Origin of the sequence: Kribbella antiqua (genome assembly GCF_004345665.1) — a bacterium.
Lineage (GTDB): Bacteria > Actinomycetota > Actinomycetes > Propionibacteriales > Kribbellaceae > Kribbella > Kribbella antiqua.
In genome coordinates, this window is sequence record NZ_SLWR01000013.1 from 1 (window position 1) to 56,090 (window position 56,090).

Sequence of the window (56,090 nt, forward strand, 5' to 3'; positions counted from 1 at the left end):
CACAAGCATGATCGGCTTCTCCACCACAACCCCCTCCCCACGACCGCGCCGCAACCGCCACGGGCGCGGTACTCCATTGTGATGCCCGAGCACCATCTCGTCTCGCGCACGATTGCGTGGGAACTCTCTCGCCCAGATCGTTGTTCAGAGGCTAGACGTACCGCTCGGACAGCCGTGACGCCCGGCGGTCAGAGTCACGCCCAGGCCGACATGACGAGCAGGTGCCAGTCGAGCACTACCCGACCGTCCTGGTCCATGGACTGGGCTCAGAAGCCAGTAGTTCTTGGGATCCGCCTGCTCCGGAATAGGCGAGATTACGAGGTCAGCCGGGACGAACTGAGTCAGTCGGAGGGCTCGGTCTGCGCCTGTAATTGCGCGACGAAGCTGGTATCCCTGAGACGCGACGAAGGCAACAGTGAGACACGTGCCCAGTGCCCCGGTGTCGGCCGAACGGATGACATTTGTCGGCCGATCACCCGCTGTGGAGACTGGCCGCTTCCAAGCACGCTGTCTCTGGGAGTGTTGTGGCGCCGCCATAGATAGCGCCTTGGGCCAGCGAGGCCTGAGCCGTCGATAAGCAGTGCTCGGACGAGAGGGTCGATATGCAGTGCTCGGACGAGAGGAAAGCTGTCCACATGTGGGCCGTCGGGAAGCAGACGACAGTTGATGGGCGCGAGCGCGCCGGCGGCCGAGGCGCACATGATGGCTTCCACACGTGACCCCCAGGCTAAGCCCGCGGCGGCTGAGCCGGCGTCGGTCCTACCCGCGCCGCCGACTACGCCTGCAGCTCACTCGGTTCCTACGAACCAACTGGCGGCCGATCCTGGCCTTCGCCGGTGTGTGCGATCGCGAGTATCCCGGTCACGTTGGTCCTGCGCGAGCCGTAGGTCTGGGTGGACTCGTCGTGGATCGCGATGATCTTGCCGGTCAGCTCGGCGTCGCGCTGGTCGCGGCTCGAGGGCCCGCTGGTGCGGTCGGCGTAGTAGGCGGAACGGGAGACCTGCAGCAACTCACACGCCCGCTTCACGTTGTGGTCGCCTCGCTTCTCCGCCTCGATGAACGGGTAGCAGTTCACCGGGTCTCCTTGGCGAAGAAAGCCGTGGCCCGCTTCAAGATGTCGACGTCCTCGCGCAGCCGGCGGTTCTCTCGTCGCAGCTGCGCGAGTTCTTCTTTCTCGCTCGTGGTCAACCCGCCGTCGCCGGTGCCGGCGTCGCGTTCGGCCTGTTTCAGCCATTCCCGCACCGCGGTCTCGGTCAGGTCGAAGTCCTTCGCGACCTGGCCGACCGACCGGTCGCCGCGCTGGCACAGCTCGACGATCTCGGCCTTGAACTCGGACGTGAACGAACGACGAGGCCGCGGCTTCTTCTTGCCCATGGACTCCATGATGAACATCCTTCCGGAGCACAAGCTCCTGATCTCGGATGTCCGTCAAATCGGGTCAGGCCCACCTCGGGTAGCACGCCGGTTCGCGAACCGACAACAGATCTTGGCGAGGGCAACAGGGCTCTTCGGCGATCTCAAGCACGACGGGATCTCCAGAGCCAGGTGGGGGAGGAACTGTGGCTCGATTACTCGCGGTTGGGGTGGCTTTGGTGTGCCTCGCGGCAGCGTGCACGAGGGACGTGGACGGCGCCGCGCCAGAGTCGAAGGGCTCGGAGCCCACGACGTCAACGACGCCTGCCATCGTTGGGCCTTCGAAAGGTGCTCAATTGAACGAGGGCGGCTTCACTGTCGAGGCCGACGCTGGAGTCAGCGCGACTCCTACAACTCTGACGGCAATCAGGGCGGCGTTGAGTGGGCCCGCGGAACTGATCACTGGGCTGACGCTCAGGGAGTCGATTCAGCTGAAACTCGGAACCGGCCAACCCCTGAAGCCGTTGCTGCCGACCTACACCCTGCCTGAACCGTTGCCGGCCGCGAGCTCCGCTGTGGTGCTTCGAGGTGATCCTTCGGTCGAGGTCGTGACTGTGTTACCCACCAGATTGTCCGCCGACCGCAGAACTCTGACAGCCAGCACAGCGCATCTAAGCATCTTCTCCGTCATCACCAACGCCGTGGAGCCTGCGATCGCCGGGTTCCTGGGCACACATGGAGAGCGACCAGCCTGCGATGGAAGGCCGCCGAACTGGGTCGACGATGCAGTCTTCATCACTCCAGACGGCGACCCGCCTCTGTTGGTCTGCACTGGATCGGACACCAGGAACCGGGACTTGCTTGTCGTGAAGCTGACCAACAATCGCGGAACTGGCATCGCCGTCACGGCGTCGGCCAGATGGCGATGGCAGTGGACAGGCGCCGCAGGTGGAATCAAATCGACAGTCAGCGACCGGTTGTCAAATGTGTCGGATCCTGCGGCGGACCGGACGCTGTACGTGATGCCGGGCCAGCAACTGCACCTCGGTTTCAGTTCCCCTGCTCGCAATCCGACAACCATCACAATGCAGGGGGCTGTGAGCACATCCGCTCTTGGGTACGGCATCGCCTGGCAGGCCGCTGATGAAATCGAGGCGAGGAAGCCGTACCTGAGAACGATGCTCGCCGGAGCATTTACAGCGGTCTGTCTCGTTGACGTCATCGCCGACCCACTCCGTCGCGCCGGCAACGCCGACCTTCTTCCCATCATCTCCGCTCTGGCGAAATGTGGGGTCAGCAACTACGACGACATCTCCACCGCCGCGAGGGCCGCGATCCCACCAGCGGACTGGCCAGCAATCAGCCCCGGATTGAAGTCGGGCATGTCCGCGATATTGCGTCGCCTGAACGCCTACCTGACCCTGGCCTCTGTGTTCTGGGCAGGGGCGGAAGCTGTCGCAGATCTCGCCCAAGACCCCTACGCACGCCGCGTCAGTATCTTTACCAAGACCCCGTCTCCCGATCTCACGATGCACCCTGGGCGCCTCGGTGCACTGCGTGTCGGCATGACCGGCCTGCAAGCGATCAAGACCGGGTACGTCGTCAAAGCACCGACGGACGCGATCTGCGGAATACGCTATGAGTTGGCGCCGCAGGTGCGTCGACTGTTCGGGGACGACGGACGGGGCACAGAGTTTCGCGACCGGCATAACCCCGACGACCTGGACACGATCTGGATCAAGAGCCGTCGGCCGCGCACCCCAGAAGGTGCGGGGTCGGTAGCTCCCTCAAGCAGCTGAGGTCCATCTACGGGGCACGCCTGCTGCCAGTTGGACCGCCCGAGTTGGCTCCTTCGAGCGGCTCGAACTTCGCCGTCTTCGGCGGAGGCGGCGCGGTGGTCTTCGGAGTCACCGAAGCAAGCCCGACGGTCACGTGGATCGAGATTGCCAGTGGGAACAGCCCGGAGACCCTTCAGCGTTCTCCGGGCGAGTGCTGAGTATGCGAAATTTGCCGCCGGTTCGGTGATGGATAGTCGGTGTAGCCAAGTGCGACTCAGTTCCATGTAGCCACCGGAGTCGCCGCCAGCAGCCACGAACCCCAGCTCGATCAACGACGGACCATCGCACACGAACATTACCGACAGAACGCGACCACCCCGCCAACCGCAGCCAACTCAACCGCCGGAACAACGTCCTTGCGGTCGCGGCACGCGGCGATACGAACCGGTGCCGATCCGCCAGCCTCTGATCAATCTTCCACGCAGCCCGATTGCACCAGCGCACCCGAACATCAACGTCTCGCGAGCCCGGACTCGAGGTCATCGGGCAGTGAGGGTGCCCGCCAAGAGTTGGCGGCTTGAGGGATCAGTGGGCGCTCGGGTGGCGGTGGGCGGCGAGGGCGATGGTGGTTGCGCCCCGGAGGGCGACTGTGTACGCGCCTGATGCCGGCAGGACTGGGCACGATAGTTGTTTGGAGAGTTGGTAGGTGATGGCTGGGAGCAGGGCGCCACCACCGGCCAGTAATGGTCCTCTTTCGAGTGCGTCGACGACCTGAGGGCCGCAGTCGTGGCTCAGCAGGTCGGCCATCATGTCGCGGATGTATTCGATGAGGCTGTTGATCGTGATTGACGTGCGAAGGTCGGCCGTGCCGTGGGGTGTACGGCGTGCTTCGATCACGCATCCGTTTGCTAGAACGGCTGCTTCCGTCAGGTGGGCTCCGAGGTCGATGACGAGGAGGGGTTTGACTAGGTCGGTCTTGGCGCCGATGGCCGCCGCCTTAACGCTGTCGATGGTGATGACTGCGCGGGGCTGGAGGATTTCGACCGCCGCAAGGGCTCCGTTCCGATCGGCCTCGGGGCAGAGAACGGGAAGGGTCATTACGAGCGTCTCAGGCTGCTGCAGGGCGGGACTGGTGCGGCAGACCAGAAGGCGATCGAGCATGCGAGCGGTGCCGGCAACGTCTGTGATCCTGCCGCGGGATACGGGATAGCTGATGCCAGCGGGAGACGTCGTCATCGTGGGGGCGTCAACGACCAAACCACGTTGCGAACTCCATGCGCGGGTGCGCAAACTCCCGAGATCGAGCGCGAGAGTGGGGCTGAGCCGGCTCCGTGACCTGAGGAACCCGCTCATCGTTGCGTTCCGAGGAAGTGCTGACACCGTGTGCAGTAGCGCGCTTGGGGGTGGGCGGACAGGAGTTGGAGGCTGATGGTGCGGCCACACCGGCTGCATCCGCCGTACCGCCCCGCTTCCATTCGGGCCAGGGCGGCTTCCGTTTCCGCAAGCGCAGTTTGTGCGGCCACGGTGAGTTGGTGCCGGACCTCGCAATGCGCGGCCACGTCAGGAGTGCAGGTCTTTTCGACGATATCGTTGGTGCCTTGGGCAATTTCGCGGAGTTGTTGACGCCGGAACTGGCGATCTTCGTACAGCCTCGCCCGCAGAACTGTGAGTTCCGCGGGATCGAGGCGATGATTGTCGACTGCAGAGATCTGATGGGTCACCGGAGCTCCTCGACTGTGGCGAACGCATAGCTCGATGGGGAAGACGGGCGCAGGATTGCGGCGTGGTCAACTGGCGCGTTGCTGGCATCTGACGCAGAAGCGCACGTAGGGCAGGATCTCGAGGCGCTCGACGGGGATCGCGGTTTGGCAGCTGTTGCAGGTGCCGTAGGAGCCGTCGGCTAGACGTCGTCCGGCGGCGTCGATCTCTTCGAGCACGCGCTGGATCGCGGCTGTTTGAGCGGCTTGCAAGTCTTCGTCCGCATGCGGCGCGGACTCCTCGATGGCCCTTAGTTGGGCGAGGCGGGAGTTGCGCTCGTGTTCCAGGCGCTGGCGTGCTTCGTGCTTTGTGAGGTGCTGGGCACGGCCTATGTCGGTGGTCATTGAGGTGGGTCCTTTCAAGGGACGATGGCGGGAGGCCGGCGTGCGCGTAGGAGGCATTGCGCACGCCGGCGGCCTGCGTCGCCCGTCTTGAGGCTTGTGAGTTGGTTCTGCCACCACCATCGGAGATGCTGCTCGCCCTGACCATCGGGCCTGACACCCATTTCGGCGAGCTCGGACAGAGGCAGGCAGCGGCTGGCAGATGAGTGTCAGCCCCGATCGACTTGCGGTGCGGCAAGAGGCAGGCTGGAAGGCATGCAACGAGCCATGAGACTGCGGCGATGAAGAAGGGGGTGCTTGCGGTGCCACTGTTCTGGCGCATCTTCGCTCTGAACGCGGTGGTGCTTGCCGCCGCGACAGCATTGTTGCTCTGGGCGCCGGTGACCGTGTCTGTTCCGGTGGTGTTCACTGAGGCCCTGGTGCTGCTGGGCGGATTGGCGGTGATGCTGGTCGCCAACGCCGTACTGCTGCAGGTGGGGTTGGCGCCGTTGGACCGGCTGACTCGCCGGATGGCAACCGTCGATCTGCTACGGCCTGGGCAGCGCCTGCCGGTCGCCCGGCAGGGTGGCGTTTCGCAGTTGATCCGTGCGTTCAACGACATGCTGGCGCGACTGGAGGCAGAACGTGCCGCCAGCAGTACACGTGCGTTGTCTGCCCAGGAGGCGGAGCGGCGACGGATCGCCCAGGAACTTCACGATGAGGTCGGCCAGAGCCTGACCGCCGTACTGCTGGAACTCAAACGCGCGGCCGAGCGGGTGGAGAATGCCGACCTGCGCGCCGACCTGCGCCACGCTCAGGAAACGACCAGGGAGAGCCTGGACGAGGTACGGCGACTGGCGCGCAGGCTGCGGCCGGGTGTGTTGGAAGATCTCGGTCTGGTCAGTGCTTTGACTGCGCTGGCCACCGAACTGTCCACGCACACCGGTCTCGCGATTAGTCACAGTTTCCAGCCCGGTCTACCCGCGTTGGACGAGCAGACTGAGCTGGTGATCTATCGGGTCGCCCAGGAGGGACTGACCAACGTCGCCCGCCACGCCGACGCGACCCACGTCGAGATGAGCCTGCGCCATAGCGATGGAGTTGTCGGCCTCCGGATCCGTGACGACGGCCGCGGCCTGGGCCTGGCCCACGAGGGAGCAGGAATCCGGGGCATGCGGGAGCGTGCCCTGCTGGTCGGCGCCACCCTCGATCTCGGTGCCTCACCGACAGGTGGTGCCGAGGTGAACCTGTTGGTGCCTCTCAACCGGAACGGAGCCTGAGTATGGCTGCGCCGGGCGCGACTCGCATTCTGCTCGCCGACGATCATGCGCTGGTACGCCGAGGAGTGCGGTTAATCCTGGACAGCGAACCGGGCCTGACGGTGGTAGCTGAAGCTGGGGACGGGAAGGAGGCCGTTGATCTCGCCCGGTCCACCGAAATTGATCTGGCGATTCTCGACATCGCGATGCCGCGGATGACCGGCCTGCAGGCAGCGCGTGAACTGTCGGCGCGCTATCCCGACCTGCGGATTCTCATGTTGACGATGTATGACAACGAGCAGTACTTCTTCCAGGCACTCAAGGCCGGCGCGGCAGGGTATGTGCTGAAGTCCGTCGCCGACCGCGACTTGGTGGAGGCCTGCCGCGCCGCGATGCGCGGAGAGCCGTTTCTCTACCCAGGAGCGGTGAACGCACTGATCCGCAACTACCTGAACCGAGCCCGCCTCGGCCAGGCCATCCCGGAGCAGATCCTGACCGCCCGCGAGGAAGAGGTTCTCAAACTCGTGGCCGAGGGGCACTCCTCCAAGGAGATCGCCGAGACCCTGTTCATCAGCATCAAGACGGTCGAGCGGCACCGGGCGAACATGCTCCAAAAACTCGGCCTCCGCGACCGCCTGGAACTCACCCGCTACGCGATCAGGGCAGGCCTGATCGAGCCCTGAACCCACCTTCGCCTACAACGGCTGGCGCCCAATTCAACCGGCATCGCTTGTATCTCCAGATTGCTGCGTGTTCTGCCGATGAGCTTCGATATTCCGCGCCCGGTGTCGCGGGACGGCTGGCCCAGCGGCTGCTCCGGGGGCTTGGTGTCTCAGAACGTCATTTCCTACGAGCGGAGTACCTGATGACGGCCGGCCCGATGACGGGTAAACCGCGCGATCCTCAGTCGGGTCTCCATCGTTGCCGGGTACCGGCAACGATGGAGACCGGCCTTCGCCGAGCGGGCACGTTTTCAGCCCGCCTGCGAGACGGCATCGTTGGGATCGTGCGGACACGCAGGCGCGGGTTTCGCGGCTCCGCGATCCGTGGCGACGAGGAGGTTTCGATGACCGACCTGGATCAGGTGGCACCACCCAACGCAGCACGTGAGCGGCACACTGTCGACTTGCAGCGGTACCGCCGCGAGCTCGAGCAGCAGCGCCGGTTTCGTCTCGATCAGCTCACCGACCTCTCGTACGACGCGCTCTCCGCCTCCGACGATGCTCTGAGTGAGGTGACAGCGATGCTGATGAGAGCCGCCAGAGCTGCCCTGGCGGACATCGACGCTGCTCTCTTCCGGCTCGCGATCGGCCGCTTCGGGACCTGCCAACGCTGCGGTCGCGTCATCTCCGCGGACCGGCTTCAGGCCATCCCGATGGCCAGTCTCTGCCTGCGATGCCAACTCTCAAAGGAGTCGGAGGACCGCCACCCGCATCCCTGGCGCACAGGAACCATTCCTCCGACGTCGCCTGCGCGACCGCTGCGGGACATCGTCGATGTGTGGGGCGAGGATTCGTTCCCCGCTAGCGACCCGCCGGCGAACTGGTGAGTCGGCCCGTGGGGACGACTCAGGCCGGCGACAGCGATCCGATCCACGAGCAGCTGACGCATGTCGGCGCCCACCAGGACCGTGCCTGGTCGGTGACGGCCAGGGTCGGATCCGGTGAACCCGCGGCAAGACGTCACCGTCCGCTGGGCCGTGCGGTGGTTCGGGTCCTCACCACCACCGATCACAAGCTGATCGGCCGCCTGTACCTGATCACGTCATTCGCGTTCTTCCTGATCGGCGGCGTGATGGCGCTGCTGATCCGTGCCGAGCTGGCCCGGCCGGGTCTGCAGATCGTGAACGAAGAGGTGTACAACCAGCTGTTCACGATGCACGGCACGATCATGCTGCTGCTGTTCGCGACGCCGCTGTTCGTCGGCTTCGCGAACGTGATCATGCCGGTGCAGATCGGCGCTCCTGACGTCGCGTTCCCGCGGCTGAACATGTTCAGCTATTGGCTGTTCCTGTTCGGCGGGCTCATCGCATTCAGTGGCTTCTTCACCCCGGGCGGCGCGGCGAGCTTCGGCTGGACGGGCTACGCCCCGCTGTCCAACGCGGTCCGCTCGCCGGGTGTCGGCGGTGACCTGTGGATCATGGGTCTGTGGATGGCCGGTCTGGGCACCATCCTCGGTGCGGTCAACTTCGTCACCACGATCATCACGATGCGTGCGCCGGGTATGACGATGTTCCGGATGCCGATCTTCACTTGGAACATCCTGGTCACGTCGATCATGGTGCTGGTCGCGTTCCCGATCCTGGCCGGCGCGCTGCTGATGCTCGAGGCCGACCGATTGCTGGGGGCTCACGTCTTCGATGCCGCGAACGGCGGGCCGATGCTGTGGCAGCACCTGTTCTGGTTCTTCGGGCATCCCGAGGTCTACATCATCGCGCTGCCGTTCTTCGGCATCATCACCGAGATCCTGCCGGTGTTCAGCCGCAAGTCCGTGTTCGGCTACCTCGGTCTGGTCGGTGCCACGCTGGCGATCGCTGCGTTGTCGATGGCGGTGTGGGCGCACCACATGTTCGTCACCGGCGCGGTGAACCTGCCGTTCTTCTCGTTCATGTCGTTCATGATCGCGGTCCCGACCGGAGTGAAGTTCTTCAACTGGATCGGCACGATGTGGGGCGGGGCGGTGTCGTTCGACACCCCGATGCTGTGGTCGCTCGGGTTCCTGACCACCTTCTTGTTCGGTGGATTGACGGGCGTGATCCTGGCCTCGCCGGCCTTGGACTTCCAGGTCACCGACTCGTACTTCGTGGTGGCGCACTTCCACTACGTGGTGTTCGGCACGGTGGTGTTTGCGATGTTCGCCGGGTTCTACTTCTGGTGGCCGAAGATGACCGGCCGGATGCTGGACGAGCGGCTCGGCAAGCTGCACTTCTGGCTGCTGTTCATCGGCTTCCACACGACGTTCCTGGTGCAGCACTGGCTGGGTGTCGAGGGGATGCCGCGGCGCTACGCGTCGTACGGCGCGAACGAGGGCTTCACCACGCTGAACCAGGTGTCCAGCATCGGTGCCCTCATCCTCGGCGCATCGACCCTCCCGTTCCTCTACAACATCTACAAGTCCCGCAGGACGCCGCTGGTGGGCGTGGACGACCCGTGGGGTTGGGGCCGGTCGCTGGAATGGGCGACCAGCTGCCCGCCGCCGCGTCACAACTTCGAGCGGTTGCCGCGGATTCGCTCCGAAAGCCCAGCCTTCGACAAGCACCACCCGGACGTCTCGCTCACCGAATACCCGGACACCCGAGCCTCTGGGGACAACCTGCTCGACGCCGGCGATGACCAGGGCCGGGTCCAGTATCTCGAGGAGACCGCCGGTATTGAGGCCGAAGGAGACGACACGAGGTGATGACCTACGCCTCGTTCGACCAGCCCGGAAGCGGGCGCCGCTGCCGAGATCCAGGTCCTCGTAAGCTCATGAGTGCAATGTCGGGTTGGGCTCGAGGCAGACACAGCAGTGGCCGGGCTCCGGCTTGAGCCGGGCCTGTAGTTGCGGAGTGTCGAGACCCGCCAGAAGCCCGCTGAGCAGGCAAAGATTCATCTCACAGACCAGCTCGGTGTGCTCCCGGGCCAGCGTGTGGAAGGGGCAGTTGCCGAGCACGATCACGTCATCGTCGGCGCGCGGCTCGAAGCCATGTGCTTCGAGGATGCGCATCACGGCATCGGAACTGGTTCCCGCACTAGCGGCACCTCGGGCAGCGGCCGCGACCTCGTTGCCGAGTTGGCGGGCTCGCCGGTCGAGCGCTGCTCGTGGAGCTTCTCCGGTGGTCTCGGCGTCCTCGATGGCTTCCGCCAGCAGGCGTTCCGCCAGGTCGTAGCGATGTTCGGGCAGGGATACATCGATATGCCGCTCCGAACGGCGGTACAGCTTCGACGGTCGGCCAGCACGCGGGCCCGACCGGCCGGAGCGACGCTCGTAAACGACGTCGAGCAGACCCTCGGCGGCGAGCCGGTCGAGATGGAACGCGGCAGTGGCACGCGGCAGACCCAACGCCGTCGCCGCCTCATCGCGGGTTACCGCGGCTGTCTGCCGTACGACGTGGTCGTAGAGGCGCCGCCGCCGCAGCCGGCAACCGGTGGATACGGATCGGCTTGCGGACACCTCGGTGCCCTTGGCCGCGCACATCATGGTGTAGCGGCGGCGAGTCAGCCGGCCACGAGAAGGCAGATTCCGAGCGCTGCCAAGGTGAGCACCTTGGCTGCCTCGAGACCGACGTAGTACAGGTGCATGCTCGATCGGGGCGGGTGCTGACCGGCGAGGACGCGGTCGGTGCGCCGGTTGAGTTGGGGCCGGATCGCGATGAGCTGTCCGGCCAGGATGATCAGGATCGCTGCTGTGAGAGCCGCTACGGAACCGGTCGGCCGTCCCACGACGATCGCCGCGAGCGCGACCAGCGCCAATGCGATCTCGACGCGGTTGAGCGCCCGGAAGACGATGCGGCCGATGCCGAGCCCAATGGGGATGTCGACACCTGGGGCGCGGAATTTGAGTGGCGCCTCCAGGAAGGAGATCGCGAGCACCATGCCGAGCCAGATGAAGACGGCGGCGGTTGCTACGGCGGCTGGTGCGGCGTTCACTGTTGCTCCTTCTAGATCCGTGACGTTGCATCCGCGCTCGGGGGATCGTGCCGGAGTCCCGGCGTGGTTGCCGATGGCCCCTATGCGGCCGGCCAACCCGTGATTCGCGCGACGAAGTCCGGAGGTGAGGCGACGATCATCATGACGGCGGGTTCGGTTCCAGGGTTGGTCAAGCTGACGCGTCCCCGGTGGCCAGGTGTGCGACGGCGCCAGGGGCGAGTCTGTGCTGCTGGTCGCCTTGGTGAAGCTCGATTGAGCCCGAGACGTGGACCAGGACGATTTCCGAGGGTCCGTGATCGTGTTCGGGCAGGCCGCCACCGGGCGGGATCCATACCTGGACCATCGCGATGTTGCCGGAAGTCTCGGCCGCGACGAGTACTTCCATTGTCGGGCCGCCGGGGACGGGCGCGCGGCGTAGGGGCGTGGTGCCGATCCTGGTCAGGTACATCATGTGCTCCGGGTGCGACGATTGTGCGCCCGGGCGCCCACGCCGGCCGTGCGGGTACGGGAGAGGTGCACGATGCAGGCATCGGGCTCGGCGAACGGCTCGAGACTGGTCGCGGTAATCGGTGCGCGGATCTCGGTGAGGGCACCTCGCATCAGGCCGAGATGCAGCGGGCACAAGGTGGACGAGTACTCCTCCGCGAGTTCCAGGAACGGGCAGTGCCGCAGCCTGATGCGCTTGGCTGCGTCGCCGTCGGGTTCCGGGGCGAAACCGAGGTCGGTCATCATCGCGCTCAGCCGCTGGGTGGCCTCGGCGACGCCAATCTGATGGGACGGGGGGATGTGCTCGACCAGATAGCCGCCCCAGTTGCGGCCCGCGGCCTCGGCCGCGGCGCCGGCATCGGGATTCGTGGACAGCTGACCGAGCAGGATCTTGGCCAGTAGGTGGTACTGACGCCGGCCGCCTCGATCCATCCCGGGATGTGATGTGTACGCAGTCCGCGGCCGTCCTCGCCCTGCCGGTTTCTGGAGCTGGCAGTCGACAAGTCCTTGCGTCACGAGTGCGTCGAGGTGGAAGCGGACCGTGTTGGGGTGGATGCCGAGTTGGTCGGCGAGTTCGGTGACCCCCTGCGGTGCGTCGGCGCCTCGCAGGGCTTCGAGCAGTGCTTGTCGGCGGGGCTGGTCGCCGGCGGTCTGGTCAGTCCTGGTCATAGTGGTCAGCTTGCCTGCTCCTGCGGCGGCAGCGCCGCAATGAGGGGATGGTCGTGGGGCATGGCGCCCACCTTGAAGGCCCCGCCTGGAGAACCGAGCTCGTCGAAGAATCCCGCGTTTGCGGCCTGGTAGTCCTTCCACTGCTCGGGCAGATCGTCCTCGTAGAAGATGGCCTCGACCGGGCATACCGGTTCGCACGCGCCGCAGTCGATGCACTCGTCGGGCTGGATGTAGAGCGAGCGGCCACCTTCGTAGATGCAGTCCACCGGGCATTCCTCGACGCACGCGCGGTCCTTCAGGTCGACGCACGGCAACGCGATCACGTAGGTCACAGCGGACTCCTCACCGGACGCTTGTAATTACTACAAATATCACATGTAATAATCATTGAAAACAGTAACATAAGGAGAGTGGCAGATGCCGGCTTCGGAGATCTTCATTCAGGCGACCGAGACCGACCCGGACGTGATCGCTCGCGGTGCGGTGCGTGAGGCCCACGCGCAGCTGCGGTCCGGCCTGGCGGAGTTGACCACTGTGCAGCCAGTTGCCCAGGGTGCGGAGCCACGGTCTGCGGAGTTGGTGGACTTCTGCCTCCACGAGGTGCGCCGGTACCTATTCACCGCGGAGCGCGACCTGTACGGGCCCGCATCCGGCGATGATGAGACCCGGCTCTTGGTCGACGCTCTGCGGGCCGGGGCCGCGGCACTCGACGCGCAGATCGACCAACTGGCGGCCGCCGACCCGGCCGATGCGGTCAGGCTCGGCGTGATGATCGCGGCGGGCTTGGATCTTCACCTCCGGATCGAGGAATCGGTGTTGCTTCCCGCGCTCGCCGGCCTGCCTGGTGTGGATCCGTCTCTGCTGGCCGCTGACGTGCGGGCCTACCTTGCCGAACAGCCGACGGTCATCGACGTACGGCGAATCGCGCGGGGCGGCCGGCATCCACGCGTATTCGCCCGCTATGCCCGGCTGGCTCCGGGGGAGGCGTTCATCCTGGTCAACAGCCACGACCCCAAGCCGTTGCGCCGGGAGTTCGAAGCCATGCACGCCGGCGCCTTCAGCTGGGACTATTTGCAGGCCGGGCCTGAGGAATGGCGGGTTCGGATCGGCCGGGTTGCCACTGATGCCTGAGGAGTCGCCTGCGGTTCCAGCTGACCTCCTGCCAGAGGGTCCGACGGTGCGGGTCCTGGTCGACGTGCGTGAACTCGTCGACGAGTCGCCCGTACCCTCGGGTGCGCGGTGGACGCTCGCCGAGCCGGGTCGCCAGCTCGACGCTAACCTCATCCATCTACCTGCCGGGCAGCGCGTGGACACCCACACCGAGCGGGACCTGGACGTCGTACTCGTCGTTGTCGCGGGCGGCGGCATCGTCGGTACGCCCGACGGCGAGCAGGTTCTTGCTGGCGGCAACATCGTCTGGTTGCCCCGCGGCTCGACCCGCAACATCACCGCGGGTATCAACGGACTGTCCTACCTGACCATCCATCGGCGCCGTGCCGGGCTGCAGATCAGGAAGCGCCCTGGTCATTAGCTTTGCCCGGCCGCCCAGCCGGCTGGTCGAGCCGATTGGCCCGGGCCGCTAAGGTCAACGTGGCTCCCGCAGCAGCCGGGCCAGCACTGCCGCCTGGCTGTGGTCCACGTCTCTGGTCGCCGTCACCAAGGTCAGGGCATCGCGTTTCGCCAGTGTGCGCAGGTGGTCCAGCGCTGTCCGGGCCGAGGGATTTGCGAGTTCGTCGCGGTAGCGCGCCTCGAACTGCGCGAACTTCTCCGGGACATGGCCGTACCACTTGCGGAGGTCCGTGGACGGCGCGACGTCCTTGACCCACTCATCGATGGCGGCCGCTTCCTTGCGGATCCCGCGGGGCCATACGCGATCGACCAGGACCCGGATGCCGTCCTCGGCCGCGGGCCGATCGTAGATCCTGCGGACCCGGACAGTGTGGCGCGTCATGCTGCACCGTCGGCAGCGTCGCTCCAGTCGGGCACCGCGAGGGCCGTGCCCAGCCGTTGAAGCTCGTCACGGTGCAGCGCACTGAGCCGCGCCAACGCCCGCTCGCCGTGCCGCGTCAACTCCACCCGGACAACTCTGGCGTCCGTCGGATCTGACGCCCTGGTCACGAGATCTTGCGCCTGCGCACGGTTCACGAGTTCCACGACGCTGTGGTGCCGCAACTGGAGGCGGTCGGCCAACTCGGTCAAGGTCGCCCACTCGCGGCCCGGGAACCCCTTCAACGCCAGCAGCAGCTGGTACTGCTGCGGCGTCAGGCCATGACCGCGGACGGCCTGCTCACTGAAGCGCAGGTACCGGCGGATGCCGAATCGGAACCGAGCCAACGCCTCGAAGTCCGCCTTCGTCAGCGGCTCTGCCGCCTGCTCATCGTGCATCGTGTCCGGCTGCATGTGATCACGTCCTCAGTGGTTTCGCCGGGGAGACCCGGCCCTAAATCAAGTATATCGTGTTACGATATACTTGCGCGGGTCGCTCCACAGGGCGCGCGATGCGCCAGGAGGTGTGCCGTGGTTCGTGAAACCGGGGGAGTGCGCGGCCCATACCAGCGATCGCCGTTGTTCTCTTCTTCTCGCCTGGCCGGCCTTCGGTTCATTCGTAGCCGACGAGCCTGACCGGCGACGTCGTGGACTGGTTCGGGTGGGCGGTATTCGGGTTGGTGGCCACTTCTGCGCTGACTGCCGTGATGATCACCGCGCAGCTGACCGGCCTCACCCGGCTGGACCTTCCGCTCGTTCTCGGCACCCTGGTGACGGAGGACCCCGATCGTGCCCGGGCCGCAGGGTTCCTCATCCATCTCGTGGTCGGCCAGGTGTTCGCGCTTGGATACGCGACCGTGTTCGCCCTGCTGCATCGAGCCACCTGGTGGCTGGGCGGGCTGCTCGGCCTTCTGCATGTCGCGGTTGCGCTTATGGTGCTGCTCCCAGTGCTCCCCGGTTTGCATCCCCGAATGGCGTCACACCGCGCCGGACCCGCGAGCAGGGCCGTGCTCGAGCCACCGGGTCTGCTCGCCCTCAACTATGGCGTGCAGACTCCAGCCGTAACAATCGCCGCCCACCTTGTCTACGGTGCCATGCTCGGCCTGCTGCTCCAGGCCCGCTGAGATGAAGCCGATCGCCGACTATGGGCTGCTGGGTGACACCCGCACCGCGGCACTCGTGTCCAGCGACGGCTCACTCGACTGGCTGTGCGCGCCGCGCTTCGACGGCACCCCGGTCTTCGGAGCACTTGTCGGCGGTCCTGACGCAGGCAGATTCCGGTTGGGACCAGCCGCCACCGCCACTGTTGTCGAGCGCAAGTACCGCCTCCACACCGCGACCCTGGAGACCACCTGGGCGACGCCCCGCGGCAAGCTGACACTGACCGAGGCGATGGTGGCCGAGGTAGCCGGACGCCTGTTGCCTGCGACGGTCCTCGTGCGGCGATTGTCCGCCGAGAGCGGCGCCGTCGAGGCTCTGGTCGAGTTCGACCCGCGCCGCGGTCAGGAGCACACCCGGCCGCGCAGCCGACGCCGCGGTCAGGATCTCGTCTGCGAGTGGGGCGCGCTGGCGATGTCGCTGAGCTGCGATGCCGGCCCGGCCATCGAGCCCGGTATGCCGACGCCCTTCACGGTCACCCCTGATCGGCCGGTCACGTTCGTCCTCACCGTCGCGCATCGGGAACCGCTGGTCCATGTTCAGGCTGCCGCCGCCTGGGCGCTTCTCACCGAGGACGAGAGCCGGTGGCGTGCCTGGACGGCTCGGGTCGACCAGGAGCTGCCCTTTCGTGAGGAGGTGCTTCGCAGCCTGCTGACGCTGCGCCTGTTGACGTACTCGCCGTCCGGTGCGCCTGTGGCCGCCCCGACCACCTCGCTACCCGAGCAGCTCGGCGGGGTGCGGAACTGGGACTACCGCTTTGCCTGGCCCCGGGACGCAAGCATCGGGATCGCGGCGTTCCTCGGTGTCGGCATGGTTGAGGAAGCCCGAGGGTTCCTGTGGTGGTTGCTGCACGCGAGCCGCCTGCAACGTCCCCGGCTACCGGTTCTCCTCACCTTGGACGGTCGACAAGCACCCCCAGAACGTGGCCTGCGAAACTGGCCGGGCTACGCCGGCAGTGTCCCGGTCCGGGTGGGCAATGGCGCCGCCCAGCAACATCAACTTGACGGCTACGGATGGGTGCTCGACGCCGCCTGGACCCTCGTGCAGGCGGGTCATCCGTTGTACTCCGAAACGTGGCGCGCGATGCGAGGTTTCGCCGACCTGGTTGCGCGACGGTGGAGTGAGCCGGACGCAGGCATCTGGGAGGTCCGCGGGGACCAGGTCCATCACGTGCATTCCAAGCTGATGGCCTGGCTGGCGCTCGACCGAGCCCTGCGGATCGCCGAGACGCACCGGCTCTCCGACCGTCGGCGGCGCCGCTGGCAGGCCGCCCGCGAGGCGATCCGCATTGAGGTCAAGAAGCTGGGTTTCGACACCAGTATCGGTAGCTACACCAGAAGCTACGGGTCACAAGAGCTGGATGCCGCTGTCCTCATCCTGCCCCGGATCGGACTCGAGGAGCGCGGATCACCGCGGGTCCGCGGGACAGTGGATGCCATCCGCAGCCAACTGAGTGCCACGGGTCCCTTGCTGTACCGATACCCACCGGGGCGTGACGGGCTGCCGGGCACCGAAGGCGCGTTCTTGCCCTGTTCCTTCTGGCTGGTTGACGCGCTGGCGCTTGATGACCGCCGGTGCGAGGCCGTCGACCTGTTCACCGAACTGCTGGACCGCGCCAGTCCGTTGGGCCTGTACGCCGAAGAGCTGGACCCCAAGACCGGCGAACAACTCGGCAACTACCCGCAGGCGCTGACACACGCCGCCCTCATCCAGGCTGCTCTCGCGCTCCGGGACCTCCCGCCTGTCTCGTGACGTGCCTGCCAGACAGTAAGGTCCGGAACTTCGCATCCGCCCAACTGCCCTGAGCAGGGCACCCCGGTCGTCGAACCCGCACCCCAAGGCGTCGCGCCGCGCCACAAACGTTCGGTTGAGAACGACCCTTTCGGGCCAGCTGCACCATTGCCGGTTCCCGGCAATCAACGAGATGCGACCTTCGCCGAAGGTGCCAATACCCGGCGAAGCGACGTAACGGCAGTGTCAGAGGTACCCGATCACGCATCCGGGAGTGTGCCATGCAATCCCTTGTTGCTACCCGAAGTGAGCTGCTGGACCGCCGGCGGCGGGCGGCCTTCGTCGCTCAAGGCCGCGATCTGCTCAAAGACAAACGAACCGCGCTGGTGCGGGAGTTCCGCCACCACCAGACCGAGCTCCTGGACGGACTGGAACGGCTGCGGACCCTCGCAGTTCAAGCCCGGCAGCACCTCGACGAGGCCACCGCCGTGCGTGGCCCGGAGACACTCGCATCGGGAGCGCTGGCCGCCGCGACAGGGATCGGCGCGGAGCTGCGGTCTCGGACTGTGGCCGGTGTTCATGTGTTCGACCTGCGCCACGACCCTGTCCGCCGCAACGCAGGCACCCGCGGCTGGGCACCCGCCCTGGCCTCGGCCCACCTCGACACCGTCGCACTGGCCTACGAGGAGCAACTCGAGTGGCTGCTAGATCTGTGTGCGGTCGAGTTGAGCGTGCGCCGGCTGGCCACGGAGATCGCCCGGACCACCACGCAGGTCAATGCCTTGGACAACATCGTGCTCCCTCAGTTGCACGACGAGGCGCGCCGGATCGCGCTCACGCTGGACGAGCGCGAACGCGAGGAGCACGCCCGGCTCAGACGCGCCCGGACCCGCCGGGCCTCCCGCGATGCGACCAGCGACAGGCTCGACCGCAGTCGGAGCGCGGCATGAGCCGCGGGCACGATGACAGCGACACGGTCGCCCAGGCGACGCCGCACGAGTTGGTACGCGAGCTTGAGAACTCGATCGCCGCCCGGCTGGCCGCGGCGAACCGGGCCGGCGATGAGGTGGCACTAGCTCAAGTGCAGGCGGATCACCTCATCGCCGAGGCCGAAGGGCAGGCGGCGGAGGAGGCGCGGCAACGGACAGCCGCGATCCTGTCCGCCGCCCGCGCCGAGGCCGCGCGGTTGACCGAAGCCGGCGTCCGCCGCGCAGCCGAGTTGACCGCGGTCGCCACCCGGCGCCGTGACCAGGACGTCGCCACTGTCGTCGCCGCGGTGCTGCCGCAACAGATACGGTCATCGCTGGACGAGGTGAGCCGACCATGATGGTCCGCCTCACGCAGCTCGAGGTCGTCGGGCTTCGGCCGCGCCTGGACGACGCCCTGACAGCCTTGCAGGAACTGCGGCTGGCCGAGGTGGTGGCCATCGTCGATCCCGGCGAGACCCCGCCCGACCTGGCGGATCTCATCGCCCGCGCTGACGCCATGCTCGAGCTCGTCGACCAGTCCGCGACCGGCACCGTGCTCAGCGACACCGCCCTACAGGCCACCCTCGACCACCTCGAACCCCAGGTGGCAAAGCTGCTGGCCGAAGAAGAGGAACTTCGCGCCGAGGTCGAGGCACTGCCCCGATCCATCGATGCCCTCGACGCGCTGCAGCCGCTCGTACCCGAACTAGGCCGGCTGGATGACCGGCAGCTGGCGAACCTTGGCCTGGCCAGTATGGCGCTGGTCCTCGACGACCCGGACCTGCGCGTCGTCCCCGAGCTGACCCGGCAACTCGCCGAACTGCTCGGCCGAGGACACCTGATGGTCACCTCCGCCGCGATGCCCGGCAGCCCGGTCGGCTGTCTGTTGGTTCTTCGCCGCGGTGACCTGCCCGACGTCCACGCGCTGCTCGGCACGGAGAGGATCGTCGAGGTAGGTGTCCCGGCTGCCTACGCTGGCAAGTCGCTGCGCGCGACTGTCGAGGCGATGCGGGACCGACTCGCCGCTTTGCCTGGCGAAGGTGACCGCGTCCAGGCCGAGCTGGCCGCCACGGTCAATCCGGTCGCGGGGTCGCTGCAGGCGACCATCGCCGCGTTGCGGGCTCGCGCTGAGCGAGCTGTGGCGGCCACGCAGGCTGACCTGTCGTCTCGCACGTTCGTTCTCAGGCTGTGGGTCCCGGCCAAACAGACCGTGAGGGTCGAGCAGGCGCTGACCGCCCGGCTCGGCCAGTCCGTCGCTGTCGAGCGCCTCGACACCGGTGAATCGGTCGAGGACCAACCGGTGCTGCTGCGGAACCGGCCCGGCTGGCAGCCGTTTCAGCAGTTGGTCGGGCTGTTGTCCTGGCCGGCGCGCGGCGACCTGGACCCGACGGGTCTGACGGCGCTGGTGTTGCCGATCTTCTTCGGCGTCATGGTTGGAGACGTCGTTTACGGCGCACTGCTGCTGGCGGCCGCGTGGTGGCTCAGATCGCACTGGGCGAAGAAGAGCACCATCGGCGAGGTCGGCCGGGTGATGATGCTCGGCGGAGCCTGGACGGTCCTGTTCGGGGTTCTGTACGGCGAAGCACTCGGCAGCCTGGGCCACAGCATCGGCATGCCGGCGCTGTGGTTCTACCGAGGCGGCCCGACCGCCCTTCAGCCGTTGCTGCTGTTCGCCTTGGCCATCGGCCTCGTCCATGTCGCCTTGGGGTTGCTGCTGGGCGTATGGACGGCCGCCCGCGGACATCACCGTCGGCATCTGGCCTCGAAACTAGGAACCCTTCTGGTGCTGGCCGGGCTGTTCGGGTTGGCCGGTGTCACCGCCGCGGGCTTCCCCGCACAGGTATTGACTCCTGCGGTTGCCGCGCTCGTCGTCGGTGTCGTCGTGGCCTGCGTGTCCCAGGGCGCCCTCGGACTGCTGCTGGGCCCGCTCGATCTGCTCGGTGCCCTCGGCAACGTCTTGTCGTACCTGCGGCTGGCGGCGGTCGGGCTCGCTTCGACGTACCTGGCCGAGGTCGCCAACCAGCTCGGCGCCCGTGGACCGCTGCTGCTCGGACTCCTCGTGGCCACCTTGTTCCATGCGCTGAATCTCGCCTTGGCGGCGTTCAGCCCGACGATCCAGGCACTTCGGCTGCACTACGTCGAGTTCTACGGGCAGTTCTACGAGGGCGGCGGCCGGCTCTTCGCACCTCTCGGCGGTTCTGTTGCCCCGAGCCCCGAGTCCGAGGGCGTCGCTGCGCTGCCTACCCCCGCCATCAACGCACCCGAGCCGGTCCCGGCCGGGTCATCTGTCTGAAAGGACGAACATCATGGAACTCGGACTGATCGCCCTCGCCGCCGGCCTCGCCGTCGGCCTGTCCGCACTGGCTACCGGCTACGCCCAGGCGCGGATCGGGGCCGCGGCTATGGGCGCGGTAGCGGAGAAACCTGAACTGACCGGCCGCGCGATCCTGCTGGTCGCCATCCCGGAGACGCTGGTCATCCTCGGGTTCGCGGTCTCGGCGATGATCATCCTGCTCCTCGGCGGCAAGTGATGGCGCTGCGCGATCTGCTCACCGCGCTGGAGGAAGAAGGCGCAGCAGAGCACGAGCGGGCTCAGCAGGACAGGCGCCGGCAAGCAGCTCAGCTTCTTGTCGATGCCCAGGAGCGGGCCGACAAGATCCATCAGGACGTCGTGGCAGCGGCCGAAACCGCGGCCCGGCAGGAGGCCGAGGATCTGTTGGTCACCGCGCGGTTCAGCGCCCGCCGGGCCGTCCGCACCGCGCGCGACGACGCATTGGAGGAGGACCTCGGCCAGGTACGCGAGCAACTGCTCGCCGTGCCCGGCAGCCCGGACGGCCCGACGATGGCAGCCGCCTGCCTGCACGAAGCCGTCGCGGCGATGCCGCAGGCCACAACGGTGCACGTTCACCCGGCCGACGCCGCGACGCTGAGGCGCGAAACCACGGTCCCGATCGTCGCCGACCTCGAACACGGCGGCGCCATCGCCGAGGACGACCAGGGCCGCTACGTCGACAACACCTACCTCACCCGGCTGGCGAACACCTGGCCGGGGATCCGTGCCGGACTGAGCAGCTCCTGGAATCAGGACTCATGACGCCCCGGGCCGACTTCATCGCCGGCAACACCCGACTCAGAGCGAGGCTGTCCGCGTTGCTCGGCCCAGTCGACTACGACCAACTCGCCGGCGTCTCCCGCGAGGCGGTCGCCGAACGGCTCGCCGGGTCGATCTACCGTCCCTATCTGAACCGCGACCAAGCAGGCGACCGCCAACTCCTCGAAGCAGCCGGGCACCGACTGCGGGACCTGCTGCGCGGAGTGCGTGGACTGTACGGCGGCACGGCCGGCACCGCGGTTGGGGTGCTGCTGGCCCGGCACGACCTGCACGACACACTTGCGCTGCTGCGGGGAGCACGCACCGGACAGCCGGTCGCCGTCCGGCTCGCGGCGGTGATGGGTGTTGGTGCGCTCGACCAGCAAACCGCCGCCGATATCGCCGCAGCACCGGACGGCGCAACAGCCGTCCTGCGCCTGACCACACACCGGCTCCCCGACCCGCTGACCGCCCGGGCACTGCCGGCGGCCTGGGAGCACTACGAGCTACACGGCGACCCAGACGAGTTCGAGACCACCATCGCGGCAGCCGCGATCGACGGCTGGACCGACCGTCTGGAATGGGTCGGCCGTGCCGCATGCCCCGTCCTGGAGGTTGTCCAAGCCGGGTGCGACCGGGCCAACCTTCTCGCCGTACTGCGCGACCCAGCGCTGGAGATGCCGCGGCTCCTCCCCACCGGACTGGTGCCCGAATCGGCGTTGCTGGCCGCCCGACGAGGCGACCCGCAGCCGGCGGTGGCGGCCCGCCCCGGCTGGCGGCAACCTCTCGAACGGCACCTCCGCGACGAAGACCTCACCGCGCTCGAATGGAACCTGGACGTCGCCGTGTGGCGCCAGACCGTGCGCGGCCTGCGACGCGGCGACCCCCTCGGTGCGCACATCCCCGTCGGCTACGTGCTGGCCGCCGAATGCGAGGCGCGCACTGTCCGGCTCCTCCTCGCCGGCCTCGCCCCCCGCTACGACCTCCGAGACCTGCTTGTCCGATGACCACGACACAGACCGGAAGGACCAGCCATGAGTGACGCGCTCGTCATCGCAACCCCCATGACCGCCATCGGCTACCTCCTCGGCGGCGCACGGACGGTCACGGCCGTCGATGCCAACGAGACCATCGCCGCCGTCGCCGCAGCAATCGCGGACCGCCGGGCCGCTGTCGTCGCCGTCCACGGAGCACTCTGGTCAGCCGTCGCACCGCAGGTTCGCGCCGCCTGGGCCAAGCAGACCAGCCCACTCATCCTCAGCCTCCCGGACGAGGACGGCGACGTCTCCGCAGCCAACGACGCGGCGCTCCGCGACCTGCTGGCCCGCGCGGTTGGCTATCAGATCACCTTCACGCCAAGCGGAGGCACCCCATGACCACGACAGACCCAGCGTCACGGGAGTCCTGGAGTGGAAACAGGCGTGTGGCCACCGACAGCGGACGAGTGGTGAGGATCTCCGGCCCCGTCGTCAGCGCCACCGGCCTGCCCCACACCCGCCTGTTCGACGTGGTCCGGGTCGGCGTCGAACAACTCCTCGGAGAGGTCATCAAGATCGACGGCGACCTGGTGGTCACGCAGGTCTTCGAGAACACCACCGGACTACAGGTCGGCGAACCGGTCGAGGCGACCGGCGAACCCCTGTACGCCGAACTCGGCCCCGGACTCCTCGGCGCGATCCTCGACGGCACCCAACGACCGCTGCAGAATCTCAGCACGGACGGCGCCCTGTACATCGCCAGAGGCGCAGACCCGCCCCGCCTGGACCGCGACCTCCGCTGGGACTTCCGGCCCGCCGTCGATGTCGGGGACCGGGTCGGACCCGGTGATCTTCTCGGATCGGTCCCGGAGGGGCGCGCCATCGAGCATCGGATCCTGGTGCCAACAGGCGTCAGTGGGGTGGTCACCTCAGTCCGGCCCGAGCCGTCCACCATCCTCGATCCTGTCGTCGACGTCGATGGGCACCCGGTGGCGATGCTGCGTCGGTGGCCGTTACGCCGGGCCCGCCCGGTCGCGAACCGGCTGCCGCTCACCGTGCCGCTGATCACCGGCCAGCGGGTCCTCGACCTGCTCTTCCCGGTCGCCCGCGGCGGAAGCGCCATCATCCCCGGCGGTTTCGGGACCGGCAAGACCGTGCTGGAACAGGCCCTCGCCAAGTTCTCCACCGCCGACATCGTCGTCTACGTCGGTTGCGGCGAACGCGGCAACGAACTGACCGAGGTGCTCGAGGAGTTCCCCGAGCTGTCCGATCCGCGCACCGGCGCCCCGCTGATGGAGCGCACCGTGCTGATCGCGAACACGTCCAACATGCCGGTCGCGGCCCGGGAAGCCAGCATCTACAGCGGGATCACGATCGCAGAGTACTACCGGGACCAGGGCTACGACGTCGCCATGATGGCCGACTCGACCAGCCGGTGGGGCGAGGCATTGCGCGAGGTGTCGAGCCGACTGGAGGAGATGCCGGCCGAGGACGGCTACCCGGCCTACCTGGCCACACGACTGGCCGGCTTCTACGAACGGGCCGGCGCGGTGACATGCCTCGGTACACCGGAACGCACCGGCGCGGTGACGATCGTCGGCGCCGTTTCACCGGCTGGCGGGGATTTCTCCGAGCCGATCACCCAGAACAGCCTGCGACTCGCCGGTTGCTTCTGGGCGCTCGACACGGCGCTGTCCCGGCAACGTCACTTCCCGGCCGTGAACTGGCTGCGCAGTTTCTCGCAGTACGGCCTCGACGAATGGTTCGACCGAGAGATCGGCTCGGACTGGTCGCCGCTGCGCCGGTGGGCATCAGCAGCGCTGCAAGACGAAGGCGCCTTGCAGGAGGTGGTATCGCTGCTCGGCGTCGAAGCGCTGGCCGCCGAGCAACGGATCACCCTGCGCATCGGGCAAGCCTTGCGAGAAGACCTGCTCCAACAGTCCTCGTTCGACGACCTCGACGCCTCCTGTCCACCCCAACGGTTGCTGGCCATGCTGCGCGTCATCCACGAGACCGGCGCCGCGATGCGCTCAGCACACCAGCGGGGCGTCGCCATCACCGCGATCACCTCCGCGGCCGTGCTGACCGAGCTCGGCCGGATGCGCCGCTGGCCCCCTGACCACGTCGACGACTCTGCAACCCGCCTCATCCAGCGGATAGCCGAAGAAATGAGCTCGCTGTGACCACCACCGCAGCCCACCCCGCCTTCACCGTCGGGCACCGCACCGTGACCCGGGTCGCCGGGCCCCTCCTCGTCGTGGACGGGATGGACGGCGTCGGGTATGGCGAACTGGTCGAGGTCGAAACCGGCGACGGCCCGGTCCGCGAAGGCCAGGTGCTCGAGCTCGACGGGTCAACGGCGATCGTCCAGGTCTTCGGCGGAACCGTCGGCATCGGACGCAGGGAAACCTCCGTTCTCACCCGCGGCCGCGCAGCCCGGACCGGCGTGGGCACCGACTACTTCGGCCGTGTCCTCGACGGAGCCGGCAGGCCGCGCGACGGCGGCCCGCAACCAGTCCCGGACGACTACCGCCACGTCAACGGCCTGCCGCTCAACCCGATCACCCGTGCCCATCCCGACCAGTTCATCGAAACCGGTGTCTCGGCGATCGACGGACTCATCACGCTCGTCCGAGGCCAGAAACTGCCGATCTTCTCCGGCGCCGGGCTCCCCGCGAACAGCCTCGCTGCCCGGATCGCGGCCCAGGCACGCGTGCCCGGCGACGACGCCGAGGTCGTCGTCGTCTTCGCCGCCATGGGCGTGACTCGCCGGGAGGCGGAGTTCTTCCGCACCGAGTTCCTGACCGGGGGCGCCGCCGCCCGCAGCGTCCTCCTGCTCAACCTGGCCGACGATCCCACCATCGAACGGCTGATGACCCCGCGGGTCGCGCTCACAATGGCCGAATACCTGGCCTTCGAACAGCAACGGCACGTCCTGGTCGTGATGACCGACATGACCGCCTACTGCGAAGCGCTGCGCGAGATCTCCGCCGCCCGGGAGGAGATGCCGGGCCGCCGCGGCTACCCCGGCTACATGTACACCGACCTGGCCTCACTGTACGAACGGGCCGGCCGAGTCCGCGGCGGCACCGGATCACTGACCCAACTGATGATCCTCACCATGCCCGACGACGACATCACCCACCCGATCCCAGACCTCACCGGCTACATCACCGAAGGCCAGATCGTGCTGTCGCGTGAGCTTGACCGGCAAGGCATCGAACCACCGATCGACGTGCTGCCGTCGCTGTCCCGACTGATGAATGCGGGCATCGGCGCCGGCAAGACCCGTGACGATCACCGCGGCCTGGCGGACCAGCTGTACGCCTGCTACGCCCGGGGGCGGGAGGTCCGCCGGTTGATGTCGATCGTCGGCGAGAGCGGCCTGCCCGTAGAGGACCGGCGCTATCTTGCCTTCGCGGCGGCCTTCGAACGCACGTACCTCGACCAGGGACCAGATCGCCGTACTCTGGCCGGCACCCTTGAGGTGGGGTGGCAACTACTGTCGCCGTTCCCGGCTGCCGAGCTGAAGCGCGTCAGCGCTGAACAATTGGCGCGTCACCACCACGAGGCAAGCGCGACAGCGACCGATGATTGATGGACGTTCCCCCACTTGTCTGGACCCTGACGATCCTCGGGATCCTTGCCCTGCTGCTCTTCGACTTCTTCTTCCACGTACGCACCGCTCACACCCCGACCCTCGGCGAGGCAGCAATCTGGTCAGCCGTCTACGTGGGCATCGCCGTCTTGTTCGGCGTCGGCGTCTGGCTCCTGGGCGGCGCGGCGCTGGGCAGCGAATACTTCGCCGGCTACATCACGGAGAAGGCCTTGTCGGTCGACAACCTCTTCGTGTTCCTCATCATCATGGCCAGCTTCAAAGTCCCGCGCGCCGACCAGCAGAAGGCGCTGCTCTTCGGCATCGTCTTCTCCCTCCTTGCACGCACCGCCTTCATCTTCCTCGGCGCCGCACTCGTCAACTCCTATGCCTTCGTGTTCTACATCTTCGGACTGATCCTGCTTGTCACCGCCGGCCAAATGCTCCAACCCGGGGCCACGAAGGGCCGCTCGGCGAACAACGTCATCGTCCGCCTCGCCAAAAGGTTCCTGCGGACCTCTGAGACCTACGACGGCGACAGACTGTTCACTATCGACCAGGGCCGCCGCGTGATGACGCCGATGCTGCTGGTCATGGTGGCCATCGGCGGGACCGACGTCCTGTTCGCGCTGGACTCCATCCCCGCGATCTTCGGCCTCACCCAGAGTGTCTTCATCGTGTTCACCGCCACCGCGTTCTCCCTGCTGGGGCTGCGGCAGCTGTACTTCCTCATCGACGGTCTACTGGACCGCCTCATCTACCTGTCCTACGGCCTCGCCGCGATCCTGGCTTTCATCGGGGTCAAGCTCATCCTGCACGCTTTGCACGAGAACAACCTCCCGTTCGTCAACGACGCGCAGCCCGTCCACGTCCCCGAAATCAGCACAGGCGTTTCGTTGAGTGTGATCGCCGGCGTCCTGATCATCACCGTCATCGCTTCGCTGGCCGGCGTCAGGCTCCTGGCCGCGCGGGCCGAGCGCCACGCCGGCGGATCTCGCGGCAAGGGGTCGAAGACCGACCCCGCCGGCGGCGACTGACACCCAACAAGACCGCGGAGGACGACCTTCAACGGAGGGCCGCATCAGCAGTCACCACGAACAGCGCAGCAGGCTGCGTCGAAGCCTCGAGCTGGTTGCCGCGCCGCCCCCGAGAGCCCCGCACCAGCCACCGACACCCAGCATCCACCAACCGCAGCAGACCAGCGCACTCCTTCGAATACGACGCTGTCCTCGCAACTCCTCACATCGAGGTGTTGCGAGGACCGCGTGAACCCGCGCTGCACGGGGCCTGCTTCCGATACGGCGCTCCGCTGCCGGTCGGCGCGCTGTTGGCGAACCTGGCGGCAGCTCACTGGGGGGCGTGGCCGGACATACAATCCATGTCGGACCCGGGTCCGCCGGCGGAGTACAAAGCGGTCAGGCGGTGAGGCGCAGCCCGGTAGAGGTCGAGAAGAGGTGCAGCTCGTCGGGCTGCGGGGCGAGGTACACGATGGCGCCCGTCTCGCTGTGCATCCGGGTGCCGATCCGCGCGATGATCTGCTGGTTCAGGCTGGAGTGCTCCGCGGTGCCGTACAGGAACGCATCCGAGCCGAGCTCCTCGATCACCCCGACCTTCACCGCCAGCCCGTCATCCGCGAGATGGAACGCCTCCGGCCGGATACCCAGCATCAGTGTCTTGTCGTGGCCGGCCTTCGCCAGCAGGTTGCGCTCGATCGGTACGACGTAGTCGCCGATCTTCGCGCCGTCGTCGGTGATCTCGGCCTCGATCAGGTTCATCGCCGGTGAGCCCATGAAGCCCGCGACGAACACGTTCTTTGGCCGGTCATAGAGGCCCAGCGGTGTGTCGACCTGCTGCAGCCGGCCGTCCTTCAGGACGGCGACGCGGTCGCCCATCGTCATGGCCTCGATCTGGTCGTGGGTGACGTAGACGGTGGTGACGTCCAGGCGGTGCTGGAGTTCGGCGATCTGGGTGCGGGTCTGGACGCGGAGCTTGGCGTCGAGGTTGGACAGCGGCTCGTCCATCAGGAAGACCTGTGGGTCGCGTACGATCGCGCGGCCCATGGCGACGCGCTGGCGCTGGCCACCGGACAGAGCCTTCGGCTTGCGGTCGAGGTACTCCTCGATGCCGAGCAGCTTGGCTGCCTCGGTGACGCGCTTGACCCGCTCGTCCTTGGGCATGCTCCTCATCTTGAGGGCGAAGCCCATGTTGTCGGCGACCGTCATATGTGGGTAGAGGGCGTAGTTCTGGAACACCATCGCGATGTCGCGCTCCTTCGGCGGGCTGTTGGTGACATCGCGGTCCCCGATGTAGATCTTGCCCTCGTTGACCTCTTCGAGCCCGGCGAGCATCCGCAGTGAGGTGGATTTCCCACACCCCGACGGGCCGACGAGCACCATGAACTCGCCGTCGGCGATGTCAAGGTCCAGCCCGTCGACGGCCGGGATGTCGGAGCCTGGGTAGACCCGGCTGGCTCCCTTGAACGAGACGGTTGCCATGTCGCGCTTCCTTTCCTTCACCGGCAGGTACGTGCCGGACGATCCGGCCGACCATCAACTGTGCGCCGATCTCGCGTCGTCACGGTTGCCATGCCGGGTCGGCACAACCGGCGGGGAGTCCGCCCCACTGAGGTTGTGCCAACCCGGCCGTTTCGGGGACAGGCAGGGCCGGTGCTTCGGCCGCCGCCGCTGGGGATGCCGTCAACGAGTCGAGTGAGATCGACCCACTGGTTCGCTGGGACTGTTCGATCTCGCGGATCGGTGGAATATCAGTCGCCGGCGAGCCATTTTTAAGGGCCGGTGCTGTGGTCGCCGCCACTTGATGGGTACCGGTTGCCTTGGCGGGCTCGGGCGGTGTCGATCGTTCTAGAAACCGGAGCAGCTCGACGGGGAAGGGCAGCACCAGGGTGGAGTTCTTTTCGGCGGCGACCTCGACGACGGTCTGGAGCAGGCGCAATTGGAGGGCGGCTGGGTGTTCGGTCATCACCTCGGCGGCCTGGCCCAGCTTCTCCGAGGCCTGGAGTTCGCCGTCCGCGGTGATGATGCGGGCTCGGCGTTCCCGTTCGGCCTCGGCTTGGCGCGACATCGACCGTTTCATCGTCTCCGGCAGGGCGACGTCCTTGATCTCGACCCGTTCGATGTGGACACCCCAGTCGAGCGCTGGGCTGTCGATCATCAGCTCCATGCCCTGGTTGAGGCGTTCCCGGTTGGACAGCAGGTCGTCCAAGTCGCTCTTGCCGATGATCGAGCGCAGCGAGGTCTGCGCGACCTGGCCGATGGCCGAGATGTAGTCCTCGACGTCGACGGCCGCGCGGACCGGGTCGATCACGTTGAAGTAGACGACCGCGTCGACGCGAACGGTCACGTTGTCGCGGGTGATGCCGTCCTGTGCGGGGACCGGCATCGTGATGATCTGCATGTTGACCTTCTGCAGCCGGTCGGCGATCGGCACCAGCAAGGCCAGACCGGGCTGCCGGACCGCGGGGCGCACCCGGCCGAACCGGAACACGACGCCGCGCTCGAACTGCTTGACCACGCGGACGCACGCCGCCGCACCGATCAGGCCGACGACAACCGCTGTGAGTAGTAGGTAAACGATGATCATTTCTTCTCCGTAAGTCGCCCGCCGCCTCGTCGATGGCCACGCGACGGCCGACGGGCGGGCTGTCGAGACTTTGTTGCCCCGCTTCCCGGAACCAGGGGTCATGCCACCGGACGGCCAGGTCAGCGGGGCTAGCTCGTCGGCCGGTTGTCCGGCGCGGACAGGCGGCCAGCTGGTCGGTGGACGGCTCCTTCAATGCGAAGGGTCATGAACTGTTCGTTGATCCGTCAGGAGCTGTGCCGTGCCGGGGCGTATTTGGTGGCGAGGCGGGCCAGGGCGAGGGCGGCGACGAGGAGGCCGAAGTCGCGTAGGGCGACGTCGTAGAAGCCGGAGAGGGTGAGCAGGTTGACGATGATGCCTGCGAGCCAGGCCGCGACGAGCAGTGCGCCGTAGCGGGGGATCAGGGCGACCGCGATGCCGGCGACGATCTCGATGACGCCGATGACGTACATGGCGTCTTGGCCGGAGCCGGGGACGATGTCGTTGATCCAGGGGGCCAGGTAGCCGGGCCAGTCGGTGAGCAGGTTGGCGAACTTGTCCAGGCCGAACACGATCGGGGCCACCGTGAAGACGGTTCGCAGGACCAGGAAGGCCTGGTAGGCCGGGTCGGACAGTGTCTCCCGGCTTGGTGTGCGGGCGGTGCGCCCCTCAGTGCTCATAATCTGCTCCTTCTAGAGCGTCGATGTACTTCCATGCTTGTCTGACGGCCACGGACTGGCACCGCACTTGGTCGGCTGACTTGGAGCCCGTCTGGTTGCCGGTGATCGGCAACACCCGGATCCATCGGAACGTTGGCCGGGCCAACGCTTTCCCGGCGGCGTGTGTCAGGGTGCGGCGACGGCGCGCGCGAGTGTCGTTGGGGTGTCATCGCCGCCTGTCGCGGCGTTGGGTTTCGGCTTCGCCGGCCAGGCCGTAGATCGTCATTGCCTGCCGGGGTGCCGAATCGTCGACGTCGCCCAGTTTGGCCAGCTGCTGCAGCACCCGCACGACAATGGATTGCGCGTCGATACCGAAGTGGCGACGCAGGGCGGCGCGGGTGTCGGAGTGGCCGAACCCGTCTGTGCCCAGCGAGGCCCAGGGACCATGCACGAAGGGCGCGATCTGGTCGGGTACGGCGCGCATCCAGTCCGACACGGCGACTACCGGACCGGGAGCATCGTTCAACCGCCTGGTGACGTAGGGGATTCGGGGTGGCTCGTCGGCGTGCGACAGGTTCCACTCTTCGGCGGCGAGTGCGTCGCGGCGCAACTGTGTCCAGGACGTCACCGACCACACGTCGGCCTGAACCGCCCAGTCGGTTTGCAGGAGACGTTGTGCTTCCAGTGCCCAGGGCATCGCGATGCCGGAGGCAAGGATCTGCGCCTTTGGACCGTCGCCGTCGGGGGCAGGGGAGTAGCGGTGCATTCCGGCGAGGATCCCGTCGATGTCGACGTCGGCGGGCTCGGCCGGCTGGGTGATCGGCTCGTTGTAGAGGGTGAGGTAGTAGAAGACGTTCTGGTCTTCGCCGGGTCCCGGCTCGCCGTACATTCGCCGCAAGGCGTCGGCGGTGATGTGGCCGAGCTCGAACGAGTAGGCGGCGTCGTAGGCAACACAGGCGGGGTTGGTCGATGCCAGCAGCAACGAATGTCCGTCCTGGTGTTGCAGCCCTTCGCCGTTCAAGGTGGTGCGGCCGGCGGTGGCTCCGAGCAGGAACCCCTTGGTCATCTGATCCGCGGCCGCCCAGAGCTGGTCGCCGGTGCGCTGGAATCCGAACATCGAGTAGAAGATGTACAGCGGGATCATCGGCTCACTGTGGGTGGCGTACGAAGTGCCAGCCGCTGTCCAGGACGCGGCAGAGCCGGCCTCGGTGATGCCCTCGTGGAGCAGCACACCTCGGATATCTTCCTGATAGCTCAGCATCTGTTCTCGATCCACGGACAGGTAGTGCTGTCCGTGGGGGGAGTAGATCTTCTTGGACGGGAACAGAGAGTCCAGCCCGAAGGTGCGGGCCTCGTCGGGGATGATCGGCACGAATCGGTGACCGATCTGCGGGTCCTTCATCAGGTCCTTGAGTAGCCGGACGAACGCCATCGTGGTCGCGATCTCTTGCCGACCTGAGCCGCGCCGCGCGATCTGGTATGCCGCCGCGCCGGGCAGTGCAAGGGGCGTGCTGCGGGCGCTGCGCGCCGGCAGGTAGCCGCCCAAGGCGCGGCGCCGCTCATGCAGGTACTCCAGCTCCGGTGAGTGCTCCGGCGGCCGGTAATACGGCGGCTTCACCGCGTCCAGCGCCGAGTCGGGGATCTCCAGGAAGAGCCGGTCGCGGAAGCCCTTGAGGTCCTCGAGGGTCAGCTTCTTCATCTGGTGGGTCGAGTTGCGGCCCTCGAAGTGGGAGCCCAGGGTCCATCCCTTGATGGTCTGGGCCAGGATGACCGTCGGCTGGTCGGTGTGTTCGGTCGCGGTGCGGTATGCGGCGTACAGCTTGCGATAGTCGTGGCCGCCGCGTTTGAGGTTCCAGATCTCGGCGTCGGAAAGGTGCTCGACCATGGCGGCGGTGCGGGGGTCGCGGCCGAAGAAGTGTTCGCGGACGAACGCGCCGGACTCGGCCTTGTAGGTCTGGAAGTCGCCATCGGGTGTGGTGTTCATCAGGTTGAGGAGCGCGCCGTCGGTGTCGGCGGCCAGCAGGGGGTCCCATTCGCGGCCCCAGATGACCTTGATGACGTTCCAGCCGGCGCCGCGGAAGTAGGACTCCAGTTCCTGGATGATCTTGCCGTTGCCGCGGACCGGGCCGTCGAGGCGCTGCAGGTTGCAGTTGACGACGAAGGTGAGGTTGTCGAGCTCCTCGCGGGCGGCGACGCCGATCGCGCCGAGGGACTCGGGTTCGTCCATCTCGCCGTCACCGAGGAAGGCCCAGACCCGCTGCTGACTGGTGTCTTTGAGGCCCCGGTTGTGCAGGTAGCGGTTGAAGCGGGCCTGGTAGATCGCGTTGATCGGGCCCAGTCCCATCGAGACCGTGGGGAACTCCCAGAAGTCCGGCATCAGCCGAGGGTGCGGGTACGACGGCAATCCGCCGCCGGCGTGGGAGAGTTCCTGCCGGAACCCATCCAGTTGGCCGCTGGTGAGTCGTCCTTCCAGAAACGCGCGTGCGTAGATGCCGGGGGAGGCATGGCCCTGGAAGTAGATCTGATCACCGCCGCCGGGCGCGTCGTGGCCGTGAAAGAAGTGGTTGAAGCCGACCTCGAACAGCGCCGCGGCGGAGGCGTAGGTGGAGATGTGCCCGCCGACGCCGATGCCGGGCCGCTGCGCCCGGTGCACCATGACCGCGGCGTTCCAGCGGTTGTAGGCCCGGAGCCGCCGCTCGATGTGCTCGTCGCCGGGGAAAGCCGGTTCAGTATCCGGAGCGATGGTGTTGAGATAGTCGGTGCTGCGCAGGTTCGCAACGCCGACGCGGCGGTCGCGCGCCCGCTGCAGGATGCTGAGCAGCAGGTACCGCGCCCTGTTCTGCCCAGCATGGTCGACCACCTGGTCGATCGATTCCAGCCACTCCTGGGTCTCTGAGGGATCCAGGTCGAGCAGTTGACTGTGCAGCCCAAGGCTTTCGGGCAGGCCTTGCGGCGTCGGTGTCATGACAGCTCCTTCAGGTCCGCGAGTTCGTCCGGTGACGTGATCGCCAGACGGAGCCGGCCCGCAGATGAGCGTTTGATCGACGGGGTCCGGTGTGGACGGACCACGGCGACGGGGCAGGCAGCGTGCTGCAGCACCGCCTGGCTGACCGAGCCCAGCAACATGCCGGCGAAGCCGCCGCGCCCGTGCGACCCGACCACGACCAGTTCTGCGCCCGCCGATGCATCGATCAGTGCCTGCGCCGGGTGAGCGTGCGCAAGCCTTGTTTGTACGTCGATGGCCGGGAACAGCACGCGCTTGCTCTCCATCGCTTCGGCGAACAGTTGCCGGTCGATCTGGTCGACGATGTCGGCGGGAACGCGGAGGGACGGGTGCTGTCGGGTCGGCGTCGCGGCATGCACGGCGGTGATGCCGATGTGACGGCGTGCCGCCTGCTGGAAGGCGAACCGGATCGCCGCGGCCGAGATCTCCGACCCGTCCACGCCGACCACGATCCGACCGGTCGGCGAGGAGGGGAACGCCGTACCGTCTCCGTGGGGGTGGACGACGACCACCGGGCACGGGGCATGTGCGGCCACGGTGGCGCTCACCGACCCCACCAGCAGTCCGCGGAAGCCACCGACGCCCCGGCTACCCACGACGACCAGGTCGGCAGCCTGCGCCTCGCTCAGTAACGTCGGCGCAGCGGGACCGACGAACAGGTTAGCGATGACCTTGATGTCGGGGGCCACTTCGCGCGCATGCGCCTCCGCCTCGGTGAGGATCCACTCGGCCGCCGACTGTAGGCCGTTGTTCATGTCCCCCACGAAGGTCATGTCCAGGGGGTTGCCGAGCATCGGCCAACTGAAGGCGTGAACGATCCGCAGCGGACAATGCCTCGACGACGCCTCCGCGGCGGCCCAGGCCAGCGCGCCCTGCGCGGACACCGAGCCGTCAACCCCGACCACAACTGCTCGACGACCCCGATTGTTCCCAGCAGTTGCCTTCGTCATGTCGCCGCTCCGCCTCAGCTCTGGATGCCCTACGGCTTCGACTGTGCCGCTCCTGCGAAAAGACAGGTATTGCGGCGATCGGCGAATCTGTGACGGGGCTTATGGCCGACGTCCGGCAACGATGCTCTACTGGGACATGGCCCATCACCTGCGTGGATCCAGTGTGAGGGGAGTGGCATGAGCGAGGCCGGCGGGCTGCGGTGGCCGGGTTCCGGCGCCGAGAACAGTGCCGATGAAGCGTGGCTGACGGCGATCGCGCAAGCGGCCGCTGGAGACTCCCAGGCTCCGCTGGAGTTGCTGGTCGAGTACCTCACCCTGCTCGCGGACGCCGCCATCTCCGGGAGACGGCCCCGTGAACACGAATTGGCGATCGTACGTGAACTCGGGCGTCGTGCCGCGGAACAGGGCATCCCTGCCGGACGGGTCGTCGACCTCTACCTGTCCGCTGCCTGGCGGATGTGGCGGGATCTCCCGGACGTCGTGCCGTATCGCAACCGTGACACCGTCCGTGCCTCGGCTCAGGCGGTACTACGTGCGGTCGGTGAAGCGATCGCGGTCCTCGTCGACAGTTATCAGGTAGCCACGCAGCAGCTGGTCAGGCAGGAGGAGTCCCTGCGCCGCGAACTGGTCGATGACCTGCTCCGCGGCGACCCCGATGTCTCCCGGATCGTCGAGCGTGCCGAACCGTTCGGGCTCGATCTCGGCCGGCCACACCAGGTGGTCCTGGCCCGCCCCGCCGACGGACTCCCCGAGGGCGACACCAGCGCGAACATGCTGGAGCTCTTCATTCTCGACCGATTCGGGGACCGCGAAGTGCTCGTCGCCACCAAAGAGGGACTGCTCGTGGTGCTCATCCCGACGACCGCCCCCAGCACAGCCCCGCGCACCATCACCCACGACGTGGGGACCCTGATCCATGACGCGCTGCTCCGACACAGGTCCGGCCGCGAATGGCGCGTCTCGACGGGCCGGCCCTACCCGGGCGCGTACGGAATCGCGCGCTCCTACGAAGAGGCGCGGGAAGCGCTGACGCTGGCCGACCGGTTGCGACTCGACACCGCGGTCGTCGATGCACGAGACATGCTCGTGTACCGGGTCCTGGTCCGCGACCAGGCCGCCATCGTCGATCTCATCCAGGCCGTGCTCACCCCGTTGACCCAGGCCCGCGGGGGCGCTGAGCCGTTGCTGGCGACCCTCGAGGCGTACTTCGCGGTCGGCGAGGTCGCCACCGACGCGGCCCGCCGCCTGAACGTCTCGGTCCGCACCGTCACCTACCGGCTGACCAAGGTCAAAGAACTCACCGGCCATGACCCAGGTGATCCTGACCAGCGGTTCACTCTGCACATCGCCGTTCTGGGCGCACGACTTCTCGAATGGCCCTCACGTGACCTGCCTCGCGGCGCGGACACCCACTCCTAGCAGCCCCGACGCCACTTCGTGCTGAAGAGCCCTCGTTGCCGGGCATCGGCGATCAGGACGGCCGCAGTTCGCCGATCGGCGCCGTACCTGTCGCGGACCTGCAGCGGCATAGTCGGAGCTGCAGAAGAGGAGGTTGTCGTGGATCAATCAGTCGTCCCCCGACCCGACGCCGCGGTGCAGGAGAACATGCCATGAAGGCCTATCGGGTCGTTTGGGTGCTCTTCAGCGGTGTGCTGGGAACACTGGGTGCGGTCATGGCCTTCACCTGGTCACTTTCGACCGTCATTCTCATGCTGATCCTCGCGGCCCTCGCGGGCGCTTTCGTGGCCATGGTCGTGCTGGCGGACCCCACCGGTTCGACCCGGCCTCCGCGGGATCGACGACGGATCGTGGCCAGGAGCACAGCCCTCACCGCGGGTGGCACGGTCTCCTTCGTCGGCCTGGGCACACTATTGGGCGCTGCGACGGCGGTGCTGCTGCTAGCCATCGTCGTCGGCGGATCGCCTCACGCGATCCGCTACTGCGTTCGCTGGCTCACCGATCACGGCCACCTGGACAGCCCGGCACCTCAGCCGGATCGTGCCGACCGCTCGTCAAGGTCCGCGACGGCCCCCGTCGTGGGGGCCGAACCAGACCGGGCCTCCAAGCCCCACATCGCGCCGGGTGTCCTGAGCGACGAAGCCCTCTGCGTGGCCTGGCGGGCCAGCTTCTCGGCTCTGCAGAGGGCCAGCTCGCCGACGCAACGGTTGCGGATCGTCGACGAGCGCCGAGCGTATCTCGACGAGATCGAGCGCCGCACCGCCCACGGCATGGCCGCGTGGCTGGCGTCAGGCCCGAGAGCAGCCGGCGACCCCAGCAGATTCGTCCTGGGAGACAGCGCGGCAGGTCGCGCACCCATTGACTGGGACAAGCTGCTCCACGACACGGACAAGTGAACGACACAACTCGACAGCCGCCCCTGGCGGATGCCAGGGAAACCGGGAACACGATGACCAGACTGGAACATCTCTACGGCTACTACGGGCAGAGCCCTTGGCTGGACAACCTCACGCGCGCCTCCCTGCGCGACGGCACCCTGGCGCGCATGGTCGCCGACGGGATCCGCGGTGTCACCGCGAACCCGACGATCTTCGCCCGGAGTATCACCGGCTCCCACGACTATGACGAACAGTTCTCGGCGCTGATGGCGGCCGGCAAGTCGGTGGACGAGGCCTACTGGGAGCTGGTCATCTCCGACGCCATCGAGGCGCTAGCCGTACTGCGCCCAGTCTTCGACGGCGGAGACTGCATCGACGGGTTCGTGTCGGTGGAGGTGTCTCCCGAGCTGGCCCACGACGCGCCCGCCACGATCGCCGCCGCGCGGTGGCTGCGCCGTCGCATCGCCCAACCCAATCTGCTCGTGAAGATTCCCGCAACCGCCGAGGGTGTCACCGCCGTCGAAACGCTGACCGCCGAGGGCGCCAGCATCAACGTCACACTGTTGTTCTCCCTGTCCCGGTACGCCGAGATCATCGAGGCCTACCTGTCCGGGCTGGAGAAGTTCACCGCGAACGGCGGCGATCCCTCGAGTATCAGCAGCGTCGCCTCGTTCTTCGTCAGCCGAGTCGACACCGAAGTCGACCAGCGACTCGAGGCGCTCGGCACTGACGAGGCGCTCGCCTTGCGCGGTCGGGCCGCGGTCGCGCAGGCCAAGCTGGCCTATCGGTTGTTCACTCAACAGTTCTCTACCAAGCGCTGGCACCGGCTCGCCGGCCTGGGCGCAGATGTCCAGCGCCCACTGTGGGCCTCGACGTCCACCAAGAACCCCAAGGACCGCGACACCCGCTACGTCGAGGAACTCATCGGACCCGAAACAGTCACGACCTTGCCCGAAGCAACCATCGCCGCCGTCGAGGATCACGGCACTCTCACTCGCACCGTGGACAGCGGCCTGCCGGAGGCAGCCGACGTGATGCTGGGACTGGCGGCAGTCGGAATCGACATGACCGCCGTGGGACGCACCCTCGAGGACAACGGCATCGCCGGCTTCGAGAAGGCCTATCGCGACGTACTCGCGGACCTGACCGCGTCCCCCTGACCTCCGGCAACACCCGCGCGAAAGAGTCCAAGGATGCCTCACGACGACGCAGCAGCACCCGGCGTAGCTGAAGCAGGCTCGCCGAGTTTGAGCCTCGCTTCCGCGGTGATGTTCGTGACGGAGCTGGACAGGGCGGTTGCCTTCTATGCAGAACTGCTGGGATGGACCGTAGCCGTTCAAGACCTGGATGCCGCACTCCTCACCTGCCCTGACGGCTTCCAACTGTATCTGCGAGCGCGAGGGCCGCGAGCGCGGCGCAGTATCGGCCACGTCGGAGTGCAATACCTCATCTGGACCGCGCCGAGCCAGAGCGAACTCGACCGATGCGAACAGGTACTGAGGCGACAGTCAGGCCAGGTGACCCGGTCGACCTTCGACGGGTTCATCATCATCGAGGGCCGTGGCCCCGACAACGCTCCGATCCTCATCGCCCACCCCGGCCCGCAGGAAGCGCCGCGCCATCAGGTCATGCAACGGATCTACCTGTGGTAGCAAAGAGACCCGTCCACGGCGCCCGAAGCAACCAACACCGCAGCGCGGACAAGCCACCAACCCAGGCTGCCACCGCCGACCACCACGGGAAGCCGTGGCTGGCCTCCAGAAGCCGGGCCGGGCGGCCGTGGTAACCGACCGCATCCCGTGAGACGGCCGGGTCGGCACAACCGCCGTGGGGCGGACTACCCACAGGTTGTGCCGACCCGGCGTGGCGCCCCGGCAGTGGCCCTGCCTCGGTGCTCCTGAATCGGTGAACTACTTCAGTGAGCGAATGAAGTCGCGGAGATCACCGAGCAGCAGGGCGGGCACCGGGCACCTCCAATGCCGCGAAGTGACGGCCACGGCCGAACTCGCTCCAGTGCACGATCGTGTCGTCCATCTCAGCGAATCGCCGATCTCCGACCTCGGTGGTGAAGACCGTGACCGAGCGTCGAGCGCACCTGCGGTGCCCACGCTCCGGCGTCGTGGAAACGTGATGCGGGTGCGGCCCGCGGCTACCAGTTGGGATGGCTGCGCAGCTCCGCCGCTGCTGCTGGCCGACGACGACGCTGTCGTGGGGGCGCGTCGGGCCCGCGCACGGCGGCCGGTGGATCATTCTGACAACGGTCGCTGTGGTCTGCCGGGTCAACGGGCTGCTTTTCGACTGCCGGGCCAGGCCCGGTACGTTGTCCGCCCGCACGTCCGAGCGGTACCGGCTCGTCGACACCGCGCGTCGCTGGTATCTCGTTGCCTGGGACATCGATCGCGACTGGCGCACCTTCCGGGCCGACCGGATGTCCCGCGCGGGTACCGACGGGTCCCCGGTCAATCCCGCGCGAACCGTGCAACCAGGACATCGCGGCTCATCTCGACCAGCATTCGACCCTCGGTCTGTCGCAAGTCCGCTTCGTCCTCCACGCTCCGGCGGCGGAGGTGCAGGAGATGGTCCCGCCGACCGCGGGTGTGGTGGAGCCGCTCAACGACAACGCCTGCCGATTGCTCCTAGGCTTGCCGTCCGTCGAGCACCTGGCGGTCTGGGTCGCGATGCTCGGCTTCGACTTCGAGGAACCGGTTGAGCTGCACGAGATCATCGCCCCCTGCGACCCCGAGCAGCCACACTCATCTACGAGGCTGACTTGCCATGAGCCAGCTCAACCGCGAACCCCTGGCGCCACGACGGGTACTTCGGGCGCCAGTCGAGGGCGAGTCTGGCGTTGGTGTTGTCGGCGCCGCGGAGTCTGGTCATGAACGCGACACCCCAACTGCCGATCGCTAATCTGGCCAGTGCCTCTGGCACACGGAACGGCTGCGGTGCATTCAGGAGCCGGGCCAGGACAGGCAGCCACTCGCGGACCTGCGCAGGCTCGTCGTCGACCACATTGAGCGCGCCGCTCACGGTCCTGTCCAGCGCGGCAGCGATGGCGGCGGCGGCGTCATCTGTGTGCGTGAAGGAGAAGGTTCCGGTGCCGCGCCCGATGATCGGCACCTTGCCGGCCCGCACTAGACGGACGAATGCTCCAGCCGGCGCATAGATCGTGCCGGGGCCGTACAGATGACCCAGGCGCAGAATCAGTCCGCCCGCCTCCTCGGTGAGCTGTTCCAGCTCCAGGAGGGCAGCGAGCACCGGACCGAACTGCTTCGGCGGGTGGTGCCAGAACGGCTCGTCCTCTGTGGCCAGGCCGGGTCTCTTGGGCTCGTAGGCGTAGGCCAGGCCCTGGGTGATCACACGCTTGGCCCCGGCCTGATGTGCTGCGTCCACCAGATTGAGGGTGCCTTGGGTCCGCAACCGGTTGGTCTGGGCGAAGTCCCGGGCCATCCGCTTCGGATCGATCCTGGCCGGGATCCTGGTGAGCAGATGGACGACGGCGTCCGGCGCGGCGACCCGTACGGCGCGGCGCATCGCTGCGTGATCCAGCGGGTCGGCGTGTACCACGTCGACGCCCAGCTTCTCCAGGGCGACCCCGGCGCTGGGCGACCGCGCGAGCCCGATGACGTCATGCCCGGCTGAGAGCAGCAGTGGCACCAACCGACTACCGATGACGCCGGTGGCACCGGCTACGAACACACGCATGATTCCTCCTGGAGACCTGTTCCAAATGGCGCCCCCGCACGACGCCCAGAGCGCTGGACCGTCGCTGGTGCAGCTCAAGACTTGGCGGCAAGCCTTGCGACGCGGACGTCATGCCAACTCCTTCAGTTCTGTGCCGCGAGCCGGATGTTGGGGGCGGTTCGCAGGCGATGGCTCGGTAGGTGCAGCCCGCCTGGGGTGAACGACTGCGACCGGGCAGCGGGCATGCTGCAGCACTGCCTGGCTCACCGAGCCGAGCAGCATTCCGGCGATGCCGCCGCTTCCGTGCGAGCCGACCACAACCAGTTCTGCGTCGGCCGATTCATTGATCAGTGCCTGTGCGGGGTGGCTGTGAACGAGCTTGGTCTGCAGATGGATTCCGCGTACACGCAGGTGATCCAGCGATTCGTCGAATAGTTGCTGTTCGACCTGTTCGGCGATGGCTGGGGGCGTGCCGTAGGAGGGATGCCGTCGCCGCGCCATCGCGGCGTGTACGGCGATGACTCCGACATGGCGGCGTGCGGCTTCCTGAAACGCGAACCGGACAGCTGCGGTCGAGACCTCCGATCCGTCAACGCCCACCACGATCTGGCCGCGCGGCGAGGTAAGGAAAGCCGTGCCCTCTCGGTGCGGGCGGACGACGATCACCGGGCCCGGGGCGTGCGCGGCCAAGGTGGCGCTCACCGACCCAACGAGCAGACCGCGGAAACCGCCGACACCCCGGCTGCCCACGACCACAAGTTCGGCGTCTTGTGCCTGACTCAGCAACGTCGACGCGGTACCGGCGACGAACAGTTCAGCGGTGACTCCGATGCCGGGAGCCGCGCGCCGCGCGTGGTTCTCCGCGTCGCCGAGGATCCACTCGGCCGCGGCGTGCAGCTCGCTGCTCATGGATCCGATCACTGTCATGTCAAGTGGATTGCCCGTGGTCGGGCAGCTGATGACGTGAACAATGTGCAGTGTGCAGTGCCTGTACGACGCCTCCGCGGCAGCCCACGAGAGCGCTCCTTGACCGCACACAGAACCGTCGACCCCGACCAGAACCGGTCGGAGGCCGCGCCTTCTCATAGTGACTGCCTTGGTCATGCCGCGGCTCCGCTTCGCCTGTCGATGCCCTGCGGTCCCGACCGTGTCACTCGCGCGGGCTGACAGGTACTGCCGCGACCGGCGAAGCTGTGGCCGGCCTCATGGCCGACCTCCGGCAACGATGCTCTGCTGAGAAACGCCCAACCCGTTATCCAAGGCGACTGCCCTGTGGGACTCGCCGATTTGAAGGCCGCAGTCGTGGCGGTGACGCAGGGCTCGATTCCTTGAGCGGCGAGCCGGTTCAGTAAGTCGCCACCGTGACGGTCTGCTTGCTGCACAGGAAGGTTTCTGGCTTCGTCCGTGGCCCAGCGGCAGCAGCGCCACGCCATCGGCCTTGACTACTGCAGAGAATCCGGCCGGCCGACGGCTCGACACTGTCGCTGGCCGGGCTGTACGAGGTCTGGTACGACAAGTCGCTGCCCGAGGACGATCCGAAGCGGGTCGTGCCGACCTACACGATCATCACCACGACTGCGACCGACAGCGTCGGCCGGATCCACGACCGCATGCCCATGGCGATCACCCCCGACCACTGGGACGAGTGGCTCGACCCACGCAATCACGACGTCGACCAGCTCCGCGGCCTCATGGCTCCGCCGGTCGACGACACCCTCGACATGTACGCCGTATCCACAGCCGTCAACAACGTGAAGAACAACGGCCCCGAGCTGCTGCAGCCCCTGCCCGCCAGCAACTGAAGCACCGCGACGGAAGCGACCTCCGCGAAACTGTGGGGGGAGGGGCTACCGTCAGGAACGCGTGTGCGCGGCGCCCCCCGGCATCCGTCCCAGGCAGCTTGACGAAGGAGACCGGAGTGACCAGCGGGATCAAGATGGTCGACAGCGGCGACGACAACCTCAAGCATGGGCAGCGGACGCTGCCCGTGGGCGATTCGCAAGAGCGGGGCCAGCAAATCCTGCCCGGCAGCCGCAACCCTCGGCCCGGCCAGGACACAAGCAAGCTCCTTCTCCCGGAGATGCCGCTTCCCCCCGCACGTCGTTGACGGCCGTCGACACGGCATAAATTTCGAGGCCGGTCGGCGGAGTCATGAGCGGACGCAGCTCGTCGGCGTCGTTCACGTTCGGGTCCAGCCACTGTGTCCAGTTGTCGGCGCTGACTGCCATGGGCATCCGGTCGTGGATGCGGCCGATTTCGTCGGTCGCGGTCGTCGTGATGATCGTGTACGACCACAGCAGTGCCGCGGGGGCGTCGGCGGGAAGTGACTTGTCTTTCCACACTTCGTACACGCGGCCAGCGCGAGTGCGGAGCCGTCGACCGGGCGGAACGCGAAGGGCTGCTTCAACGGCTTCTTGGTCTTCTCGCTGATCTGGTCGGTCTCGAACCATTCGTAGAACGCGTCGACCGGGATCAGGCAGCGGCGCGATTTGAAGGCCGCCCGGAACGCCTGCTTCTCGTGCACCGTTTCGGAGCGGGCGTTGGCCATCCGGTTCCCGATCTTGGCATCTTTGGCCCAGAACGGCACCAGCTCCCACTTGAACAGCCGCAACTGTCGCACCGGGTCGGCGTCCTTCGGACCATCTGATGGGGCTCGGGCGATCACCACGGGCGCGATCTTGGTCGGCGCGACGTTGTAGTCCGGCCCTTTCAGCTCGGCTGCGTTGTCGTCGTCGGCCTGGAACTGTTCGAGCAGGTTCGCCCGGCTGGAGGTTGATGCGTAACGACCACACATGACTCCAAGCCTGCCACGACAAGCCGGCTGCAGGTGTGCGATCACGCAGTGCAACTTGGGTTGGCGGTGGGTACCGGTGCTGAAGGCAACTACGTTCGACGGCAGGAATGACCCATGTCTGAGGCGACGTGAAGCCGTCACAGCGGCGAGGAATGGACCGAGGACGACGTTCAGCAACTGCGCGACCTGGCTGCAGGGAACACCACCGTCGGTGTCATGTGCGTGCGCCTCGGCCGGACCGAGGACGCAGTCCGGTCCAAAGCCCAGGCTGAGGGCATCGCGCTGTCGCCGCCGAACCGGTCGCCGTACGGCGACATGAGCTGACTGTCAGGCGCATGCTGGTGCCGTGGCCGGACAGTGGCGGTGCGGGAAATGCGAAGGGGCGAACGTCCCGGAGCACCACCGGTACTGCCCGCAGCGCGATCAGTCGCTCATCGTGAAGCGAGTGCTGATCATCGTGTGGCCGCCGTTCCGCCGCCCCCGGCGCGGGAGTGGTGATGGCCGCGGCACCCCGGCGCACTGACCCGCCGGTACGGATTCCGCCCGATCTGGCCGGACCGGTCGAGCTTGCGCTGGCCCGCTCGGTCGACCAGATCCCCGGCCCGCACGCATTGCCGGGCGGCTCTCGCTACGAGGTGAAGTGGGACGGCTACCTTCACTGAACAAGTCAAGCTGTGTTGGTGATGGCCCGAGACCAGACGACTGCTGCGTGTGAGACAGCTTGCGTCGTCAGGTTCTCGGTCGGATGCGGGCGCTGTTGATGGCTGCTAGGAGGAGCAGGGTCGCGGCGGTGGCAAGGCTGATGCGTAGTCCGGTGAGGTAGTTGTCGGGGTTGGCGATGAGGGCGCCGAAGACGGCGATGGCCACGGCGCCGCCGATCTGTCGGAAGGTGTTGAAGACCGCGCTGGCGGTTCCGGCTTGTTCGGCGGGGACACCTTCGAGGACGACGCCGGTGACCGAAGGCATGGCCAGGGAGCCGCCGGCACCGATCGGGATGACGCACAGCGCGGTGACTACTGCCGATCCCAGTGGCGCGGTGAGCAGTAGGGCCAGGAGGCCAACGACCATGGACAGCAGTCCTGCGACGACAGGAACGCGGGCCCCGAACCGGTTGGTGACGGGGCCGCTGGCGAGGTTACCGGCGATCGCGAAGAACGCCGAGGGCAGGAACACGAGGCCGGCGTGAAGCGGGGTGAGTCCGAGGTGTTGTTGCAGGAACAGGCTGACGACGAATACGTTGCCGTAGTTGCCGATCATGAAGGCGAACCCGACGGGGAGGGCGAGCCGGAAGCCGTGGGCGTGGAACAGTTCCAGGGGCAGCATCGGGTGGTGGCTGCGTGCCTGGACGTGCACGAACGCCGCCAGTGTGGCCGCGGCGATGGCGAGCGCGATGATCACTGTGGGGTGGGTGAAGCCGACGTGGCCGCCGTCGATCAGGCCGTAGACGAGCGCCGATAGCGCGACGACGGCGAGGATCTGGCCGGCCCAGTCGAAGCGCGATGGCCGGGTGGGTGAGGCTGCCACGGCGATGAGGAAGGTGAGCATTCCGGCGCATACGGGCAGGTTGATGGTGAATACCCAGCGCCAGTTGAAGGTGGTGAGCAGGCCGCCGAGGGGTTGGCCGACGAGTGCGGCAACGGCGCCGCCGACGGCCCACACGCCGAGCGCTTTGGCGCGGCGGCGGGGGTCGGGGAAGGCTTCGCGGACCAGGGCCATCGACGCCGGCAGCATGATTGCGGCGGCGGCGCCCTGGACGCAGCGCGCGGCGATGAGGGAGCCGATGCCAGGCGCCGCGGCGCAGCCGGCCGATGCGAGCCCGAATGCGCAGATGCCCAGGCCGAGGGCCTTTTTGGCGCCGATGCGGTCGGACAGGTTGCCGGCGAACAGCAGGAGCGCGGCGAACAGCAGGGTGTAGCCGTCGATCACCCATTGCTGGCCGGTCGTTCCGCCGCCGAGCTCGGCCCTGATCCGGGCAAGTGCGACGTTGACGATGGAGATGTCCAGCGTGATCAGGAAGAATCCCAGCGACGCGATCGTGATGACGATCCGGGCGTGCGGGGCATCGGGGACGACGGCGCTGTCCGCGCTCTGACGGGCGCTCACTCGGTGGGCCCGGTCGCTGGGCGGGCCGCCATGGCGATGAGTGTGAGCAGGCCAAGCGTGGCCATGGCTATGCCGACTACTAGTGGGCCGCGGACGTTCAGGGGTGATGCGAGTGCGGTGGTGCCGATCCAGGTGCCGATCGTGGTGCCGCCGTTGAAGGTGGAGACAGCGATCGCGGTCGCGAGTGCGGGAGCGATCGGCGCGGCGCGGACGGCAAGCCCGGTTCCGGCCGGCGGGATGCCCATTCCTGCTGCGCCGAGCAGGAAGATCAGGGCGAAGCTCGCCGCCGTGTGGGTGGGCAGGAGGGCCAGAAGCGTCATGATCGCGAGGCTGGCGGCGGTCGCGGTGATGAAGGTGGTCAGTGGTCGGCTGTCGGCGAAGCGCCCGGCGAGGTTGGTTCCGAGGATGCCGCCGAACTGGACGTCGTCGGTGAGATCGACGATCTTGGGGAAGAAGACGCCGATCGGGCGGCGGAGAGCGCCGGGCTGTGACGTGGGCATCCGATCTCCTGATTGCGGCCTTGTTCGATCGACCACCGACGATGACGGGGTCTCCGCGCTGGTGGAAGGACCGGCTGAGACGTGGTCTGACAGGTCCTGTTTCAGCCGCACAGCGCCCCATAACGTCGAGATCGAGCGCGGACACGCCGGCGCTGTCAAGACGCTGCTGCGCCGCTGAGCGCATACCGACAGCACGACCAGCGCGGGCACGAAACCATTCGAGAAAGAAGGCGCGTCCATGAAGCAACGAACGCTGGGCACAAGCAGCCTCGACGTCTCGGCGATCGGGCTCGGCTGCATGACCATGACCGGCGGATACAGCGGCAGTCCCGACCGGAACCAGATGATCACGCTGCTGCAGGCAGCCGTCGATCGCGGCGTCACCTTCTTCGACACCGCCGAAAGCTACGGGCCGCACGCCAACGAGGAACTCGTCGGTGATGCGCTGGCACCGGTGCGGGATCAGGTTGTCATCGCGACCAAGTTCGCCCAGGACATCGATCCGGTCGATCGGCACCCGCGCGGCCGGATGCTCACCCCGGACCAGCTACCCCACGCCGTCGACGGGTCCCTGCGGCGGCTCGGCGTCGAAACGATCGACCTGTACTACCAGCACCGCATCAATCCCGACGTACCGATCGAAGAGTACGCCGGAGCAGTCAAAGAACTCATTGCCGACGGCAAGGTCAAGCGCTACGGGCTGTCCGAAGCCGCGGCAAGCACCATCCGCCGCGCCCACGCCGTCCAGCCCGTGACCGCGATCCAGAGCGAATACTCGCTGTGGTGGCGCCGCCCAGAGAACGAAGTCCTCGACACCTGCGAAGAACTCGGCATCGGGTTCGTTCCCTACAGCCCGCTCGGCAAAGGCTTCCTCACCGGGACCATCGACTCGACGACCCGATTCGAGGGCGGCAACGATCTGCGCGCCCAGATCCCCCGCTTCAGCCCGGAGGCTCTGCAGCAGAACACCGCCATGGCCGAGCTCGTGAGAACAGTTGCCGCCAGCAAGGGTGTCACAGCCGCACAACTGGCCCTGGCCTGGCTACTCGCCCGCAAGCCCTGGATCGTGCCGATCCCAGGAACCACCAAACTGCACCGCCTGGACGAAAACATCGCCGCCGCGGACATCACCCTCGACGACGGCGATGTCGCCGAACTCACCCGGGCATCTGCCGCGATCGATATCGAGGGTGGCCGCTACCCGGACTTCCTCGAAGCCCGAACCAACCTGTAACCCGGCCCCCAACGCCGAATCCACACCTGACCACCACACCCGACCTAACGTAGGAACCATGGACCCGCGCTCGGAGATCAGCAGCTTCCTCACCTCGCGCCGCGCCAACCTCACCCCAGAACAAGCCGGCGTCCCCCTCTACAGCGGCAAACGTCGCGTGCCCGGCCTGCGCCGCGAAGAAGTCGCCCAGCTCGCCGGCGTCAGCACCGACTACTACGCCCGACTCGAGCGCGGGAAAATGTCTGGCGCATCCCGCGAAGTCATCGAATCCATCGCCCGAGCCCTGCAACTCGACGACGACGAACGCGACCACCTCCTCAACCTCGTCACCCTCACCCAGCACCGGCCCGCGCGACCCCGACCATCCCGTCACACCACGATCCGGCCCGGGATCCAACGCGTGCTGGACTCGATCGAGACTCCCGCGTTCGTCCAAAACGCCCGGCTCGACCGGCTCGCGTCCAACCGCATCGGCCGGGCCCTGTACTCGCTGCCCGACGACGGCTCCCAAGACCAATACAACTACGCCCACTACCTATTCCTCGACTCGCGCGCACAGACCTTCCACCGCGACTTCGACACCGCCAAACACAACGTCGTCGCACTCCTCCACGCCGCCACCGCCCGCGACCCGCACGACAAGGAACTGATCAACATCATCGGAACCCTGTCCACCCAGAGCGACGAATTCCGCGGCCTGTGGGCAGCCCACGACGTCTTCCGGTACCGCTCCGGCGCGAAACTGCTCACCCACTCCGTCGTCGGCGACCTCGAGTTCGGCTACGAATCCTTCGAACTGTCCACCGACCCCGGCCTGGTCATGCTCGTCTACACCGTGGAACCAGGCTCACCCACCGCCGAAGCGATGAGCATCCTCGGCAGCTGGACAGCACCAACCAGCCCAGCCCAGCAACCCCAGCCGTAGACTTCCGCTCCAGCGCCGGCCTTCACGCACGGGCAGCCTCAGCAGCACCGCCAGGCCCGGCGCTGCTCGCGGTCGTCCAACGCGCCACGGCTCGCGTAGTCGCCGTCGAGCCGCGCTCCGTGATGCATCGCGCCCTCGACCATCACCACTACCTCGACAGCGGAGCAGCTGCCACCTGGAGTGGATAGCCATCGCCCGCGCGACCATCCAAGTAGCCGCAAGTGACTTAAAAAGGCGCTGTGACACCAGAGACCCCGTCGAGGGCCAACGGATCGAATCCGGCGGACAAACGACACCCGATTTCACGCTCAGAGACAGAGGGGAATACCGCACACTTCGAATATGTGCTCTTTGCCAGTCCACCGCCTATGCCCGAAGCGGGATCCCAGCCTGGAGGTCAAGCGGATCGTTCAGGTGGTGTGGCCGCCGTTCGACCGCCCCAGGGATGACGATGAGCCCGGCGCGCCGCGCTAAGCCTGGCGTGGTCCGGCTGCCGCCGGACCTGGTCGGCCCGGTCGACCTCGAGCTCGCCCGGGCAGTCGACGAGATCCCGGGCGAGCACGCGCTGCCGGGCGGATCACGTTACGAACCCAAGTGGGACGGCTTCCTTCACTGAACATGTCAAGCCACCGAGACGCCGGGTAGTGGGGCCATTTTCCGCGACGGTGCTGTCCAGATGAGCTTGATCGGATTCAAGCTGTCACTGACGTTTCGGTCGATCATGGGAAGTATTCCGATTTAGCTGACCAGGGGACGGTCGCTCAGGTGACGGGCCTGGGCGCTGCGCTGTCATCGGCTTGCCTCTCGTGCGGATGGCGGCTGAAGGCGTGGACCCGGCCGTACAGGGTCGTCACCACGAGTCCCAGGGTGAGGCCGAGCGTGCCGCCGACGGCGAGGCTGATCCAGGCGCTGCCGAGTCCTGCGCTGAGGTTCCCGTCGAAGTAGAAGAGGGAACGTGTGCCGTCGACAACGTGCCGGTAGGGAGAGATGACGGAGAACAGGTGGAAGAACTGCGGTGTTGCTGCGATGGGCACCGTTCCTCCGGAGGAGACCATGGCGAGAGCGACGAAGAACAGGGTGTTGACGAGCGAGCCTATCCCGGATCCGAAGACCGCGAAGACGGCGAGGGCACTGGTGCCGATTGCAGCGATCACGGCTGTGGAGTAGAGCCAGAGGGTGATCGGCTCGTCGACGGTGACGCCGAACACGGCTGCGACGAGTTGGATCGCGAGCGCGGCGAAGGGTCCGGCGGTCACGAGGACTGCGACCTTGGCAAGGAAGGTGCGTCTGCGTGACACGGCTGTGTACGGCTCACGGGCCACGAGAGGGCCGAGCTCGCTCGGGATGAAGCCCAGCGCCGAGTCGACGAGCGGGTTGGTCAGGGATGCGCCGATGAAGCCGATCAAGACGAGCACCAGCGAGAAGTAGAACGCGCTCATCCCCATGCCGGCGTGGTCAGGAAGGGGCTTGTAGGCGCGGGAAGCCGTGTCGAACGGTTGCGAAAGCAGGGCGACGTTGGCTGCAGGTAGCTCGGATCGCGGCGTGCTCTGGAGCAGTTGCTTGCCGAGTCCGTCGGCAACCCCTCGCAGCGCGGGCGTGAGGTTGCCGACCAGCAAGCCGGTGCTGAGGCCTCCATCTCCGGCGTTGGTCACGATGGTGACGGTGGGAACGGTGGAGCTGGATGCGCCCGGGAAGAGGCTGGCGATCGAGGTGTCGAAGTCTGCGGGGATCACGACCGCACCTGCGATCCGGTCGTCGTCCATCGCGGTGGCCAGTTCGTCGTGGGTCATACGGGTGATCGCGAGTGTCTTTCCCGTTCCCGCCTCGATCGCCGCAGCGACGCCTTCGGCGTAGTCGGGAGTTGCAGCTCCGTCCTGTGCTTCGACGACGAGTCCGACCGGCATGTCGGTCAGGTGACGTTGGGGATCGATGGTGCTGGCGAGGTAGATGGCCGGCAAGGTGGCGGCCAGTCCGACGATGAGAAGGATGGGCAGCAGCCAGGCGCGGCGGGAGAGCGTACGGCGTACGTTCATGAGTTGGTCCTCGGTCGTCAGGAGAGCGCTCGAAGTAGGTGGAAGACAAGGTTCGCGGCCGTGCCGGGCCGGGCGCTGAATGCGCTACCGGCGTGCGTTGCGGTGCGTGGACTTGGCCTGTTCAGGATGGAGAAGTCCCGGTGGTCGCTGAGGATGGAGCAATTGCTGTGATCGCTCAGGGTGGAGCAGTTGCTTTGCCGGCTCAGGAGAGAGCAGTTGCTGTGCGCGGCGAGCGTGCTCAGTACGGATGTCCACGAGCCGATTGAGCCGAGGGAGAATGCCGAGCCGATGGAGCCGACCGAGGCGAAGGATCCGATGCTGCCGACTGACAGGACCGATCCGGTGGAGCAGACGGACAGGAACGAGTTCTGGGAGCGCCAGGAGAGCATGTGATCACCGCTTCTGTGGGTGTCCGGTTGCGAGGGGGAGCTGCTGCGGGGCAGGCGGGGGTGCGACCCGGGGGACGGTCAGGGCGAAGAGAAGGAGGCCGGCGCTTGTGAGGATGAACCCGGTCCAGGCCGTCGAGAGCGTCCCCCAGCCTGCGTCGAGAACGATTGCTCCGCCGACTGCGCCGAGTGCGTTGGCGAGGTTGAGCGAGGCCAGGTTCAACGCTCCCATCAGCGTGGGCGCTTCTGGTGCGTAGCGGGTCAGGAGGACCTGGATGGTCGGTATCGCCATCATCATCGTGGCGCCGACTCCGAACAGGGCGGGGAACAGGACGAGCAGGTGCCGGCCGCCAAGAGCCACGAGAACGAGGAAGACCAGCACTGTTCCGTATCCGAGGACCACTCCCCGGTAGGGATACTCGTCGGCCAAACGACCGCCGAGCCAGTTGCCTGCGGCCATTCCGACGCCGAAGACCGCCAGCGCGACAGGGATGATCGCCTGGTCGGCTCCGGCTGCCTCGGTGACGTAGGGGCCGATGAACGTGTAGACGGCGAAGATGCTCGAGATGCCGAGTGCGGCGATGGCCATGGTGACCCAGACCATCGGGCGTCGGAGGGCTCCGAGCTCCTGCCTTACCGGTCCGCCGTCCAGTGCGGGCGTGCGCGGTACGCAGTACCGGATCGCCGTACCGGCGCAGAGTCCGATACCGGCCACGGTGACGTAGAGGGCCTGCCAACCGGCCTGCTGCCCGATGAAGGTGCCGATCGGTGAACCGATGATGGTCGCGATGGTCAGTCCGGTCATCACGGCAGCGAATGCCTTTCCGCCCTTGCCGGGGCCGTAGGCGTAGGCCGCGACCACGGCCCCGGCCCCGAAGTACGCGCCCTGGACGGTCCCCGTGATGAAGCGGGCGATCGCGAGCATCCCCAGGTCGGAGGCGACGGCTGACAGCACGTTGCCCACCAGGAACAGTCCCACCAGTGCAAGGAGGAGCGTCCGGCGGTTCAGGCGGGCAGCGGCGATGCTGAGCACGGGAGAGCCAACGACGACGCCGAGCGCGTAAGCGGTGACGGCGTAGGTCGCCGCGGGCACGGAGACGTCTAGGTCGTCCGCGAACAGCTGGACGATCCCGTTGCTCCCGAACTCGCCGGTCCCGATGGCGAATGTCCCCAGTGCGAGGGCGAGGAGGATCAAGGTGGCGCGGCGGTCCGCTTCTCCGGGGCGGTGTCGCAGCTCGGCGGAGCGACACTGCGCTTGGTAGGCCTGGTCGTGCATGTCGGCTCCGTTCGCGTGATGAATGGCGTTGCCGGGTGTGATTCGCGCGGGAATCCTGCTCGTCGGGTGCGCGACTGCCGCGTCGGCGCAGCGGGGTGTCAGCTGACTGCGCGAGCGGCGGCGAGGATGAGGTTCGTGGTGGCCGCTGGTCGCGACATCATGGCGACGTGCGAGGCGCGCACGCGGATGGTTGTGGCGTGTGCGCGGCCGGCCATGTATTCCTGCGTCTTCGGCGGGATGGTCTTGTCCTCGGTGGCGAGGAGGTACCACGACGGGATGGTCCGCCAGGCGGCCGGTCCGGCCGGCTCGGAGAACGCTGAAGCCGCGAGCGGACGCTGGGTGGCCCACATCAGCCTCGTCGTCTCCGTGGGGAGGTCTGCGGCGAACGCCCGGTGGAAGATCTCGGCCCGCAGGTAGAGGTCGACGTCGGTCCCGCCGCTGGGCGTCGGGTACGGGCGTGCGAGAAGGGCGTCGTCGGTCACAAGGCTTCCCGGGTTGAGCCGCGCCAGGAATCCGACGGGCTCCCCCTCGTCGGGAACGAAGGCGGCCACGTAGACCAGGGCTTTGACGTTGCCCGCGCCTGTGGCGGCGCCGCTGATGACCGCACCGCCGTAGGAGTGTCCGACCAGGACGACGGGGCCGTCGATGGTGTCCAGGACGCTCCGGATGTAGGCGGCGTCCGATGCGAGGCCTCTGAGCGGATTGGCCAGGGCGATCGCTTCATAGCCGTTGGCACGCAGCGCTTGGAGCTCGGAGGTCCATCCGGAGGCGTCAGCCCATGCTCCGTGCACCAGCACGATGGTGGGCTTGGTTGACCTTGATGAGACCTGCGACTGGCCCTGTGGTGTCGCAGCGGCAGCCTTGGCGGCTTTCGCAGGTGGGTTGGCGCTGGTTAGCAACACGCCGACGAGTGCGAAGACGGCGACGAGGGCGCCGATGAAGGTGAGAGGTTTCCGGTGCGAGTGTGTCATGTGTGTCTCCTCGGGGCGGATCGAGTGATGTCGAGGCGGTGCGGGATGGTTCAGTCGCTGACGGCCAGGACGGCCTTCTTGATCAGCTCCACTGCCACGGTCGGCTGCGAGAGCATCAGCAGGTGGGAGGACTCGACCTCGAGCGCCGCCACGTTGGCGCGCTGGTAGGCGAAGCGCTGGACCTCGGGGTTGATCGTGTGGTCCGCGGTCGCGACGACGCCCCAGGCGGGCTTGGTGTGCCAGGCGGCCGCTTCGGCCTTCTCCTCGAAGGCGGCTGCGGACAGCGGACGCTGCGTGACGGCCAGGGTTCGCGCGACACCAGCGTCGACATCGGCGGCGAAGACGGCTGGGAACCTGTCCACCGCCACCGTGAGATCGACGCCCCCGGGGACCGGCGTAGGTACCAGGGCTGTCGCGAGTTCCGAGTCCGCGAAGCGCCCAGCGAGCTCACCGAGACTCTCACCTTGGTCCGGGACGAATCCGGCCAGGTAGACGAGGCTGCTCACGTTGTCCGCGGTGCCGGCCACCGTCGCGACCGCGCAGCCGTAGGAGTGGCCCACGAGTACGACGGGTCCTGGGATCGAGGCCAGGACGGCTCTGAGGTAGGCAGCATCGCCGTTCAGCGAGCGGTTCGGAACAGCCGACGCGACGACGGCGATCTGGTCGTCCAGCAGTCGAGGTACGACCTCGCCGAAGCTGGACGCGTCGGCAAACGCCCCGTGGACCAGGACGACGGTGGGTTGTGACATGGGCCGGCCTTTCGCTGCGGTGTCTGGACGGCACCAGCTCATCAGCGTCGACTGAACAACTTGTGCATCGCCGATCCCGGCCGGAATTCAGTACGACGCCGCCGCGGCCGATTTTCAGGAACCGCTGTTCTGCGGGACTCGGCAACGCGTAGCGTTCCCCTCAGCAGCGACAGGGCCAAGGAGCGGCGGGGGGCCGACTTGACAGTCCCAGAAGAACCGGACGCGGGACAGCGACCGACATGACCACAGCGGAAGGCCAGTCTGCTCCCGGCGACGGGAACACTCAGCTCGCCTTGCAGATCCTCGGCGCGACTCGGGTGTGGCGTGACGGCGTCGAGGTCGATCCCGGGCCCCGTCAGCAGGTCTACCTGCTGACGCTGCTGCTGGCACGCGCGGGTGGACCCGTCAGCACCTCCCAGCTGATCGACCTGATCTGGGGCGACGACATGCCGCGCTCGGCGATGAACATCGTGCAGAAGTACGTCGGAGCGTTGCGGAGGGTCCTCGAGCCCGCTCTTTCGGCGCGCGCGGCCGGCTCCTACATCCATCGACACAGCAGCGGCTACCGGTTCGATCCGGGCAACGTCTCTCTGGACCTCGCCGAGTTCCGCGAGCTGGTACGCCGAGCCCGCGCCGCGGTAGCCGGACAGTGGGCGGAGGACGCGGTAGCGGCCTACGAGCAAGCACTCGGTAAATGGCACGGCCCAGCGGGAGACGGCCTCACCTCGGAGGCCAACGCGGTCCCACTGTTCGCATCCGTGAACCGCGAGCTGTTCGACGCCTGCTTGGAGGCCGCCCGGGTCGCTGTGCCCCTCGGCCAGGCCAAGCGCATCCTGCAGCCGCTCCGCCTGGCCGCCTGGATCGCGCCGTACGACGAGACGCTCCAGGCGACGCTCATGATTGCCCTGGCAGCGGCGGGACAGCAATCCGAGGCCTTATCGGTGTTCGACACCGTCCGGACGCGGCTCGCCGACGAGCTCGGCGTCGACCCCGGTCAGACGCTACGGGAGGCTCATCAGCAGGTGCTAGTTCGCACCGAGACGACGAGCCCGTCCCGGTCACTCGAACGACTCCCCGCACCGCCGGTGAGCGTCGAGGCCGACCTGGACCGAACCGGGGACAGGGATCGGTCGAGCCGCGCACGGCAGCCGGGCAGGCTCATCGGCCGAAGAGCCGAGCTCGCCCTGCTCCGCCATGCCGTCGACTCGGCCACGTTCGGCCGTCCACAGGTCGTCCTGGTGGAAGGGCCGCCGGGAGTGGGCAAGAGCCGGCTGCTGCACGAGGTGGTCGAGGACGCGCGGGATCAGGGCGCTTTCACGGCATGGGGGCGCTGCCACGATGGTGACGGTGCCCCCGCAATGTGGCCGTGGATACAGATCGTCCGCACGCTGATGAGCGCAGTGCCTCAAGACCAGGCTGAGCGATGGATGACCACCCAGCTCGGCGCCCTCCTGAACCAGTCCGGCGACGTACCGCCGACCAGACCGGACCCTCGAGCACAGTCCCGGCTCTATGAGCAGGTGATCTCGCTGGCCGGCACCGTGGCAGCCAAGCAATCTGTGGTGGTGGTCGTGGACGACCTGCACTGGGCAGATCAGACCTCCCTCCAGCTGTTCGAGCACCTGGCACGGTCACTCCCCGCCCGCTGCGTGTTGGCGGGAGCGCTGCGTGACCACGCCCCCGCACCCCACGAGGAACTGCAGCACCTGCTCGCAGCTCTCGCTCGCCACGACGGGCACCGGCGACTTGTCCTGGGCCCGCTCGAGCCGACCGACGTGGCCGAACTGGTGCGACGCGAGATCGGGCAGACTCCCACGCCTGGCATCGCGCGGAGCATCCAGGCCCGGACCGAAGGCAACCCGTTCTTCGTCGTCGAACTAGCCCGCTTCATGGCAGACAGCGGAGATCTGACCAACGCCGACGCGGTACAGGCCGCGGTACCTGCCACTGTGCGCGACATTGTCCGCGACCGGACGAGCCAACTGGACGACGAGGAGCGTCGTCTGATCGCGATCGCGGCCCTGATGGGTCGCGACATCGACGTCCGGCTGTTGTCGCGCGCCGCTGGCATCGATCCCTCGCTGTGCCTGAAATACCTCGAGACCCTGCAGACGCACGGTCTGCTCCACGCTCCGCCCGACGCCACCGGAGAATGGCGCTTCGCACACGACCTCGTCCGCGAGTCCGTCGTCCGCTCCACCCCCATCTCGGAGACCAGCCGACTTCACCTGCAGGCTGCCGACGCGCTGGAGTCCGTTGCCGTCCACAACGAGACGCGCGCCGAGGCGCTCGCCCACCACCTGCTGGCGGCCGGCCCACTGGCCGATGCTGCGCGGACCGCCGAAGCGCTCGTCGCCGCGGGCCGGATCGCGGCGAGACGATCGGCATACGACGTCGCCGAAAAGGATCTGGACATCGCGGCTGGAGTCGCGCGCAGCGCCGGGCTCGCCGGGATCGAACTCACCGCACTCACCGAGCTGACCGCCATCATAGGTATCCACGCCGGCTTCGTAGGCACCACGATGGACCACCTCGACCGGGCGGAGAGCATCGCGCGGGCGCTCGGCCGGGAACGTGAGGCCACCGGGTTCCTCTTTTCACGGTTCCTCGCGCATGCCCAAGGGCTCCGGGTCCGGACTGCCGGCCGGCTCGCGCGACGCCTCCTCGACGACGGCCAACGGTCCGCAGACCCAGTGGTGCAAGCATCGGGACACCACGCATGGGGCGTGTACCAATGGAGCTCGGGGAACGTCGGTGCGGCGTACCGCAGCCTGAGCCGGACAGCGGCACTCATCCGGGCTGAGCGAGACGCCGAACCGCTTCGTTTCCGCCTGCAGATGCTCACTCCCGTCATGCTCGCCCTGAACACCGCACTCCACGGCGACCTGGCCACCGCACGTGAGGAATTCGGCAACATCGAGGCAGATGCGGTCAACGATCCCTACGCGATCAGCATCTGGGGCTCGTTCAGCGTCACCGCCGCGGCCGCGGCCGGCGACCACGACTGGGCTCTGCGCGCGGCCGAGACCGCGATCGCGCTCGACCCGGACTTCGCCTTCGCGTTCTCCGGCAGCTACATCCGCCTGGCAAGACTCTGGGCGCTGGCGATGTCCGGTGCGGACCCGGCCGCCAGCGGGACAGAGGTGGACCACA

At 67.3% G+C, this 56,090-nt stretch carries 57 protein-coding genes and 1 pseudogene (1 of these 58 running past the window's edge); 32 read left to right on the forward strand and 26 right to left on the reverse strand.

Going from position 1 to position 56,090, the window contains the following annotated elements; translation table 11 throughout:
- Positions 1-799 precede the first annotated feature (799 nt).
- Positions 800-1,075, reverse strand: a complete 276-nt coding sequence (locus tag EV646_RS31730) for a hypothetical protein (protein ID WP_132155209.1) — start codon at positions 1,073-1,075, stop codon at positions 800-802.
- The gene (locus tag EV646_RS31735; RefSeq protein ID WP_132155211.1) at positions 1,072-1,383 is read right to left on the reverse strand and encodes a transposase; all 312 of its coding nucleotides are present in this window, start codon (positions 1,381-1,383) and stop codon (positions 1,072-1,074) included. The genes EV646_RS31730 and EV646_RS31735 overlap by 4 nt, the downstream gene beginning before the upstream one ends.
- Before the next feature lie 326 nt (positions 1,384-1,709).
- Between EV646_RS31735 and EV646_RS31740 the strand changes: the two genes are divergently transcribed.
- The gene (locus EV646_RS31740) at positions 1,710-3,152 is read left to right on the forward strand and encodes a hypothetical protein (protein ID WP_132155213.1); all 1,443 of its coding nucleotides are present in this window, start codon (positions 1,710-1,712) and stop codon (positions 3,150-3,152) included.
- Positions 3,153-3,716: 564 nt separating this feature from the next.
- Here EV646_RS31740 and EV646_RS31745 read toward each other — a convergent pair.
- From EV646_RS31745 to EV646_RS31755, 3 genes are all read right to left on the reverse strand, one after another.
- Entirely contained in the window at positions 3,717-4,367 is a 651-nt protein-coding gene (locus EV646_RS31745) for a rod shape-determining protein (protein WP_199237307.1), read from the reverse strand.
- Between the two features lie 113 nt (positions 4,368-4,480).
- On the reverse strand, positions 4,481-4,852 hold the full coding sequence (locus EV646_RS31750) for a TraR/DksA C4-type zinc finger protein (RefSeq protein ID WP_132155217.1): 372 nt from the start codon (positions 4,850-4,852) through the stop codon (positions 4,481-4,483).
- 66 nt (positions 4,853-4,918) lie between these two features.
- Positions 4,919-5,233: a TraR/DksA family transcriptional regulator gene (locus EV646_RS31755; protein ID WP_132155219.1), complete on the reverse strand. Its 315-nt coding sequence runs from the start codon at positions 5,231-5,233 to the stop codon at positions 4,919-4,921.
- A 278-nt stretch (positions 5,234-5,511) separates the two neighbouring features.
- On the opposite strand from EV646_RS31755, the gene EV646_RS31760 reads away from it, so the two are divergent.
- The 4 genes from EV646_RS31760 (at position 5,512) to ctaD (ending at position 9,867) form a co-directional block, all read left to right on the forward strand.
- A complete protein-coding gene (locus tag EV646_RS31760) occupies positions 5,512-6,489 on the forward strand; it encodes a HAMP domain-containing sensor histidine kinase (protein ID WP_241996458.1) in 978 nt (325 codons plus the stop codon).
- 2 nt (positions 6,490-6,491) lie between these two features.
- A complete protein-coding gene (locus EV646_RS31765; protein WP_132155221.1) occupies positions 6,492-7,151 on the forward strand; it encodes a response regulator in 660 nt (219 codons plus the stop codon).
- Positions 7,152-7,534: 383 nt separating this feature from the next.
- Positions 7,535-8,017: a TraR/DksA family transcriptional regulator gene (locus EV646_RS31770; RefSeq protein WP_158291065.1), complete on the forward strand. Its 483-nt coding sequence runs from the start codon at positions 7,535-7,537 to the stop codon at positions 8,015-8,017.
- A 143-nt stretch (positions 8,018-8,160) separates the two neighbouring features.
- The gene (ctaD, locus tag EV646_RS31775) at positions 8,161-9,867 is read left to right on the forward strand and encodes an aa3-type cytochrome oxidase subunit I (protein WP_241996470.1); all 1,707 of its coding nucleotides are present in this window, start codon (positions 8,161-8,163) and stop codon (positions 9,865-9,867) included.
- A gap of 66 nt (positions 9,868-9,933) precedes the next feature.
- Here the strand turns inward: ctaD and EV646_RS31780 are convergent, their stop codons facing one another.
- From EV646_RS31780 to fdxA, 5 genes are all read right to left on the reverse strand, one after another.
- Complete coding sequence (locus EV646_RS31780; protein WP_132155225.1) at positions 9,934-10,620, reverse strand: helix-turn-helix transcriptional regulator; 687 nt, start codon at positions 10,618-10,620, stop codon at positions 9,934-9,936.
- Positions 10,621-10,664: 44 nt separating this feature from the next.
- Complete coding sequence (locus tag EV646_RS31785; RefSeq protein ID WP_132155227.1) at positions 10,665-11,096, reverse strand: hypothetical protein; 432 nt, start codon at positions 11,094-11,096, stop codon at positions 10,665-10,667.
- A 169-nt stretch (positions 11,097-11,265) separates the two neighbouring features.
- Entirely contained in the window at positions 11,266-11,544 is a 279-nt protein-coding gene (locus EV646_RS31790; RefSeq protein ID WP_199237308.1) for a cupin domain-containing protein, read from the reverse strand.
- Positions 11,544-12,251, reverse strand: a complete 708-nt coding sequence (locus tag EV646_RS31795) for a helix-turn-helix transcriptional regulator (protein ID WP_132155229.1) — start codon at positions 12,249-12,251, stop codon at positions 11,544-11,546. Before EV646_RS31795 ends, EV646_RS31790 begins: the two co-directional genes overlap by 1 nt.
- Before the next feature lie 5 nt (positions 12,252-12,256).
- A complete protein-coding gene (fdxA, locus tag EV646_RS31800; RefSeq protein WP_132155231.1) occupies positions 12,257-12,583 on the reverse strand; it encodes a ferredoxin in 327 nt (108 codons plus the stop codon).
- Between the two features lie 85 nt (positions 12,584-12,668).
- Here fdxA and EV646_RS40390 point away from each other — a divergent pair, with 85 nt between their 5' ends.
- Positions 12,669-13,382 (forward strand): DUF2249 domain-containing protein, encoded by a 714-nt coding sequence (locus EV646_RS40390; RefSeq protein ID WP_132155233.1) that lies wholly within the window; start codon positions 12,669-12,671, stop codon positions 13,380-13,382.
- Between the two features lie 46 nt (positions 13,383-13,428).
- Positions 13,429-13,782 carry a hypothetical protein gene (locus tag EV646_RS31810; protein ID WP_199237309.1) on the forward strand — a complete coding sequence of 118 codons (354 nt, stop codon included), beginning with the start codon at positions 13,429-13,431 and terminating at the stop codon, positions 13,780-13,782.
- Between the two features lie 54 nt (positions 13,783-13,836).
- Here the strand turns inward: EV646_RS31810 and EV646_RS31815 are convergent, their stop codons facing one another.
- A complete protein-coding gene (locus EV646_RS31815) occupies positions 13,837-14,202 on the reverse strand; it encodes a DUF488 domain-containing protein (RefSeq protein WP_132155237.1) in 366 nt (121 codons plus the stop codon).
- Positions 14,199-14,651 carry a MarR family winged helix-turn-helix transcriptional regulator gene (locus tag EV646_RS31820; RefSeq protein WP_199237310.1) on the reverse strand — a complete coding sequence of 151 codons (453 nt, stop codon included), beginning with the start codon at positions 14,649-14,651 and terminating at the stop codon, positions 14,199-14,201. Before EV646_RS31820 ends, EV646_RS31815 begins: the two co-directional genes overlap by 4 nt.
- A gap of 293 nt (positions 14,652-14,944) precedes the next feature.
- Here EV646_RS31820 and EV646_RS31825 point away from each other — a divergent pair, with 293 nt between their 5' ends.
- The 12 genes from EV646_RS31825 to EV646_RS31880 all read left to right on the forward strand — a co-directional run bounded on the left by EV646_RS31825 (position 14,945) and on the right by EV646_RS31880 (position 26,794).
- Positions 14,945-15,361 (forward strand): hypothetical protein, encoded by a 417-nt coding sequence (locus EV646_RS31825; protein ID WP_241996459.1) that lies wholly within the window; start codon positions 14,945-14,947, stop codon positions 15,359-15,361.
- Between the two features lies 1 nt (position 15,362).
- Entirely contained in the window at positions 15,363-17,147 is a 1,785-nt protein-coding gene (locus EV646_RS31830) for a glycoside hydrolase family 15 protein (RefSeq protein WP_132155241.1), read from the forward strand.
- 260 nt (positions 17,148-17,407) lie between these two features.
- Complete coding sequence (locus tag EV646_RS31835) at positions 17,408-18,076, forward strand: V-type ATP synthase subunit D (RefSeq protein WP_132155243.1); 669 nt, start codon at positions 17,408-17,410, stop codon at positions 18,074-18,076.
- Positions 18,073-18,453 (forward strand): hypothetical protein, encoded by a 381-nt coding sequence (locus EV646_RS31840; protein WP_132155245.1) that lies wholly within the window; start codon positions 18,073-18,075, stop codon positions 18,451-18,453. The genes EV646_RS31835 and EV646_RS31840 overlap by 4 nt, the downstream gene beginning before the upstream one ends.
- On the forward strand, positions 18,450-20,387 hold the full coding sequence (locus EV646_RS31845; protein ID WP_132155247.1) for a V-type ATPase 116kDa subunit family protein: 1,938 nt from the start codon (positions 18,450-18,452) through the stop codon (positions 20,385-20,387). Before EV646_RS31840 ends, EV646_RS31845 begins: the two co-directional genes overlap by 4 nt.
- A gap of 13 nt (positions 20,388-20,400) precedes the next feature.
- Entirely contained in the window at positions 20,401-20,625 is a 225-nt protein-coding gene (locus tag EV646_RS31850) for an ATPase (protein ID WP_130383213.1), read from the forward strand.
- Positions 20,625-21,188, forward strand: coding sequence for a V-type ATP synthase subunit E (locus EV646_RS31855; RefSeq protein ID WP_132155249.1), 564 nt, complete (start codon positions 20,625-20,627; stop codon positions 21,186-21,188). The genes EV646_RS31850 and EV646_RS31855 overlap by 1 nt, the downstream gene beginning before the upstream one ends.
- Positions 21,185-22,192 (forward strand): V0D/AC39 family V-type ATPase subunit, encoded by a 1,008-nt coding sequence (locus EV646_RS31860; RefSeq protein ID WP_132155251.1) that lies wholly within the window; start codon positions 21,185-21,187, stop codon positions 22,190-22,192. Before EV646_RS31855 ends, EV646_RS31860 begins: the two co-directional genes overlap by 4 nt.
- A 27-nt stretch (positions 22,193-22,219) precedes the next feature.
- Complete coding sequence (locus EV646_RS31865; protein WP_132155253.1) at positions 22,220-22,561, forward strand: V-type ATP synthase subunit F; 342 nt, start codon at positions 22,220-22,222, stop codon at positions 22,559-22,561.
- Positions 22,558-24,345: a V-type ATP synthase subunit A gene (locus EV646_RS31870; RefSeq protein WP_132155255.1), complete on the forward strand. Its 1,788-nt coding sequence runs from the start codon at positions 22,558-22,560 to the stop codon at positions 24,343-24,345. Before EV646_RS31865 ends, EV646_RS31870 begins: the two co-directional genes overlap by 4 nt.
- Positions 24,342-25,760: a V-type ATP synthase subunit B gene (locus EV646_RS31875; RefSeq protein WP_132155257.1), complete on the forward strand. Its 1,419-nt coding sequence runs from the start codon at positions 24,342-24,344 to the stop codon at positions 25,758-25,760. Before EV646_RS31870 ends, EV646_RS31875 begins: the two co-directional genes overlap by 4 nt.
- Positions 25,760-26,794, forward strand: a complete 1,035-nt coding sequence (locus tag EV646_RS31880) for a TerC family protein (protein WP_132155259.1) — start codon at positions 25,760-25,762, stop codon at positions 26,792-26,794. The genes EV646_RS31875 and EV646_RS31880 overlap by 1 nt, the downstream gene beginning before the upstream one ends.
- A gap of 378 nt (positions 26,795-27,172) precedes the next feature.
- Here the strand turns inward: EV646_RS31880 and EV646_RS31885 are convergent, their stop codons facing one another.
- The 5 genes from EV646_RS31885 to EV646_RS31905 all read right to left on the reverse strand — a co-directional run bounded on the left by EV646_RS31885 (position 27,173) and on the right by EV646_RS31905 (position 33,946).
- Complete coding sequence (locus EV646_RS31885) at positions 27,173-28,252, reverse strand: ABC transporter ATP-binding protein (protein ID WP_132155261.1); 1,080 nt, start codon at positions 28,250-28,252, stop codon at positions 27,173-27,175.
- A 79-nt stretch (positions 28,253-28,331) separates the two neighbouring features.
- The gene (locus tag EV646_RS31890; protein ID WP_132155263.1) at positions 28,332-29,357 is read right to left on the reverse strand and encodes a slipin family protein; all 1,026 of its coding nucleotides are present in this window, start codon (positions 29,355-29,357) and stop codon (positions 28,332-28,334) included.
- A 224-nt stretch (positions 29,358-29,581) separates the two neighbouring features.
- Positions 29,582-30,013, reverse strand: a complete 432-nt coding sequence (locus EV646_RS31895; protein WP_132155265.1) for a DoxX family membrane protein — start codon at positions 30,011-30,013, stop codon at positions 29,582-29,584.
- 205 nt (positions 30,014-30,218) lie between these two features.
- Positions 30,219-32,957 carry a pyruvate dehydrogenase (acetyl-transferring), homodimeric type gene (gene aceE, locus EV646_RS31900; protein ID WP_132155267.1) on the reverse strand — a complete coding sequence of 913 codons (2,739 nt, stop codon included), beginning with the start codon at positions 32,955-32,957 and terminating at the stop codon, positions 30,219-30,221.
- A complete protein-coding gene (locus tag EV646_RS31905; RefSeq protein WP_132155269.1) occupies positions 32,954-33,946 on the reverse strand; it encodes a universal stress protein in 993 nt (330 codons plus the stop codon). The genes aceE and EV646_RS31905 overlap by 4 nt, the downstream gene beginning before the upstream one ends.
- Before the next feature lie 177 nt (positions 33,947-34,123).
- Between EV646_RS31905 and EV646_RS31910 the strand changes: the two genes are divergently transcribed.
- The 5 genes from EV646_RS31910 (at position 34,124) to EV646_RS41075 (ending at position 38,992) form a co-directional block, all read left to right on the forward strand.
- Positions 34,124-35,365, forward strand: a complete 1,242-nt coding sequence (locus tag EV646_RS31910; RefSeq protein ID WP_132155271.1) for a PucR family transcriptional regulator — start codon at positions 34,124-34,126, stop codon at positions 35,363-35,365.
- Positions 35,366-35,556: 191 nt separating this feature from the next.
- Positions 35,557-36,300 (forward strand): MFS transporter, encoded by a 744-nt coding sequence (locus EV646_RS31915; protein WP_132155273.1) that lies wholly within the window; start codon positions 35,557-35,559, stop codon positions 36,298-36,300.
- A 53-nt stretch (positions 36,301-36,353) separates the two neighbouring features.
- The gene (gene tal / locus EV646_RS31920) at positions 36,354-37,442 is read left to right on the forward strand and encodes a transaldolase (protein WP_132155275.1); all 1,089 of its coding nucleotides are present in this window, start codon (positions 36,354-36,356) and stop codon (positions 37,440-37,442) included.
- Between the two features lie 108 nt (positions 37,443-37,550).
- On the forward strand, positions 37,551-37,934 hold the full coding sequence (locus EV646_RS31925; RefSeq protein WP_338419302.1) for a VOC family protein: 384 nt from the start codon (positions 37,551-37,553) through the stop codon (positions 37,932-37,934).
- A 509-nt stretch (positions 37,935-38,443) separates the two neighbouring features.
- Complete coding sequence (locus EV646_RS41075; RefSeq protein WP_132155277.1) at positions 38,444-38,992, forward strand: WYL domain-containing protein; 549 nt, start codon at positions 38,444-38,446, stop codon at positions 38,990-38,992.
- A 47-nt stretch (positions 38,993-39,039) separates the two neighbouring features.
- Here the strand turns inward: EV646_RS41075 and EV646_RS31935 are convergent, their stop codons facing one another.
- Both EV646_RS31935 and EV646_RS31940 read right to left on the reverse strand, forming a co-directional pair.
- A complete protein-coding gene (locus EV646_RS31935; protein ID WP_132155279.1) occupies positions 39,040-39,987 on the reverse strand; it encodes an NAD-dependent epimerase/dehydratase family protein in 948 nt (315 codons plus the stop codon).
- A 108-nt stretch (positions 39,988-40,095) separates the two neighbouring features.
- Positions 40,096-41,070: a universal stress protein gene (locus EV646_RS31940; protein WP_132155281.1), complete on the reverse strand. Its 975-nt coding sequence runs from the start codon at positions 41,068-41,070 to the stop codon at positions 40,096-40,098.
- 350 nt (positions 41,071-41,420) lie between these two features.
- On the opposite strand from EV646_RS31940, the gene EV646_RS31945 reads away from it, so the two are divergent.
- A complete protein-coding gene (locus EV646_RS31945; RefSeq protein WP_277875150.1) occupies positions 41,421-41,768 on the forward strand; it encodes an SOS response-associated peptidase family protein in 348 nt (115 codons plus the stop codon).
- Between the two features lie 116 nt (positions 41,769-41,884).
- On the forward strand, positions 41,885-42,073 hold the full coding sequence (locus tag EV646_RS39585) for a hypothetical protein (protein WP_199237336.1): 189 nt from the start codon (positions 41,885-41,887) through the stop codon (positions 42,071-42,073).
- Between the two features lie 49 nt (positions 42,074-42,122).
- Here EV646_RS39585 and EV646_RS31950 read toward each other — a convergent pair.
- Positions 42,123-42,760, reverse strand: a pseudogene (locus tag EV646_RS31950) (SOS response-associated peptidase); the annotation flags it as partial.
- A gap of 497 nt (positions 42,761-43,257) precedes the next feature.
- On the opposite strand from EV646_RS31950, the gene EV646_RS39050 reads away from it, so the two are divergent.
- The gene (locus tag EV646_RS39050; RefSeq protein WP_158291067.1) at positions 43,258-43,422 is read left to right on the forward strand and encodes a hypothetical protein; all 165 of its coding nucleotides are present in this window, start codon (positions 43,258-43,260) and stop codon (positions 43,420-43,422) included.
- Positions 43,423-43,489: 67 nt separating this feature from the next.
- Here EV646_RS39050 and EV646_RS31955 read toward each other — a convergent pair whose 3' ends face one another.
- Both EV646_RS31955 and EV646_RS40395 read right to left on the reverse strand, forming a co-directional pair.
- Complete coding sequence (locus tag EV646_RS31955) at positions 43,490-44,863, reverse strand: MFS transporter (protein ID WP_241996460.1); 1,374 nt, start codon at positions 44,861-44,863, stop codon at positions 43,490-43,492.
- The gene (locus EV646_RS40395) at positions 44,860-45,363 is read right to left on the reverse strand and encodes an MFS transporter (protein WP_241996461.1); all 504 of its coding nucleotides are present in this window, start codon (positions 45,361-45,363) and stop codon (positions 44,860-44,862) included. Before EV646_RS40395 ends, EV646_RS31955 begins: the two co-directional genes overlap by 4 nt.
- 238 nt (positions 45,364-45,601) lie before the next feature.
- On the opposite strand from EV646_RS40395, the gene EV646_RS31960 reads away from it, so the two are divergent.
- The 3 genes from EV646_RS31960 to EV646_RS31970 all read left to right on the forward strand — a co-directional run bounded on the left by EV646_RS31960 (position 45,602) and on the right by EV646_RS31970 (position 48,138).
- On the forward strand, positions 45,602-46,597 hold the full coding sequence (locus EV646_RS31960) for an aldo/keto reductase (RefSeq protein ID WP_132155285.1): 996 nt from the start codon (positions 45,602-45,604) through the stop codon (positions 46,595-46,597).
- A 58-nt stretch (positions 46,598-46,655) separates the two neighbouring features.
- Positions 46,656-47,522 carry a helix-turn-helix transcriptional regulator gene (locus EV646_RS31965; protein WP_132155287.1) on the forward strand — a complete coding sequence of 289 codons (867 nt, stop codon included), beginning with the start codon at positions 46,656-46,658 and terminating at the stop codon, positions 47,520-47,522.
- Between the two features lie 451 nt (positions 47,523-47,973).
- Entirely contained in the window at positions 47,974-48,138 is a 165-nt protein-coding gene (locus tag EV646_RS31970; RefSeq protein WP_199237314.1) for a hypothetical protein, read from the forward strand.
- A 145-nt stretch (positions 48,139-48,283) separates the two neighbouring features.
- Here EV646_RS31970 and EV646_RS31975 read toward each other — a convergent pair whose 3' ends face one another.
- Positions 48,284-49,555, reverse strand: a complete 1,272-nt coding sequence (locus tag EV646_RS31975; RefSeq protein WP_132155289.1) for a YhgE/Pip domain-containing protein — start codon at positions 49,553-49,555, stop codon at positions 48,284-48,286.
- Positions 49,556-49,735: 180 nt separating this feature from the next.
- Between EV646_RS31975 and EV646_RS39055 the strand changes: the two genes are divergently transcribed.
- The gene (locus EV646_RS39055; protein WP_158291068.1) at positions 49,736-49,948 is read left to right on the forward strand and encodes a hypothetical protein; all 213 of its coding nucleotides are present in this window, start codon (positions 49,736-49,738) and stop codon (positions 49,946-49,948) included.
- Here the strand turns inward: EV646_RS39055 and EV646_RS31985 are convergent, their stop codons facing one another.
- From EV646_RS31985 to EV646_RS31995, 3 genes are all read right to left on the reverse strand, one after another.
- A complete protein-coding gene (locus EV646_RS31985) occupies positions 49,949-51,217 on the reverse strand; it encodes an MFS transporter (RefSeq protein WP_132155291.1) in 1,269 nt (422 codons plus the stop codon). It abuts the gene before it with no gap.
- 98 nt (positions 51,218-51,315) lie between these two features.
- Entirely contained in the window at positions 51,316-52,188 is an 873-nt protein-coding gene (locus EV646_RS31990) for an alpha/beta hydrolase (protein ID WP_132155293.1), read from the reverse strand.
- Between the two features lie 50 nt (positions 52,189-52,238).
- Positions 52,239-52,937 carry an alpha/beta fold hydrolase gene (locus EV646_RS31995; protein ID WP_132155295.1) on the reverse strand — a complete coding sequence of 233 codons (699 nt, stop codon included), beginning with the start codon at positions 52,935-52,937 and terminating at the stop codon, positions 52,239-52,241.
- A 239-nt stretch (positions 52,938-53,176) separates the two neighbouring features.
- On the opposite strand from EV646_RS31995, the gene EV646_RS32000 reads away from it, so the two are divergent.
- Positions 53,177-56,090, forward strand: partial view of an ATP-binding protein gene (locus tag EV646_RS32000; RefSeq protein ID WP_132155297.1) — the 5' portion only. The gene runs 323 nt beyond the window's last position; 2,914 of the gene's 3,237 nt are visible here — the first part of the coding sequence; it begins with the start codon at positions 53,177-53,179; its stop codon lies off the right edge, out of view.

Bases quoted from the DNA above. Each gene is read 5' to 3' on its own strand.
- EV646_RS31735 (WP_132155211.1), bottom strand. From the start codon at position 1,383: ATGGAGTCCATGGGCAAGAAGAAGCCGCGGCCTCGTCGTTCGTTCACG.
- EV646_RS31745 (WP_199237307.1), bottom strand. From the start codon at position 4,367: ATGACGACGTCTCCCGCTGGCATCAGCTATCCCGTATCCCGCGGCAGG.
- EV646_RS31755 (WP_132155219.1), bottom strand. From the start codon at position 5,233: ATGACCACCGACATAGGCCGTGCCCAGCACCTCACAAAGCACGAAGCA.
- EV646_RS31760 (WP_241996458.1), top strand. From the start codon at position 5,512: ATGAAGAAGGGGGTGCTTGCGGTGCCACTGTTCTGGCGCATCTTCGCT.
- EV646_RS31765 (WP_132155221.1), top strand. From the start codon at position 6,492: ATGGCTGCGCCGGGCGCGACTCGCATTCTGCTCGCCGACGATCATGCG.
- EV646_RS31770 (WP_158291065.1), top strand. From the start codon at position 7,535: ATGACCGACCTGGATCAGGTGGCACCACCCAACGCAGCACGTGAGCGG.
- EV646_RS31790 (WP_199237308.1), bottom strand. From the start codon at position 11,544: ATGTACCTGACCAGGATCGGCACCACGCCCCTACGCCGCGCGCCCGTC.
- EV646_RS31795 (WP_132155229.1), bottom strand. From the start codon at position 12,251: ATGACCAGGACTGACCAGACCGCCGGCGACCAGCCCCGCCGACAAGCA.
- EV646_RS40390 (WP_132155233.1), top strand. From the start codon at position 12,669: ATGCCGGCTTCGGAGATCTTCATTCAGGCGACCGAGACCGACCCGGAC.
- EV646_RS31815 (WP_132155237.1), bottom strand. From the start codon at position 14,202: ATGACGCGCCACACTGTCCGGGTCCGCAGGATCTACGATCGGCCCGCG.
- EV646_RS31820 (WP_199237310.1), bottom strand. From the start codon at position 14,651: ATGCAGCCGGACACGATGCACGATGAGCAGGCGGCAGAGCCGCTGACG.
- EV646_RS31825 (WP_241996459.1), top strand. From the start codon at position 14,945: ATGATCACCGCGCAGCTGACCGGCCTCACCCGGCTGGACCTTCCGCTC.
- EV646_RS31830 (WP_132155241.1), top strand. From the start codon at position 15,363: ATGAAGCCGATCGCCGACTATGGGCTGCTGGGTGACACCCGCACCGCG.
- EV646_RS31835 (WP_132155243.1), top strand. From the start codon at position 17,408: ATGCAATCCCTTGTTGCTACCCGAAGTGAGCTGCTGGACCGCCGGCGG.
- EV646_RS31840 (WP_132155245.1), top strand. From the start codon at position 18,073: ATGAGCCGCGGGCACGATGACAGCGACACGGTCGCCCAGGCGACGCCG.
- EV646_RS31845 (WP_132155247.1), top strand. From the start codon at position 18,450: ATGATGGTCCGCCTCACGCAGCTCGAGGTCGTCGGGCTTCGGCCGCGC.
- EV646_RS31850 (WP_130383213.1), top strand. From the start codon at position 20,401: ATGGAACTCGGACTGATCGCCCTCGCCGCCGGCCTCGCCGTCGGCCTG.
- EV646_RS31855 (WP_132155249.1), top strand. From the start codon at position 20,625: ATGGCGCTGCGCGATCTGCTCACCGCGCTGGAGGAAGAAGGCGCAGCA.
- EV646_RS31860 (WP_132155251.1), top strand. From the start codon at position 21,185: ATGACGCCCCGGGCCGACTTCATCGCCGGCAACACCCGACTCAGAGCG.
- EV646_RS31865 (WP_132155253.1), top strand. From the start codon at position 22,220: ATGAGTGACGCGCTCGTCATCGCAACCCCCATGACCGCCATCGGCTAC.
- EV646_RS31870 (WP_132155255.1), top strand. From the start codon at position 22,558: ATGACCACGACAGACCCAGCGTCACGGGAGTCCTGGAGTGGAAACAGG.
- EV646_RS31880 (WP_132155259.1), top strand. From the start codon at position 25,760: ATGGACGTTCCCCCACTTGTCTGGACCCTGACGATCCTCGGGATCCTT.
- EV646_RS31885 (WP_132155261.1), bottom strand. From the start codon at position 28,252: ATGGCAACCGTCTCGTTCAAGGGAGCCAGCCGGGTCTACCCAGGCTCC.
- EV646_RS31890 (WP_132155263.1), bottom strand. From the start codon at position 29,357: ATGATCATCGTTTACCTACTACTCACAGCGGTTGTCGTCGGCCTGATC.
- EV646_RS31895 (WP_132155265.1), bottom strand. From the start codon at position 30,013: ATGAGCACTGAGGGGCGCACCGCCCGCACACCAAGCCGGGAGACACTG.
- aceE (WP_132155267.1), bottom strand. From the start codon at position 32,957: ATGACACCGACGCCGCAAGGCCTGCCCGAAAGCCTTGGGCTGCACAGT.
- EV646_RS31905 (WP_132155269.1), bottom strand. From the start codon at position 33,946: ATGACGAAGGCAACTGCTGGGAACAATCGGGGTCGTCGAGCAGTTGTG.
- EV646_RS31910 (WP_132155271.1), top strand. From the start codon at position 34,124: ATGAGCGAGGCCGGCGGGCTGCGGTGGCCGGGTTCCGGCGCCGAGAAC.
- EV646_RS31915 (WP_132155273.1), top strand. From the start codon at position 35,557: ATGAAGGCCTATCGGGTCGTTTGGGTGCTCTTCAGCGGTGTGCTGGGA.
- tal (WP_132155275.1), top strand. From the start codon at position 36,354: ATGACCAGACTGGAACATCTCTACGGCTACTACGGGCAGAGCCCTTGG.
- EV646_RS31925 (WP_338419302.1), top strand. From the start codon at position 37,551: ATGTTCGTGACGGAGCTGGACAGGGCGGTTGCCTTCTATGCAGAACTG.
- EV646_RS41075 (WP_132155277.1), top strand. From the start codon at position 38,444: ATGGCTGCGCAGCTCCGCCGCTGCTGCTGGCCGACGACGACGCTGTCG.
- EV646_RS31935 (WP_132155279.1), bottom strand. From the start codon at position 39,987: ATGCGTGTGTTCGTAGCCGGTGCCACCGGCGTCATCGGTAGTCGGTTG.
- EV646_RS31940 (WP_132155281.1), bottom strand. From the start codon at position 41,070: ATGACCAAGGCAGTCACTATGAGAAGGCGCGGCCTCCGACCGGTTCTG.
- EV646_RS39050 (WP_158291067.1), top strand. From the start codon at position 43,258: ATGGCCGCGGCACCCCGGCGCACTGACCCGCCGGTACGGATTCCGCCC.
- EV646_RS40395 (WP_241996461.1), bottom strand. From the start codon at position 45,363: ATGCCCACGTCACAGCCCGGCGCTCTCCGCCGCCCGATCGGCGTCTTC.
- EV646_RS31960 (WP_132155285.1), top strand. From the start codon at position 45,602: ATGAAGCAACGAACGCTGGGCACAAGCAGCCTCGACGTCTCGGCGATC.
- EV646_RS31965 (WP_132155287.1), top strand. From the start codon at position 46,656: ATGGACCCGCGCTCGGAGATCAGCAGCTTCCTCACCTCGCGCCGCGCC.
- EV646_RS31970 (WP_199237314.1), top strand. From the start codon at position 47,974: ATGAGCCCGGCGCGCCGCGCTAAGCCTGGCGTGGTCCGGCTGCCGCCG.
- EV646_RS31975 (WP_132155289.1), bottom strand. From the start codon at position 49,555: ATGAACGTACGCCGTACGCTCTCCCGCCGCGCCTGGCTGCTGCCCATC.
- EV646_RS31985 (WP_132155291.1), bottom strand. From the start codon at position 51,217: ATGCACGACCAGGCCTACCAAGCGCAGTGTCGCTCCGCCGAGCTGCGA.
- EV646_RS31990 (WP_132155293.1), bottom strand. From the start codon at position 52,188: ATGACACACTCGCACCGGAAACCTCTCACCTTCATCGGCGCCCTCGTC.
- EV646_RS31995 (WP_132155295.1), bottom strand. From the start codon at position 52,937: ATGTCACAACCCACCGTCGTCCTGGTCCACGGGGCGTTTGCCGACGCG.